This window comes from Streptomyces sp. NPDC058685, assembly GCF_042714725.1.
GTDB lineage: Bacteria > Actinomycetota > Actinomycetes > Streptomycetales > Streptomycetaceae > Streptomyces.
The window spans coordinates 249,507-307,177 of record NZ_JBHXSL010000003.1; the positions used below are offsets into that span (position 1 = coordinate 249,507).

Consider the following 57,671-nt stretch of genomic DNA (forward strand, 5'->3'; position numbering starts at 1 on the left):
CACCGCACTGCTCGGCTACATCGCGGGCCGGGACGGCGCACTGACAGCGGCGGACCTCGCGGCGGCGGAGGACGACGGAACGGCGCAGGGCGGCGACGAGATGTACTTCGCACTCCCCGCCAACGAAGAGCAGCGCACGATCGCCGAACGCCTCCGCGCGAACCGCCTCGTCGTCGTCCAGGGGCCGCCCGGCACCGGCAAGACGCACACCATCGCCAACCTGGTCACCGACCTGCTCGCCCAGGGCAAGCGCGTCCTCATCACCAGCCACACCCCGCGCGCCCTGCGCGTGCTGCGGGACAAGCTGCCGGAGTCCGTCCGCGACCTGTGCGTGAGCCGCACCGAGGACGGCGCGGCGGCCCAGCGAGAGCTCGAGGCGTCCGTGCAGCGGATCCTCGGTGAGTACGCGGGCTACGACGAGAAGGCCTCCCGCAAGGAGATCCGTACCCTCCAGACACGACTCGCCCAGGCCCGTGCCGCCCAACAGGCCATGCTGCGCGACCTCGCCGTACTGCGCGAGCAGGAGACGCACCGCTTCGAGGCGGAGATCGGCGACTACAGCGGCAGCCTGCAGGAGATCGCCGAGCGCCTCACCGGGGAGGCGGGACGGTACGACTGGCTGGGCCCGGTCCCGCAGGAACAACCCGCCCTCACCGCCGACGAGGCCCTGCGTCTGCTGCACAGCACCCGTGCGTACACCCCGCACCACCAGGCCCTCGCGGCAGAGGTGCCCAGCCCCTCCGAACTCCCCGGCCCCGGCGACTTCGAGGAGGCCGTACGCATCGTACGGTCGGCAGAGGAAGCACATTCGGCCGCGCGCCGGGACCCGCTGTGTGCGGAGTACGACACGGCCGTGAGAAGCCTCGGCGAGGGGGAACAGCAGCGGCTGTCCTCGGCGCTCGACGCCTTCTCCACCACCCGCGCCCGCGCCGCGGCTCTTGCCGCTGCGGCCGGTGACTGGGCCGCAGCGCTCCTGAGGCAGGTGACCGAGGGACAGGACTGGCAGTCACGCAGCCGGCGGGCCGCCGTCACCGAAACCCTTGCGGCCGTCGACAGCTCGCTCTCCATCCTGGGCACCGCCATGGTCAGCGGCCTGGAGCAGTACGATCCGGCCACGGCGCTCGCGCAGGTCACCGCACTGCACGACGGTCTCGGTCAGGGACAGAAACTGCGCGGCCCCCTCGGTATGCGCTCGAAGCTTGCGAAGACGGCCGGCGCGTTCGCGGAGAACGTACGGGTCGACGGCCGGGCGCCGGAGGACGTCCCGACGTCGGCTGTCGTCCTCGCCCGCGTCCAGCTGGAACTCCGCCTGGCCCAGGTGGAGTCCGAGTGGGGCACGCCCGTCGCCGCTTGGCAGGGGCACGGACCGCGCCTCGCGCGGTTGCGGCAGGATGCGGAGGTGCTGGACGCCCTGCTCGCCGTTGCCGCCGCCCGCACGGACGTTCTGACCGCCGCGGCCACCTCCACGGCACTCGCGGTCGCCACCTGGCACGACCCGTCCGTCGAGAACGCCGTACGCACCCTGCTGCGCGCGTCGACCACCCTGCGCGCGGCCGAACAGTCGCGCAAGGTCATCGCGGACAGCGAGGAGCTGCTGCGGACTTGGGGTGACCGGCCAGGTGTGTCGCCGGCTGTCGTGCGCGCACTCGGCACCGTCCGCGACCGTGACCCCGACGGCTACCGCGCGTTCAGCGATGAGATGGCCGGAGTGCGTAAGGCCGCCCGGCTCCGAGCCGAGCAGGATATGGCCCTCGCTCGTGTCCGGGAGGCGTTCCCGGCCCTTGCGGACCGCATCTCCAGCACCTGCACGGACAGTGCCTGGGAGACGAGACTGCCCTCGCTCGCGGAGGCCTGGGCCTGGTCCGCGTGGCGCGACCGCATGGAGCGGCTGACCGATCCCGAGGCCGAGCGTGCCCTGCGCCAGCGGCTGACGGAGGCCGACGACGAGGCCCGTATCTTGCTCGCGCGGCTTGCCGCTGCCCGCGCCTGGCACCGCTGCCTCGGCCTGCTCACCGGCGATCAGTCCCGGGCACTCAGTGCCTACCAGCAGGCCGCGCGGCGCATCAAGGGCAAGTACCAGCACCGCTACCGGCGCGACGCGCAGGCCGCGCTGCGCAAGGCACAGACGGCGGTGCCGGCCTGGATCATGCCCCTGCACCAGGTCGCCGAGACCGTACCCATGGACCGGCCGGGTCTGTTCGACGTCGTCATCGTCGACGAGGCCAGCCAATCCGGCCTGGAGGCCATGCTGCTGAGCTGGCTCGCCGACCGGATGGTCGTCGTCGGCGACAGCAAGCAGGTCAGTCCGTCCAACGTCGGCCTCAAGCAGGACGAGTACTTCCACCTCAGGGATCGCCTGCTCACCGCGCTGGAACCGGACGTCCGCAGCCTGTTCGGCCCCGAGTCCAGCTTCTTCGACCTCACGGAGGCGCTGTCGGCGGGCCGCGGCACGCTCATGCTCAAGGAGCACTTCCGGTGCATGCCGGAAATCATCTCCTTCTCCAACGACCTCTGTTACAACCATGATCTGCTGCCCCTGCGGCAGTACGGCGCCGACCGGCTGCCTCCGGTGCGCACGGTGTACGTCGAGACCGGCGAAGCCGTCGGCGCCAACACCCGGCTGACCAACACCGCCGAGGCCGAGGCCCTTGTCGACGCGATCGTGCACTGCTGCGCAGACCCCGCCTACGACGGGAAGACCATGGGCGTCGTCAGCCTCCGCGCGAGCAAAGGACACCTGACGGAGCTGGAGAACCTGCTCGCCGAGCGCCTCGACTACGAGCAGCGCGAGGAGCGGCGCATCCGGGTCGGTGACGCCGAGGACTTCCAGGGCGACGAGAGGCACATCATGTTCATCTCGTTCGTCAACTCCGCGACAACGGCCGCAGGAGCGGTCCCGGGCGGTTTCAATGGCAAGACCTACGAGCAACGCATCAACGTGGCGGCCTCGCGTGCCCAGGACCAGGTGTGGGTGTTCCACAGCGCGCGGGCCGAACAGTTCCACGAGAACGACCTGCGCCGGCGGTGGCTCGATCATCTCACCCGCCCCGCGGAGGAGGACATCGTCGCGGTCGAGGGCGAGGTCCTGCCCGACGTCCGGCACGAAGCGTTCGACAGCCTGTTCCAGCAGAAGGTGTACCTGGAACTGACGGTACGGGGCCACCGGGTCCGTCCGGCCTACAAGGTGGGCCGTCACACGATCGACCTGGTCGTGGAGGGCGGAACGCGTCGCCTCGCCGTCGCCTGCGACGGTGACGCCTTCGCCGACGGTGAGGACGCCCCAACCGCGGCCGCCAGACAGCGCGACCTGGAACGTGTCGACTGGACGTTCGTCCGGATCCGGGGGAGTCGCTTCCACCTCGACCGCGATCAGGCCCTGGCCCCGCTGTGGGCGGAGCTGGAAAGGTTGGGCATCGAACCGGTCGGGCGGGAGCCGGAGGTCTCCGGTGCCGCCGACGACGCCGCGCCCAGCGGGGCGGAGCCGACCAGTGAGGCGGCGGCCGGCGGTGATGTGTCCGTGACGGGGCACATGGCCGAGGCCGGTCACATTGCCCTTACGCGTGACATGGGCGAGGCGGGTGACGCTGCCGTGGCCGATGCCGGCGTGCCGTCCGAGCTGCGGGGCGCCCCTAGCCATGCCGTGGGGGGCCGGGACGCGGTGCGAGCTCAAGTGCCGACTGGAACTCCGGCCAATCTTGGGGTGGTGCCCGCGCCCAGGGCCACGGACCCGCACGCGTCCTTTACTGGTCCGGCCCGACAGGCGACACCTACTCCGACGCGGACGCGCGCCACGACCGCGGGGAGCGGTGCCGCTTCCACACGGGGGGCTGGGGCGACAGTGCCTGAGGCGGCGCCGGCCGTACGGCCGACGGGTTCGCCGGGGCATGTCGTACCATCCGATGGCTTGGTGCGGTCGGCGATCCCCACAGCGACCGCGTCGAGCCAACTGCCGGTCCGGGAGATCCCGGCTGCGGCCTTCCATAGGTTGGTGCGCGAGGTGCAGCTGTTGCAGGTGGCAGTCGATGCTCCCTGCGAGATCCCCGAAGGAGCGGACGCGGCGCAGCTGGTCTTCTTCAGGAGGACCCAGGACCAGCAGCGCGAGCGGCGTACCAAGCGCCTCGCCTTCCTGCGGAGTTTCCTCGACGCCGTCGGCGTCGGACGTGAAGCTGCAGTGCCGGACGTCGTGATCCCAGGCGCGCTACTCCGGCTCGAGTTCGATGGTCAGGTGGACGAGGACACCTGGTACACCATCGCTGAACTGCCCACGGAGGAGGCAGACATCGTTTCGCCGTCCTCCCCTCTCGGCCACGCGCTGACCTGGCAGCCGACAGGACGCGAGATCTCGTACGACGCCTCCCAGGGCAGGACGCGCACGGTTGTCGTGCGGGAGATCAGCGTCTGATGGCGGCAACAGCACTGTAAAGGGACGGGCCCTGTCCGGCGAAGCCATCTTTTAGGTTCGCCGGACAGGGCCCGTTGCTGCTCAGCCGGTGACCGGGTCCAGCATGCGGCTGCGCTCACCGTTCCAGGAGATCGCCAGTGCGTCGCGCGCCCGCGTACACGCCACGAAGAGAAGACAGTGCTCGGCCAGCAGATCCGAACGGTGCTGCAGGGCGTCCTCGTCGGCCGGCGTCACCTGCGGGGCGAACGGCAGCACGTTGGAGGTCACGCCGACGACGGCCACACAGCGGAACTCCAGCCCCTTCATGGCGTGCATCGTCGCCACGCGCACCCCCGACACCTTCGGCCCCGGGTCGTCCTTGACCGCGACGGCGGGGATGCCCTCCCGGCGCAGGCGGGCGATGACCGCGTCGACCAGTGTGTTGAACCGGGCGCATACTGCCACTTCGGACGGCTTCACACCGTCCTGGTCGATCCATGTGCGGATCTGCTCCACCAGCGCGCGCAGCTCGTCGTCCTGGTTGCCATGGCCGCGAGCCACTGGGACGCGGCCGTGCAGCTCGGAACGGTAGCCGCGCAGCGAGTCCCGACCGCCGTCGTCCTCGTCGTCCTCACCGAGGCGGCCCACCGGCTGACCGTCCAGGAGAGACGCGGAATAGCGCAGAATCTCCTCCGTGCTGCGGTAGTTGAGGCGCAGCCGGGACGTCCGCCCCCGCACGTTGACCCCGAGGGATCGCAATGAGACCCGGGAGTCATAGATGCGCTGATGGGGATCGCCGACGAGGAACAGGTCATCCGCCCGCTCGGCCGCGGAGGCACGCAGCACCCGCCATTGGGCCGGGTGCAGGTCCTGTGCCTCGTCCACAACGACGTGTCGGTAACGCGGCCCCTGCTCGGCCAGAATCCGGGCGGCCTGGTCGCACACCATGGTGTACGTCGCGGAGTCGCGGGAGGCCAGATCCCCCGTGAAACGCTCCATGACCCGCCACAGCCGGGCCCGCTGCACTCGCCCCACTTGTGTGCCGCGCCCCCTGCGCACACATCTCAAGTATTCCTCAGGCGTCCGCAGCCCCTGAGCCAGGACGACGTTGCGGAACTCCTGGGACAGGAAGCGTTCCGACCAGGGCAGGTCCTCGCGCGCGGCGGCTCGAGTCCAAGCGCTCCTCTCCGCTGCCGCCGACAGCGGTTTCGGCGAGCTGCCCCTGGCTTCCCGGAGTACCCGGGCGGCCAGCGAGTCCACCGTCGTGACGTCGACACGGCCGAGCAGATGCGCGTCGGCGTCGCCGAGCAGGAGAGCAAGGCTGTCCCGCAGGGCGGCCGCCATGGCGTTGGTGAAGGTGGTGAGCAGGATCCGGTCCCCCTCGCGTCCGGTGCGCAGCAGGTGACGTACCCGGTGCAGGGCTACGACCGTCTTGCCGGTGCCGGGGCCGCCCGTCACCTGAGCCGGTCCGTTGAAGCCCGCGTGGTAGGCGTACCGGCGCTGGGCAGGGTGCAAGAAGACGCGCCAGCGGATGAAATCCTCGGTGAGGATCCGCTCCAGCTCACCAGGGCCGGTGACCTCCACGATGCGGTTGGGCGTGTTGAGGATTGCCTCGCTGATGGTGACGGCCGTCCGGTTCTCCGCCGTGCGGACCGTCTGACCTCGCGGGGCGATCAACTGCTCCCACACATCCTCGGGGGAACAGTCGGCTGCCAAGTACTCCAGGACCTCGTACTGATCGGCAGGCATCATGGGGGGCGCCATGACCGTCAGATCGTCAGCGGTGACGCACACGCGCGCCAGTCGCATGACCTGCTCGTCGATGCCGAGGTCACGCAGCACGGTGTCGGAGTGGTGGGCGAATAGCCTGGCCGGGGTCCGGACCGCCTTCGTCTCGAAGTAGGTCTCCATCTGCTCGAGTGCCTCGACATTGCGAACCTCCAGGCCTCCGGTGGCGCCGTTCACCGAATAGGCGCGCTTGCAGGCCCAGTTGATCGCCTCGTCGTGGGGCGCCACTCTGAGGAGAGTGAACAACTCGCTGCCGTCGTCCGGGGCGAGGAGAACGCCCCGGTAGAACCTGGTGACCCGGATCGTACGGATCCGGGGGTCGCGCGCCCGCTCGAGCTTCTCCAAATGCATTCCCTTGCTGGCATGGAGCTGCGGCACGGTCAGGCTCCGGAACATCTGGATCGTGTCGTTGACTTCCTTCTGGACAGGTCTCTGCAGGGAGATCAGATCCGCGACGAAGTCGTCGGAGAGGGCGAGACGGGGCATGGGAGTCCTCGGGTCGCGGATGGGTGGTGGGCGCGCAGTGGGCAGGTACCAGCCTAGAGACTGACGAGACGACGAGCGACGGACCCCTCGAATTTGTTGTGTGAACTGAGTCAACGGGTCTATATTTCTCGTGCTGCCGCACCACCGGTGCACAGTCGTGCTCCAACGGCCCTGTCCGAAAGGACCCACCGCATGCCGGCCCAGCCTGCCCAGGCCGCTGTTCCGCATCCGCTCGACGAAGTTCCCCAGACGTTCCGTGCCGGGGACTCGTACGCGGTGCGTGACGCACTCGTGCACTACATCCGCCGTGATCTGCTGGGCCCCTGGGACGGTGAGACGGAAACGCTGCCGAGTGCCTCCTCCGGGCCCCGTGACCGATACCTGGTCGGCATGCTCGGTCCGCGCCCTCAGGCCGTCACCGCGGACCGGATCGCCCGTGCGGCCGCCCAGGGCGCGGACGGGGAGTCGGGTGATGAGCAGGAAGGTGACGACAATGACCTGCAGGACCGGCTGAGTCCCCAGGCAGCCGGACACATCTGGGCGTCCTCCATGGGGCTGTCCTTCACCGCTCCGGCCTCGATCGGCACGCTCAGCGCCACCGTCCGCTGGGGCCGCTACACCCAAGCCGAAGAGGCCACCGAGCGGGGGACAACGCGCAGGGTCTGGTCACGTGAGCCGGTCGAGCGCCTGGTGGACATCGACGTGACCGACGGGGCCGACCGCACCGTGCAACTCGACGGCGACACCGTCGTCCTGGACGTACAGGTACGCCGGCACAGCGGCCGTACGGGCGCCGAGGACCTGCGCATAGTCGAGCTGGCCCTGGTGAACCGGCAGCCGGACAGCGCGGACGCGCGCGACGCGCACTGGCTCTTCCAGACCGAGATCGATGTCACCGCCTTTCCCGACGACCAGGCGGCAGTCTTCCTGCCGGTGGACGACCCTCTCGACCCGGCGACCCACGAGAACGCGCCCGAGGACGCCGAGGAGCGGCGACTGCGGTTGCTCTACCGGGACAGCCTCAGCCACGCCAAGGGCCGCAATGTCGCCGTTCACGCGCACGTCCGCGACGGAGAGCGCAACGCGCACCGACTGACCACCGTCTGGCTTCCCGAGTACGACGTCAGGGCGACCACTGCGCCGGCACTCGAGGAGCAGGACCTCCTCCAGGGGCTGGAGCTGGGCATGGACGAGCTGGCGGCGCTTGCCACGCCCGGCCGCCGATCGGAACTGAGCGCCGCTCTGGCCCCGTTGGCCGACGGGTACGGTACGTGGCTGGAGCAGCAGCGCCGCAGTGCCGCTTCACTCCCCGATGACCTGCGAGAAGCGGCCGAGACCGCGATCGAGCAGGCGCTCGAGGTCTGCGACCGCATCACCCTCGGCATCGACCGGCTCGTGGCCGACGAGACGGCCCTGCTGGCCTTCCGGTTCGCCAACCGGGCCATGGCCCTGCAGCGCCGCAACACGGCCATCGCGGCCTCCCGCGCCGGCCGCGAGAACGATTCCCGGTCCTACCAGGAGGCCTACGACGAGGTACACGGGAAGGGCAAGGCGGCAGCCAGCTGGCGTCCGTTCCAGCTCGCCTTCGTCCTGCTGAACATCGACTCCCTCACGCAGCCCGGACACCCGCACCGTGGTACCGGCCGTGAAGCCCTCGTCGATCTGCTGTTCTTCCCGACCGGCGGTGGCAAGACCGAGGCATATCTCGGACTCGCCGCCTACACCTTCGCACTGAGGCGTCTCCAGGGCACTTTGGGCTCGGGTACGGAAGCCCGCAGCGGTGAGGCGGGTGTGGGCGTTCTCATGCGCTACACCCTGCGGCTGTTGACCGCTCAGCAGTTCCAGCGCGCCGCCGCCCTGGTGAGTGCCTGCGAGGTTTTGCGCCGCGAGGAGTTCGCGCGGGACCGGCGCTGGGGGCCCACCCCCTTCCGGATCGGGCTCTGGGTGGGTACCTCCGTCTCACCGAACTGGTTCGACGAGGCCAAGGAGCAGATCGCCGAAGCCAAGGAGAACGCCAGCGACAAGCACGCCCGCGTCCTGCAGGTTCTCACCTGCCCTTGGTGCGGCAGCGGGCTGACCGCCCGCTCGAACATGGAGTACGACGAGGGCCGCCGCAGGGTTCTGCTGTACTGCCCTCGCGGCGAGGGGGAGGACCGCTGCCCCTTCTCCCGTCGCGAAGCGCTCGGCGAAGGCGTTCCCGTGCTCACCGTCGACGAGGAGATCTACCGGCTGGCACCCTCACTGCTGATCGCCACGGTCGACAAGTTCGCCCAGCTTCCGTGGAACGGCTACTCCGGCCTGCTGTTCGGCAGGGTCACCGAGCTGTGCCCCCGCCACGGCTACCGCCACGAAGACCTGGACGCCAAGACCGGCTGCGGTGGCCGCCACAACGCCAGGGGCGACCTGCCCGGCGTGACCGCCCAGCCCGTCACTCGCCTGCGACCTCCGGACTTGATCATCCAGGACGAGCTTCACCTGATCTCCGGAGCCCTGGGTACCACCGTGGGCCTCTTCGAGGCGGCCGTCGACCAGTTGTGCACGTGGAGCTTCACCGACGCTCACGGCGGACGTCACGAAGTCGGCCCGAAGATCGTCGCCTCCACCGCGACCACGAAACGGGCCGCCGATCAGGTGCTCGGTGTCTTCGGCCGCAAGGTCGCAGTCTTCCCTCCCCAGGTGCTGGACGTCGGGGACACCTTCTTCTCCCGGCAGGTGGAACTGAGCCGGGAGAATCCCGGCCGCCGCTACCTCGGCGTGTGTGCGCACGGCACCCGTCTCAAGGCCGCCGAGATCCGTGTCGCGGAGATCCTGCTGCTCGCGGCGCAGCAGCTGTTCGACGACTACGGAAGGCCGGCGGACCCGTACATGACCCTCGTGGGCTACTTCAACGCAACGCGTGAACTCGCCGGCATGCGGCGGTACATGGACGACGACATCACCACGCGGGTGCGATCCAACGGCAGCCGCAAGGGTCAGGACACGCTGTCGGACCGCATCGTGAGCAGAGCCGGGATGCTCAGCATCCAGGAACTGACCTCCCGCATCTCCTCCTCCGACATCGGCGCGGCCCTGAAGCGGCTGGAGATCGAATTCGATCCCGAGCGGGACACCTCGGTGCGCAGGCTGGCCTTCCTGCGCGAGTACGCCGCCGCCATAAAGGACAAGCGCGAGCCCCGAGCGTCCATGACGCCCTTCGTTCGACAGGCTGTCGACGTCGTCCTCGCGACCTCGATGCTGCAGGTCGGTGTCGACGTCTCCCGCTTCGGCCTGATGCTCGTCGTGGGCCAGCCCAAGAACACCGCCGAGTACATCCAGGCGTCCTCGCGAGTCGGCCGCGATGCTGCCCGTCCGGGCCTGGTGGTGACCCTCTACAACTGGTCACGTCCCCGCGACCTCGCCCACTACGAGGACTTCGAGCACTACCACGCGACGTTCTACCGCCAGGTGGAAGCGCTGTCGGTGACCCCGTACACCCGCCGCGCGCTCGACCGAGGCGTCGCCGCCACCTATGTCGCAGCGCTACGCCACGCCACCCACGACTCTTCCCGCAACCTCGACGCCCACCACGTCGACCTCGACGGACCGCTCGCCCAGGAGGTCGAACGGCGGCTTCTCGAACGCGCCGAGCGGGTGGGAGGCGAGCGGCCCCGCCAGTACCTGAGCGAACGTCTGGACCGGCTCAAGGACGAATGGCGCCGCAAACGCGACGAGAGCAGTTCTGCCCTCGCCTACCGCAAGGAGAAGCACAAGACGACTGTCGTGAACGGCCTGCTGCGCCGGGCGGACGGATCCCGGTGGACCGAGCTGACCGTCGGAATGTCGATGCGCGAGACGGAGAACGAGATCAACCTGCTCCTCCCCGGCGGCGCCTTCCTGGAAGAACCCTCGGGCGACGGTCCCGATTGGACGTTCGGCGCCTCTGGGACCGACACCGACACCGACCCTGACACGGCGAGCACCGTGGACAGCGACGAGTACGGACCCGTCACGGCCGGCACGGTCAGGAAGGCACAGCGATGAGCAGTCAGGGAAGCAACCGCAGGGTCGGCGCCGTACGGCCCAGCCACCTCATGTTCACCGCCGGGGTCGGCGCCCTCGTCGACCTGCCCAACTTTTCCGTCCTGATCCGGGGAATCGACTCCTGGAGTCACTCCGGTGTCACCGAATACGACATCGACGAACCCCGGCTGCGCGCTGCCGTCAACCGGTCGCTCCAGCGCTTTGGACGCGGCCAGGTCGAGCAGTTGCGCGCCGCTCCCTGGCTGGAGGGCGCCGACGCGGACCCGAAGGGCTGGGCGGCACAGGGGGTCGGAGTGCCCGTGACACCCTTCCCGCAGTGGCTGCGCTGCACCGCGTGCAATGTGCTGGCCGCGATCGACTCGGGCGAGTTCGCCTTCGTCAACGCCAACCCACGGACACCGCACGAGGCGAAGTTCGTCCACGACTGCAAGCGGGGCAAGCCGCTGGCCGTGGCGGCCCGTTTCACCCTCGTGTGCACCGCCGGCCATCTCGACGAGTTCCCCTACACCGCGTACGTGCACCGTGGGCAGGCCTGCGGCAAGACACCGCGCCCGAAGCTGCGCATGAAGGACCATGGCGGCAACCAGGCCGCCAACGTCACCATCGAATGCGTCGCCTGCGGCGTGAAGCGCAACATCCGGGAAGCCATGGGTGAACGAGGGCGCCGCAACCTGCCACGGTGCCGTGGACGGCATCCGCATCTCGGCACCTACGAGACGAACGGTTGCAACCAGGAGCCGGTCCTGATGGTGGCGGGCGCGTCCAACCAGTGGTTCCCGCTCACCCTCAGCGCCCTGGCACTGCCCAAGGCTCAGGGCGGAGACATCGGCAAGCTCCTGGACAACCACTGGCCCGACCTCGAACTGATCGAGGACCGAGGGCAGTTCGACTTCATGGCACGCATGCCCAAGTTCACCTTCCTCAAGGAGTTCGACGCCGACGCAGTGGTCGCGGCGATCACGGCCCGCAAGCAGGGAACCACCGGGCCGGCTCCCTCCGCCCCTGACGTCCAGGCCGACCTCTTCGGACCCGAATGGGACGCGCTCTCCGGTCCCGTTCCCACCCCCAGCGACGATTTCGCGCTCCGGCAGATGCCCGTGCCGGCCCGTCTGAGTGAGTTCTTCGCCGACATCAGGCAGGTCGAGCGGCTGCGTGAGGCACGAGCGCTGATCGGATTCAGCCGGCTCGATGCGCCCGACCCCGAATCACCGGAGATCGCCACGCGCGTCGAACTGTCCCGCGGGATCCGGAACTGGGTACCGGCCAGCGAGGTGCGCGGCGAGGGCGTCTTCCTGCGCGTGCGGGACGGCCTGATGGCCGAGTGGACCGCTCGTATGGAGAAGTCACCGCATATGGAGGCGCACAGACAGGCGTACGCACGGTTCCGCGCCAACCGAAAGTCGGACCGTAAGACCAGCGACTTCGACCCCTACTACGGTTGGCCCGGAGCGCGGTACATCGCCCTGCACACCCTCTCCCACCTGCTGATCCGTACCATCGCCCTGGAGTGCGGCTACAACTCCGCCTCGCTCGCCGAACGGATCTACGCGGGGGACGAACAGAATCCAAGGACGGGCATCCTCATCTACACTGCCGTCCCGGACTCCGAGGGCACCCTGGGAGGTCTGGTGTCCCTGGCCGAAGAGCGGGAGTTCGACCGGATCGTGCGCCGGGCCCTGACCGACGCCCGCCACTGCTCCGCCGACCCGCTGTGCGCCGAGCGCCTGCCGCAGGATCCGGCCGACTTCCTCCACGGAGCCGCATGTCATGTCTGCCTCTTCGTGTCGGAAACCACGTGTGAACGCGGAAACCGGTTTCTGGACCGTCGGTTCCTCGTTCCGCTGACCGGGGACCAGGATCCGGTGCTGACGCCGGTCGGTCTGGTGTCGTGAGCCGACCCGCGTTCGAGGGCGCTGCCGAGGTCGTTGTCGAGGCTCTCGGCCTCTCGCGCAGCAAGGACCTCGCCGGCATGCTTGCCCAGGGACGCACCAGGGATCGGATCCTTACCGAGTTGGCGACGCCGGGAGTCAGCGCAGCTGTCGCGGCGCTCTACGACGCCATGGAGTCGGAGTCGGTGCCTGCCTCCGAGGCGGCTGCCTATGTGCGCGGCTACGTCGCCGCCCGGCGGCGGGCCCGGGACACGGTCCGGGTCCGCACCGTGTGGAGCGGTCCCTCGACACCGGCGGTGCCGGTGCGGGCGACCGCCCAAGTGCTGGTCGAGGTCATCAACGAGGCGCAGCACGAACTGCTGGCAATGACGTACGCGGCTCGTCCGTATCCTGCCCTGACGAGGGCCCTGACAGAGGCTTCGGGCAGGGGTGTCCAGACGCACATCGTGGTCGAAACCCTGGCCGGTGCGGGTGGCCTGCTCTCGGGGAGGGAACCGGCCGAAGCGTTCGCATCCGTGCCCGGATTGCGGCTGTGGGTCTGGGCACGGGACCTGGCTGAACGGGGCCGCTCCCGCCAGCACGCCAAGCTGGCGGTCGCCGACCGTCGCACCCTCTTGCTCGGCAGCGCCAACCTGACCGAGTCCGCCGCTCGGCGCAACATCGAGGCGGGTGTGCTGGTGACCGGCGGTGAAGCACCGCGTCGCACGGCAGAGCACATCGTCGAAATGCAGCGTCTCGGCATACTCAGGCCTTTCACGCCACGCCATGCTGCTGGCTGACCACGGAACAGTGCTCGCGGCCTGATCGAACAATCGCCATGGCTGGGCAGAAAAGATTGTCACTGGAGACAGCACTTCATCCGGACCGCGGGTCGGATGGGCCCAGAGTTCCAGGCCGATGTCGATCCGGTTCGGGTGGCCCTGTGTATTGGCAAGCTGGGCTCGTCGCCCCGGAGACGGTGGACCCGGTTGCGGTCACACAGCAGGTGCGACTGATGTGTGAACACCCATGACAGCCCCTTGACTTGCGTGACGGCATCGACCGGCCCCGAGTTGATATCGAAGACCCGGCCGGACTGGATCGGGGAGGCGCGGGTCGGTGAGAGAATACTTGGCGACAGCTGGCCGAGCATGCCGACCGTTGTAGTCTCTTGAGACGGCCCTTGACCTGCAATATGCAGGCAGGGAGCTGACACATCAGGAGCACTCCATGCTGCGCACCATGTTCAAGTCCAAGATCCACCGTGCCACCGTGACCCAGGCCGATCTGCACTACGTCGGATCCGTCACCGTCGACCGCGATCTCATGGACGCCGCCGACCTCCTTCCCGGCGAGCTCGTCCACATCGTCGACATCACCAACGGCGCCCGCCTCGAGACCTATGTCATCGAGGGTGAGCGGGGCTCCGGTGTCGTCGGGATCAACGGGGCCGCCGCCCATCTCGTCCACCCCGGCGACCTGGTCATCCTCATCAGCTATGCCCAGGTCGACGACGCCGAGGCACGTGCGCTCGTGCCCGCCGTCGTCCATGTCGACGCGCGCAACCGCATCGTCGAGCTCGGCTCGGACGCCGCCGCGCCCGTGCCCGGCAGCGGCACCGAGCGCAGCCCCCACGCCGCCGCGCCCGTGCCCGGCAGCCGCACCGGCGCAGTCCCCACGCCGTAACATGATCGCCCGTCAGGCAGCAGACCCGTAGACAGCAGACCCGTAGACAGCAGACCCGTACACAGCAACCGCGTCAGACAGCTGATCCGAGCGAGGGAGCCCGCCGCCATGTCCGAGCCCGACATCCGCGACAACCGGTCGAAGGGCCTCCTCGAGGCCTACGAGGACGGCCAGGTCACCGGGCACATCGCCTACTTCACCCTGGACGCCGTGCCGCCGGCCCTCGTCGCGGTGCACACCATCGTCGAGCCGGAGCACGAGGGCAAGGGCATCGCGAGCGCCCTGGTGCGTGAGCTGTTCCGGATCGCCGAGCGGGAGGGCGTGCCCGTCGTGACGCTCTGCCCGTACGCCGCCCGCTGGGTGCAGAAGCACCCCGACGAGGGCCCGACGCCCCCGTCCGAGCTGGTCGTGGCCGCCGAGGACCAGCTGAAGGCGAACCCCGACCTCTGGTGAGCGAGAACATGCTGGCCCTGCTGCACACCTCCCCGGTTCACGTGCCGGTCTTCGACTCGCTGCGGGACACCGACCACCCCGGCGTCCTGCTGCGCCACTACGTACGAGAAGAGCTGCTGTCCCGTGCGGTGGCTCAGGGGCCCGACGCCGTCGGCGAGGACGTCGCCGCCGTGCTCGGGGAGGCCGTGGCCGGCGGGGCGCGGGCCGTGCTGTGCACCTGCTCCACGATCGGAGCAGTGGCGGAGAGGCAAGCGGTACGGACCGGCGTACCCGTGCTGCGGGTCGACCGGCCGATGGCCGCCGCGGCGGCGGCCCACCAGCGCGTCGTGGTGGTCGCCGCCCTGCACAGCACCCTCGCGCCCACCGCCTCGCTGATCCGTGAGGAGGCCGGCGGGCGCCGTGTCGATCTGCGGACGGTCCTGGCCGGCGGGGCATGGGAGCACTTTCTGGCGGGTGATCGCGAGCGCTATCTCGACCGGGTGGCCGCCGAGGTCGATGCCGTGCGGGACGCCGATGTCGTCGTGCTGGCCCAGGCGTCGATGGCGGACGCCGCCGCCCGTACGACAACGGCTCTCCCCGTCCTGTCCAGCCCGCGTCCGGGCCTGCGGGCGGCCGTGGGAGCGGCACGTTCCGCATCTTGAGGCGTGTGGACCCGGCGCGCGTGGGCAGGCGGAGCACGAGACATTGGGAAGGCACGACTCCGAACCCTGGAGGTCAGGCATGACCCAGCCGCCCGTACCGCCGTCACCCGTCCCCTCGCCGGGACCGCCCGGCCCGACACCGGGCCCGCTGCCCGGCCCTGTGCCGGTGCCCTCGCCCCCGCCGGGGCCGGCGCCCGACCCGATTCCGAAGCCGCCGGGCCCCGACCCGGACCCGTCGCCGGAGCCCGAACCCGCGCCCGGACCCGCGTGAGAACCGGGCAAGCACACGCCCGGCCCGGCGCAAGAAGCCGTAGAAGACCAGGCGTGACAGACGGAAACCCGCACCGGGCCCGGCCGAAAGGCACGGGCCCGGTGGGCTGATCAGCGGTTGTCGCGGCTTCGTCAGTCGGTGCCGACCTCGGAGCGGTCGCCACCCCACAGGGTGTGGAACGAGCCCTCCCGGTCCACGCGCCGGTAGGTGTGCGCACCGAAGAAGTCCCGCTGCGCCTGGGTGAGCGCCGCAGGCAGCCGGTCCGCCCGCAGCGCGTCGTAGTACGCGAGAGCGGCGGAGAAGCCGGGCGTGGGCACGCCCTGGTGCGCGGCCGTCGCGACCACATCGCGCCAGTCGTCCTGCGCGGAGCCGATCTCCGACGCGAACTCCTTGTCGGACAGCAGGCTCGGCAGGTCGCGCTGGGTGTCGTAGGCGGCGCGGATCCGGTCCAGGAACGCGGCCCGGATGATGCAGCCCGCCCGCCAGATCGCCGCGACGGAGCCGAGGTCGATGTTCCAGTCGAAGGCATCACTGCCCGCCTGGATCTGATGGAAGCCCTGGGTGTACGACACGATCTTGGACGCGTACAGGGCCTGCTCCACCTGGTCGGCGAAGCGCGAGGCCTCCTCGTCGCTCAGCGCGCGGGGCGTCGGGCCGGGCAGCCCGCGCGAGGCCGCGCGCAGATCCGCGTGCCCCGACAGCGACCGGGCGAAGACCGCCTCGGCGATACCGGAGACCGGCACACCGAGGTCGAGCGCGATCTGCACGGTCCAGCGGCCCGTGCCCTTCTGCTCGGCCTGGTCGGTGACGACGTCGACGAACGGCTTTCCGGTGGCGGCGTCCGTGTGGGCCAGCACCTCCGCCGTGATCTCGATCAGATACGAGTCCAGCCGGCCGGTGTTCCAGGTCCGGAAGGTCTCGGCGATCTGCGCGGGGGAGTAGCCCGCGACCGACCGCAGCAGGTGGTACGCCTCGGCGATCAACTGCATGTCGGCGTACTCGATGCCGTTGTGCACCATCTTCACGAAGTGACCGGCGCCGTCCGGGCCCATGTGGGCCACCGTCGGAGTGCCGTCGGGCGCCTTCGCCGCGATCTTCTCCAGCATCGGGCCCAGGGTCGCGTAGGACTCGGCCGAGCCGCCCGGCATGATGCTCGGCCCGTGCAGCGCGCCCTCCTCGCCGCCGGAGATGCCCGTACCGACGAAGTGGATGCCGCGCTCCCGGAGATCCTTCTCCCGGCGGCGGGTGTCCGCGAAGTGGGCGTTGCCGCCGTCGATGATGACGTCGCCCTCCTCCAGCAGCGGCGCGAACTCCTCGATCACCGCGTCCGTGGGGTCACCGGCCTTCACCATGATCACCAGGCGGCGCGGCCGCTCCAGCGCCGCGACGAACTCCTCCGCCGACTCGGCGGGGACGAACGCGCCCTCGTCGCCGAACTCCTCCACCAGCGCCCGTGTCTTCGCCGCGGTGCGGTTGTGCACGGCGACGGTGAAGCCGTTGCGCGCGAAGTTACGGGCGAGATTGCGCCCCATCACCGCGAGCCCGGTGACACCGATCTGGGCTGTACCACTCATACGTGTGCTCCTGGAAGTCCGTCGGAGAATCCATGTCCGCGCCTACGCATACGTACGGGCGGACCCAGCCATTCATCGATTTTCCAGCCCTCCGGAGCTCACCGCATTCCGGGTCCCGAAGGGGTGTGCGGTTCCAGTCTCCGCCCTCGGGCGCCGTTCGGACGCCACCGGGGGGCCAAGCGGGCACGACAGGGGCCCGCGATCCCCGTGCCCGGCCCTGCGACCAGCGGGGATCGTGTCGGGGAAACGGGCGCACACGGGCACACCGGATTCGGCGAAGAGCCTGGTCGAGCGGCCGGGACTGCTTGTACAAACGAGGCATGGGCCCGAACGGACTCCGGGCCCGGCGCGAACAGTGCACGGAGCGGAAACAGGGAAGTGTGGCGTGGACACCGAGGAACGCCGACGGGGAATTCTCGACACGGCCCGACGGGACGGGTCGGTCGACGTCACCGCTCTCGCGGGCGTCTTCCGGGTGGCCAAGGAGACCATCAGGCGCGATCTGCACGCCCTGGAGGAGCACGGGCTCGTGCGGCGCACTCATGGCGGGGCCTACCCCGTCGAGTCGGCCGGCTTCGAGACCACCCTCGCCGTGCGCACCACCCGTCATGTGCCGCAGAAGTCACGGATCGCGGCCGCGGCCGCCGATCTGCTGGGTGACGCGGAAACCGTCTTCGTCGACGAGGGCTTCACCCCGCAGCTCGTCGCCGAGGCACTGCCGAGGGACCGGCCGCTGACCGTGGTCACCGCGTCCCTCGCGGTCGCGACCGTCCTCGCGGACGCCGAGAAGATCGCCGTACTCCTTCTCGGAGGCCGGGTGCGCGGCGGCACCATGGCCACCGTCGACCACTGGGCCACCCGGATGCTCGCCGACTTCGTCATCGACCTGGCGTACGTCGGCGCGAACGGCATCTCCCGTGAGTACGGACTGACCACCCCCGACCCGGCCGTCAGCGAGGTCAAGGCGCAGGCCATGCGCAGCTCACGACGCCGGGTGTTCACGGGAATCCACACGAAGTTCGGCGCGGTCAGCTTCTGCCGCTTCGCCGACGTCGGCGACTTCGAGGCCATCGTCACCGACGCCGCCCTGCCCTCCGCCGAGGCCCAGCGCTACTCCCTCCTCGGCCCCCAGGTCGTCCGCGTCTGAGGAGGACCCCTCCTCCGGCCTCCCCTCCAGTCCCCACACATGTCCTGTCCAGCCCCCGTCACCGGCCGGGGGACGGGCCGGCCATGCCCCGCACCACCGATCACCGAGCCGCTACGACTGATCAGGAGAACTCATGCCCCACCACCGACGACGACGGGGAATCCGCGTACGTGCGGGCGCGGGCACGGCAGCGATGGCACTGCTCGCGGCAGGTTGCGCCGGAGCGGGCGGCACCTCCTTCGGAGGCGGCGACGCGCTCAACGTCCTGATGGTGAACAACCCGCAGATGGTCGAGCTGCAGAAGCTCACCAGGAAACACTTCACCGAGGAGACCGGCATCAAGGTCAACTTCACGGTGCTCCCGGAGAACGACGTACGCGACAAGATCAGCCAGGACTTCTCCAACCAGGCGGGTCAGTACGACATCGCCACCATCAGCAACTTCGAGGTCCCCTTCTTCGCGAAGAACGGCTGGCTGCACCCCCTCGACGAGTACGCCCGGGCCGACGCCGCCTTCGACCAGCAGGACATCCTCGAACCGCTGCGGGACTCCCTGACCGCCGCGGACGGCAGGCTCTACGCCGAACCCTTCTACGGCGAGTCGTCCTTCCTCATGTACCGCAAGGACGTTTTCGCGAAGAAGGGGCTGACGATGCCCCCGAAACCCACCTGGCAGCAGGTCGCCGACCTCGCCGCGAAGGCGGACGGGGCAGAGCGCGGTATGAAGGGAATCTGCCTGCGCGGCCTGCCCGGCTGGGGCGAGGTCATCGCCCCGCTGACCACCGTGGTCAACACCATGGGCGGCACCTGGTTCACCGAGGACTGGCAACCGCGGCTCACCGCACCGGAGTTCAAGAAGGCCACCGAGTTCTATGTGAACCTGGTCCGCGAACACGGGGAGCTGGGCGCACCGCAGTCCGGCTACGCCGAGTGCCTCAACAACATGACACAGGGCAAGACGGCCATGTGGTACGACGCCACCGCCGGCGCCGGATCGCTGGAGGCGGCGGGCTCCCCGGTGAAGGGGAAGATCGGCTACGTACCGGCCCCGGTCGAGCGCACCAAGAGCTCCGGCTGGCTCTACACCTGGGCCTGGGGCATGCAGAAGGCATCCAAGAAGTCCGACGACGCCTGGGAGTTCATCTCCTGGGCCTCCGGCAAGAAGTACGAGGCCCTGGTCGGCGGGACGAGCGGCTGGTCGAACGTGCCCGCGGGCAAACGGGCGTCGACCTACGCCAACCCCGACTACCGCAAGGAAGCCGGTGCGTTCGCCGACGTCACCGAGCAGGCCATCTCCAGTGCCGACCCGAAGAACCCCGGCACCCAGCCCCGGCCGACCGCCGGGATCCAGTTCGTCGGCGTACCCGAGTTCACCGATCTCGGCACCAAGGTCGCCCAGGAGATCAGTGCCGCCATCGCCGGCCGCCAGTCCGTGGACAAGGCCCTCTCCGCCTCCCAGAAGCTGGCCGAGAAGGTCGCCGAGGAGTACCGATGACCACATCGATCAGCCGGCCCGCACTGTCGCGCCGTCCCGCCGTGGCGCGAACCGGAAAGAGTGGCCGGGCCCGCGCGTGGGCCACCCGCGCCCCGCTGCTGCCCGCCCTCGTCTTCCTGATCGCCGTCACCCAACTGCCGTTCGTGGCAACCCTGGTGACCTCGCTCTTCGACTGGAACTCCCTCAGCCCGGACAAGCGCCACTTCACGGGGCTGTCCAACTACGCGTCCGTCGTCACCGACCCGGCGCTGCGGGAGTCCGTCATCACCACGGTGGTGCTGACGGTGGCCGTCGTCCTCGTCACCGTGGTCCTCGGCCTGCTCTTCGCCCTCCTCCTGGACCGCACCTTCTTCGGCCGGGGCATGGTGCGCACGCTGCTCATCACACCCTTCCTGATCGTGCCGATCTCCGCCGCCCTGTTGTGGAAGCACGCGCTCTACAACCCGGAGTACGGGCTGCTGAACGGAGCGCTCACCTGGGTCGGCGACCTGTTCGGGATCGAGAGCATGTCGCAGCCGGACTGGATATCCGGCATGCCGCTCCTCGCCGTCGAGGCGGCGCTGGTGTGGCAGTGGACCCCGTTCATGATGCTCATCCTGCTCGCCGGTCTGCAGAGCCGGCCCGCCGAGATGATGGAGGCCGCGCGGCTGGACGGGGCGAGCAGCTGGCAGACCTTCCGCTATCTGACCCTGCCGCATCTGCGCCGCTACCTCGAACTGGGCGTTCTGCTCGGCTCCGTGTACATCGTGCAGAACTTCGACGCGGTGTTCACCATCACCTCCGGCGGACTGGGCACCGCCAACCTCCCCTACACGATCTACGAGACCTTCTACCGAGCCCACGAGTACGGGCTGGCGTCCGCCGCGGGAGTCGTCGTGGTGATCGGCACCATGATCATCGCGACCTTCGCTCTCCGGGTGGTCTCCTCCCTCTTCCGCGAGGAGGCGAACCGCGCATGAGCGCTGCCACCACCACCGAGCCCGCGGCCACCGGCCGAACCCCCCAACTGCCGCCCGCGGCACGCAAGGCCGGACGGCGCTCCGCGGCCCTCGGAGGCGTCGCCTGGATCGTCGGGCTCGCCTTCTGCCTGCCTGCCCTGTGGATGGTGCTGACCTCGCTGCACTCCGAGGCCGACGCCGCCACCAACCCGCCGTCGCTCGCCGCGTCGCTGACCCTGGACGGCTACCGTCAGTTCTTCGGCGGCGGAGGGGGCCCGACCCCATGGCCGCCCCTGATCAACTCCCTTTCCGCGTCGCTGCTCTCGACCGTCCTGGTGCTCGTCCTCGCGCTGCCGGCCGCATACGCCCTGTCCATCCGGCGGGTCCGCAAGTGGACCGACGTGATGTTCTTCTTCCTCTCCACGAAGATGCTGCCCGTCGTCGCCGGACTGCTGCCCGTCTATCTGTTCGCGAAGAACGCCGGGATGCTGGACAACATCTGGCTCCTCGTCATCCTCTACACCTCGATGAACCTGCCGATCGCGGTGTGGATGATGCAGTCCTTCCTCGCCGACGTGCCGGTCTCCATCATCGAGGCCGCCCAGGTGGACGGCGCCCGGCTGCCCACCGTGCTGGCCCGGGTCGTCGCGCCCGTCGCCGGGCCGGGGATCGCGGCCACCGCCCTGATCTGCTTCATCTTCAGCTGGAACGAGCTGTTGTTCGCACGGGTGCTCACCGGCGTCGTCGCCCAGACGGCACCCGTCTACCTGACCGGATTCGTCACCAGCCAGGGCCTCTTCCTCGCCCAGCTGTGCGCCGCCTCCGTCATCGTGTCCCTGCCGGTGCTCGCCGCCGGCTACGCCGCCCAGGACAAGCTCGTCCAGGGCCTCTCGCTTGGAGCAGTCAAATGAGGGCAGCGATCGTCGAAGCCTCCGGCAAGGTCTCGGTCACGACGGTTCCCGACCCCACCCCCGGCCCTCGCGAGGTCGTCGTCGACGTCGCCTCCTGCGGACTGTGCGGCACCGATCTGCACATTCTCCAGGGCGAGTTCGCACCGACGCTTCCGATCGTGCCCGGCCACGAGTTCGCCGGTGAGGTCGTGGGTATCGGCGCCGACGTCACCGAACTGGCCGTCGGGGACAGGGTCGCCGTCGATCCGTCGTTGCACTGCCACGAGTGCCGCTACTGCCGGTCGGGCCGCGGCAATCTGTGCGACCGGTGGGCCGCCATCGGCGTCACCGTCCCCGGCGGCGCGGCCGAGTACGCCGTCGCTCCGGTCGCCAACTGCGTACGCCTGCCCGACCACATCGACGTCCATGACGCGGCCCTCATCGAGCCGCTTTCCTGCGCGGTGCGCGGCTACGACGTACTCAACAGCACGCTCGCCGCCGAGGTGCTGATCTACGGCTCCGGCACCATGGGCCTGATGATGCTGGAGCTCGCCAAGCGCACCGGCGCCGCATCCGTCGACGTCCTCGACGTCAACCCCGAACGCCTCGCCACCGCGAGCCTGCTCGGCTGCTCGCGGACGGCATCCGGCGCGGACGCGCTGGACCGGCCGGGCGGCTGGGACGTCGTCATCGACGCCACGGGCAACGCCGGAGCCATCCAGGACGGCCTCGGCCGCGTCGCCAAGGGAGGCACCTTCCTCCAGTTCGGGGTCGCCGACTACGCGACGACCGCCGTCATCGAGCCCTACCGGATCTACAACCAGGAGATCACCATCACCGGATCGATGGCGGTGCTCCACAGCTACGAGCGGGCCGCCGCCCTCTTCGCGGCCGGAGTACTCGACCCGTCCGTCTTCATCAGCGACCGGCTGCCCCTGGAGCAGTACCCGCAGGCGATCGAACGCTTCCAGGCCGGCATCGGGCGCAAGATCGTGGTGGAGCCGTGACCCGCGCGTCCGATGCGGTGCTCGTCGTCGGCGAAGCGCTGATCGACCTCGTCCCGGTGGCCGGTGAGCCCGGCGTGCTGCGTGCTCAGCCGGGCGGCGCGCCCGCCAATGTGGCGGTCGGCCTCGCCCTGCTCGGCCGGCGGGTCTGCTTCGCCGGAGGTCTCGGCGACGACGGCTTCGGACGGTCCGTCGAGCAGTGGCTGACCGGCGCGGGCGTCGACGTCGGACTCAGTGCGAGGGCGGACCTCCCGACGGCGCTCGCGGTCGCCGACCCGGGCAGCAGCGGCAACGCCTACCACTTCCACCTCGAGGACACGGCGACCTTCCGGCTGCCGCGGCCGGCCGAGGAGGCCGCCCGGTTCGGCGCCGTGTACGTGGGCGGGCTCGCGGCGGTCGTCGAACCCGCGGCGAGGGCGGTCGCCGCCGTCGCACAGGAGGCGGCACGGCACTCACTGCTGGTGGTCGACCCCAATGTGCGCGAGGACCGGACCGTCGACGCCGTCCGCGGTCTGCGACGGCTGCGGGACCTGTGCGCCCTCGCGCATGTCGTGAAGGCCAGCGACGAGGACCTGGTGCGGCTCTGGCCGGACACCGAACCGGACCGGAGCTGCCGCAGGCTGGCGGACGAGGGCCGGCTGGTGGTGGTGACCCGCGGGGCCCAGGGCGCGACCGCGTATGTGCCCGGCGCGGAACCCGTCTCCGTCCCCGCTGTCCCCGTCGAGGTGGTCAACACCATCGGCGCCGGCGACGCGTTCATGACCGGGATCCTGACCTGGCTGGGCGCCGAGAGGAGCTGGGACCGGGCGCTCTCGCCGTCGTCCGCCGGGGTCATGCTGGAGTTCGCCGCCCAGGTCGCCGCCTCCGTCTGCGCCAGGACGGGGACCGAGCCCACGGCCCCGGCCGCGGTGTGAGGCCCGAGGGCAGGGCTGCCGCGGTGTGACGGTCCGGCCGGAGGAGAACCGAAGACCGAGAAGGCGGGCCCTGCGGGACGCGGCACGGACGATGTCCGCGTACCGGTACCCACTGCCCTTGATGGTCCGCTTCTGCGTCGTGTAGTCGACGTGCACCAGGCCGAAGCGCTTGTCGTAGCCGTACGCCCACTCGAAGTTGTCCAGCAGCGACCAGGCGAAGTAGCCCGCCACGGACGCGCCCCGGCGAGCCGCCCGACCGCATGCCGCGAGATGCTCCTCCAGATAGCGCACCCGCTCGGGGTCGTCGACGGTCCCGTCGGCTCGGACGACGTCGGGATACGCCGAGCCGTTCTCGGTGACGAAGACGCGCTGCGCGCCGTACTCCTGCGACAGCCGCACGAGCAGCTGCTCCAGACCGTCGGCGTGCACCTCCCAGTCCATGGCGGTGTGCCGGGCGCCGGGCGTGTAGATCTGCTTGGCGTACGGGACCGGGCCGCTGAGGTCGGCGGTGACGATCTGGCGGAAGTAGTAGTTGAGCCCGAGCCAGTCGAGCGGGGCCGCGATGGTCTCCAGGTCGCCCGCCTTCTCCGGGAGTTCGACCCCGTACAGGTCCAGCATGTCCTGCGGATACCCGCGGCCGTGGATCGGGTCGAGCCACCAGCGGTTGGTGTGACCGTCCGCCCGCACCGCCGCGGCCCGGTCCTCGGGACGGTCGCTCGCGGGCTCGATGGGGGAGAGGTTGTTGACGATGCCGACGCGTGCGTCGGACGAGGCCGCGCGGATCGCCTGCACGGCGAGTCCGTGGCCGAGGTGCAGATGGTACGAGGCCCGTACCGCCGCCGTCAGATCGGTGAGACCGGGCGCCATCTTGCCTTCCAGATGGCCGATCCACGACGAGCACAGCGGCTCGTTCAGCGTCGCCCAGTCCTTCACGCGGTCGCCGAGCCGGTCGGCGACCGCCGACGCGTACGCGGCGAAGTGCTCGGCGGTCTCGCGGGCCGGCCAGCCGCCCCGGTCCTGCATCGCCTGCGGCAGATCCCAGTGGTACAGCGTGGCGAAGGGGGTGATGCCCGCTTCCAGCAGACCGTCGACGAGACGGTCGTAGAAGGCGAGGCCCGCGGGGTTCACCGGGCCGTCGCCGCCGGGGACGACGCGCGGCCAGGCGATCGAGAACCGGTAGGCCCCCACCCCGAGCTGCCGCATCAAAGAGATGTCCTCGGGCCAGCGGTGGTAGTGGTCGCAGGCCACGTCGCCGGTGTCGCCGTTGTCCACCGCGCCCGGGGTGTGCGAGAACGTGTCCCAGATCGAGGGCGAGCGGCCGTCCTCGGCCACGGCACCCTCGATCTGGTAGGCGGCGGTCGCGACGCCCCAGGTGAAATCGGGCGGAAGGGCGTTGAGGTCGTTCACGGACTGCCTTTCGCTTGAGGTCACTTGACTGCGCCGGCGGTGAGGCCGGCGACGAGATAGCGCTGGAGGAGCAGGAACCCGGCGACGACGGGCACGCTGACGACCAGCGACGCGGCCATGACCTGGTTCCAGTAGACGTCGTTCTCGGTGGCGTAGCCGCGCAGACCGACGGAGAGCGTTCGTGTGGTGTCGTTCGTCATCACGGAGGCGAAGAGGACTTCGCCCCAGGCCGTCATGAACGCGTAGACCGACACGGCGACGATGCCGGGGACCGCGGCGGGCACGACGACCCGGAAGAGCGCCCCGAGGGCGCCGCAGCCGTCCACCATCGCGGCTTCGTCCAGGTCTCGCGGGATGGAGTCGAAGTAGCCGATCAGCATCCAGATCGAGAAGGGGAGCGAGAACGTCAGATAGGTGAGGATCAGTCCGCCGCGCGAGCCGTACAGCGCGATGCCCGTGCTGTTGCCGATGTTCACGAAGATCAGGAACAGGGGCAGGAGGAACAGGATCCCCGGGAACATCTGCGTGGAGAGCACCGTGACGGTGAAGATCCGCTTGCCGCGGAACCGGTAGCGGCTCACCGCGTAGGCGGCGAACACCGCGATCACCACGGACAGCACCGTCGCCGACACCGCCACGATCAGCGAGTTGACGAAGTAGTGGGCGAGGGGAACGGTGTTCCAGATGTCGATGTAGGGCCGGATGGTCAGACCGGAGGGAATCCAGCGGAACTGGCCCGAGACGTCCTGGAGCGGCTTCAGCGAACTGCTGAGCATCACATAGACGGGCAGCAGGGCGAAGACCGTCAGCAGGGTCAGCACGACCCGGCGGGTCCAGAGGAAGGACTGCGGCGGTGCGATCGGGGATCGGGGCGGCCTAGGCATCGGCGCTCTTCCTTGTGCGGGAGGCTCCTCGCGGAGTGCGGGAGGTGAGCAGCAGATAGACGGCCGTCACCACCAGCAGGAAGAGCAGCAGCAGGACGGACATCGCCGAACCCTGGCCGAAGTTCCAGGTGACGAAGGACGACTGGTAGATGTGCACCGAGATGAGGTCGGCCGCCTCCGGGGCCGCCCGTCCGAAGAGCACGTAAGGCGTGTTGAAGTCGTTGAACGTCCACAGGAACAGCACCAGGACGAGCACCTGGTTGACCGGCCGCAGCGACGGCAGGGTGATCTTGCGGATCTGCTGCCAGACGCCCGCGCCGTCGATCGCGGCGGCCTCGTAGAGCTCGCGCGGGATGTTCTGGAGTCCCGCCATCACGATCAGGAACGCGAACGGCCACGACTTCCAGACCGCGACGACGACCACCGCGAAGAACGCGTTGTCGCCGATCAGCCAGAAGGACGGCTGGTCGGTCAGTCCCAACTGGTCGTGCAGGACGTGATTGATCATGCCGTTGTCCCGCTGGAACATGAAGGCCCAGGTGATGACGGCCGCGTACACCGGCAGGGCGTACGGCGTGAGGAAGACGGCCCGCAGCAGTCCCCGGCCGCGGAAGTTCTCCTGCATCATGATCGCCGCGGCGACGCCGAAGAGCCAGGACAGGCCGACGGCGAGAACGGTGAACGCACAGGTGACGAGGAACGAGTTGAGCAGGTCCTCGCCGATCGGCGCGCTGAAGTCGACGGCGATCCGGTAGTTGTCGAAGGCCGTCCACGGGGCCTCGCCCCAGTTGCGGATGTAGAACTGCGTGAGCTGACGGAAGCTCATCACGATCCCGATCACCATCGGGACCAGGTGGATGAGGAGTTCGAGCAGGACCGCGGGCAGCAGGAGGAGATAGGGCAGACCGCCGTGGCGGATCCGGTCGGGGATGCGCGGCATCCTGCGCCGCGCATCCCCCTTCCCCACCCGCTCACCGGTGTCCGCCGGGCCGGTGCGGCCGGGAGTGACGGTGGTGGTCATCGGGTGTGCCTCACTGCTGCATCTGCTGCTGGGCCTTGTCCAGACGTTCCTTGACGGACGCCGTGGTCACCGGGCGGCCGGCCGCGGCGTCCGCCCACAGCTCCTTCACGGCCGTGCCGACCGTGGTCTCGAACTGCGACTCCGTCGGCACCTGCGGCAGCGGCGCTGCGCTCGTGGACAGCGTGTCGCGCAGGACCTTCAGATCCGGTGCGGCGAACGCCGGGTCCTGCTGCGCGGCCGTGACCGGCGGGATCGATCCGTATGTCTTGTTGAGGAGCTTCTGCTCGGCGTCGCTCGTCATGAACTTCACGAACTTCTTCGCGCCGTCCACGTTCTTGGTGTTGTTGAAGACCGCGATGTTGATGCCGGCGACCATGGAGTTGGTGTTCGCGCCGGTGCCGGGCGCGCCCTGCTGGACGGGCACGGGTGCCACGCCCCAGTCCGCGGGCTTCATGCCCTGGGCCGCGAAGGTGGACGCGGCGGCCTGCCACAGCACCATCGCCGTCTTGCCGCGGGCGAAGTCCTGGAGCGACTGGTTCTGCGCGTACTCCGCGTTGCCCGGAGCGACGATCTTGTCCTTGGCCATGAAGTCCACGTACTGCTTCACCGCGGCGACCGCGCCGTCGGAGGTGAAGGTGGGCTTGCCGGCGGAGTCGAAGAAGTCGGCGTTGTGCTGCTTGGCGAGGACGAAGACCTGGTGGATGTTGTTGGCGAGGTTGCCGCCCTCGGCGCCCAGCGCCCACTTCCCGCCCTTGGAGATCTTCTTGCCGTCCGCCACGAGCTGGTCCCAGGTGGCCGGCGGCTGTGAGATGCCCGCGTCGGCGAACATCTTCTTGTTGTAGTAGAGGGCGTACGCGAGCGAGTACAGCGGCACGGCCGCGGGGTCCTTGCCCTCGGCGCCCGCGGAGGCGACGGCCGAGTCGACGAAGCGGTCCCGTCCGCCGATCGCGTCGAAGTTCTTCTGGTCCCAGGGCAGCAGGGCGCCCGTCGCCTGGAGCGATGCGGACCAGGTGTTGCCGATGTTCAGGACGTCGGGGCCCTGTCCGGAACTCGTGGCGGCAAGGATCCGGTTGAGGAGGTCGGACCAGGGAATGACCTCCAACTTGACCTTGATGCCCGTTTCCTTCTCGAACTTCTTGAGTTCGGGCGTGAGGATCTTCTTGTCGGCCTCGATGTTGGGGCCCTGGTTGGAGGCCCAGTACGTGAGCGTTTTGGGGGATTCGTTGCTGCCGCTTCCGTCGGTGGAGGAACCACCGCCGCAGCCGGATATGGCGACGAGCGCGCTGATGACGGTGACGGCTGCTGCGGCTCTGATGGTGCGCATGAGAGATGGCCCCTTCCCGGGGATGGCTGCGTTCGATTCCCGAACGGCATCCATGACTTAATTTAGATCGTGATTTAAGAGGTGAGGGAAGGTCGCGTCAAGGTCTGCGACCGGGGTATGTTGCGACGAGGGAAGGAGCACCATGGCGGAGCGCAACAGACGGACAGTGCGTGACCTGCGGCGCGGCAACCGGGCCAGGGTTCTGCAACGGTTGTATTTCGACGGCCCGTTGAGCCGCCAGGAGCTCGGACCGGCCACCGGCCTGAGTTCAGGCTCTATCAGCAATGTGGTGGCCGAGCTGGTCGCCGAGGGAGTGCTCGAAGAGGCCGGTGTCGTCGACTCCGACGGCGGCCGGCCGCGCACCCTGCTGCGTGTCACCCCGTCCGGCGGTCTGCTCATCGGCATCGACATCGGCGAGACGCGCGTACGGGTCGAACTCTTCGACCTGTCCCTCACCGAGCTCGCCCGCACGGAACGGCTGCTGGCCCAGCACGGCTACGACGTCGACCGCGTCGTCTCCCATGTGAGCATCGGCGTCGCCGACGTCCTGCGGGACGCCGGCGTGGACGCGGCCGGTCTGCTCGGCATCGGCATCGGCGTGCCCGGCATCATCGAGCAGGACGCACAGGACGGCGCGATCGTGCACGGCCAGACCATCGGCTGGACCGCCGTCCCCTTCGAGAAACTGCTCCGCGAGGCCATCGAACTGCCCCGGGAAGTACCGCTGTTCATCGACAACGGGGCCAAGACCCTGGGCCAGGCGGAGATGTGGTTCGGCGGCGGACGTGGCGCCCGGGAAGCGGCCGTCGCCCTCATCGGGTCCGGCGTCGGCGCCTGCGTCGTCCACGCCGCCACGCGCGAGGAGTCCGCCAGCAACAGCGCCCTCGAATGGGGTCACACCACGGTCCGGATCCGGGGCAGGCGCTGCCGCTGCGGATCCCTCGGCTGCCTGGAGGCGTACGCCGGCGCGGAAGCGCTGCGCGAACGCTGGCAGGAGGCGGGCGGCCCCCTCCCGGCCGCCGCCGACGACGAGACCGCGCTCGCCACTCTGCTGGCCGCCGCCTTCCCCGGGCCCCACGGCCCCGATCCGGACCCGGTCGCACTCTCCCTGCTCGACGACACCGCCGAGTACCTGGGTGCCGCGGTCGCGGACCTGATCAACCTCTTCCGTCCCGAGCGCATCCTCCTCGGCGGCTGGGCCGGACTGCTGATCGGACCCCATCTGCTCCCCGAAGTGCGCCGGTACGCGGGTGAGTACGCCCTCGACCATGCCGCCGCGCGCACCACCATCGAACTCGGCCGGCTCGGCCCCGACGCGGTCACCGTCGGCGCCGCGACCCTGCCGCTCGCCGACTTCCTCGCCCGGGGCGGCAGTCGTCCGCCGGCTGCCGGGGCCGGCGATCCGGCAGGCGCCGAACGGGTCGGCGCCGGCCGTCGCTGGTCACCCGCCCCGGCCGCGACCGAGGGCGCCCCCGGCTGATCGACCGCACCGGCGCCCTCCCGCCCCCGCCGCCCCGGTACGCCTGGGCTGAATCCTTGTCACGGTCGGTGCACAGCACCTAAGTTGACCGCTTGCGACGTGACCTACATGTCAGTGGGGGAGTCTCGAGATGGCCGCAACCGGTCGGCACCGCCGATATCAGCCGAGCCGCATCAACCGCGCCTCACTCACCGTCACCGCGGGCGGAGCCGGCATGGCCCTGCCGCTCATCGGTGCCGGTACGACCCATGCGGCCTCGGTGGACGTCTGGGAGAAGGTGGCCGCCTGCGAGTCCACCAACAACTGGCGCATCAACACCGGCAACGGCTACTACGGCGGACTCCAGTTCACCCAGTCCACCTGGGAGGCCTACGGCGGCAGGCAGTACGCCCCGCGCGCCGACCTCGCCAGCAAGGACCAGCAGATAGCCGTCGCCGAGAAGGTCCTCGAGGGGCAGGGCCCGAGAGCGTGGCCGGTCTGCTCCGCGCGCGCCGGTCTCACCCGCGGCGGGGACGCTCCCGACATCGCGCCGGACCGCCGATTAGCGGCGAAGACCGACGCGAAGGGCAAGCAGAGCGACCGCCGGGACAGACCCGCGGCCCAGCGTCGGTCGGCGCCCCCGAAGGCGACGCCGACGACGGTGCCCACGCATCGGGAGGGCTACACCGTGGCCCGCGGCGACTCGCTCTCACGGATCGCCGACGCCGAAGACGTACGCGGCGGCTGGCAGGGCCTGTACGCACAGAACCGTACGGTCGTGGGGCCCGACCCCGACCTCATCCACCCCGGTCAGAAGCTGATCCTGCGCATCGAGGCGCCCAAGAGCCGCACGGGACCCGTTCCGTCCGCGGAGGCACCCGAGCGCAGGCCCGCGGCCAAGCCCCGCCCGGCCCCCAGGCAGCAGCCGCCCAAGCAGCAGGCCCCGAAGCAACAGGTGCCCAAGCAGCAGGCGGCCAAGCCCGCACACGTCAAGAAGCCCGTGCAGAGGTCCGGCTTCAGCGCCCCGGTCGACGCCTCCACCGGCACGCCGTACCGCAAAGCCGGCTCCTCCTGGTCCAGCGGCTACCACACGGGCGTCGACTTCCCCGTCCCGACCGGGACGTCCGTGAAGTCCGTCGCCTCCGGCCGGGTCATCTCGGCCGGCTGGGCCGGTGCGTACGGCTACCAGGTCGTCATCCGTCACACGGACGGCAAGTACAGCCAGTACGCGCATCTGTCGGCGCTCACCGTGCGCTCCGGCCAGCAGGTCACGAGCGGCCAGCGCATCGGCCGCTCGGGGTCGACCGGCAACAGCTCAGGACCGCATCTCCACTTCGAGATCCGTACGGGTCCGGGGTACGGATCCGACATCGATCCCCTCGCCTACCTCAGGGCGGGCGGCGTCTCGGTCTGAGACCGGGGTCCGCTGCTCGGGCGCCCTTCCCGGCGTCCCGGGGGTCTGTGACGACCGGTCGTCGCCGGGCGCGCGCCGGTCGTCCCGGGGCCCGCGCCCGTCCGCGTCTCCCGCCGCTGGGGAACCGTCCGCGTCCTTCCTCCCGGCGGCGGCGAGACGTTCCGTCGTCAGCAGGATCAGACCGCCGGCCGCCAGGGCGCCGAAGCCGAGCGCGAGCAGGGTGCCCGGGATGCCGCCCCGGAACGATTCGCCGAACATCGTGATGCCGACGGCCGCCGCGATGACCGGGTTGACCACGGTCACCGTGGCGAGCGGTGCGGCCAGACCCGCGCCCCGGTACGACGCCTGCGACAGCAGCAGACCACCGATCGCGAGCACCCCCGTCACCAGCAGACTGCTCCACTGGGCGAGCGGCGCCGACCAGTCCCAGTCCACCGCCACCGTCTTGGTGAACACCGACGCGATACCGAAGGCCACACCCGCCGACGCCGCGAGCAGCACACTGCGCAGGACCGGCCGGTGAATGGTCTGGGCGACGAGGAAGAGGAGAGCCACCCCGCCGAACGTCGCCGCCGCGAGCACCCCACGCTGGCCCATGCCCAACGAGTGCGTGTCCGCCGTGTCGGTCAGCGCCAGCAGACCTGCGAGACCGGCCGTCGCCATCAGCGCGCCCCTCCACGCGGTGGCGCCCACCCCACGCCGGACGAACAGGGCGGCCATCGGCAGGGCGAAGACGATCGTGAGCGCGCCGAGCGGCTGCACCAGGCTCAGCGGCCCGTACGCCAGCGCGACGACGTGGAGCACCGCACCCAGCGAGTTCAGCGCCACGGCGAACCACCACCCCGCGTGGTGGAGCGGGGCGTAGGGCCGGGCGGAGGTGGATGCCGCGACATGCTCCTGCACGATCGCCCCGGCCGCATAGGCGACCGCGGAGACCAGTGACAGCAGCACTGCCGGCACAAGGGAACTCATAGAGACCACGATCTCCCTGTTCCGCGTTCGCGTCGTCGTCCTTGAGCAGGCATTTGGACGTACTGCCGACGTAGTACGAGCCTAGGCCAAAAGTCCCCCGTGCGGCGGTCGGGCAGGTCAGCGGGGGTGGACCGGTGTACGCCCGACGTTACGGTGACCGGTGTTGCGCGGCGGTCGAGAAATACTCGAGAACAGGGCGGTGAGCTGGGGATGGACCTGACGGAGCTGGACGCGGTCGGCGGCTTCTTCGCGCTGCGCACGGATCCCTCCGGCGGGGGAGGCGCGCCCCTGGCCCGGTTGTACGCCGGCGAGACCGCTCCCCTCGTCACCAGGATCGACACCGTCGCGGCCCGCCTCGGCACCACCGAGCGGCGCGTGGCGGCCTCAGTCGCGCACTTGGGACTCGCCGCCCGGCTGTGGTCCATCGCCCTCGGGTCCGCCGCCCTGTACGGCGAGATCCCCGATCTCGATGCCGAGCGGCTGCACTGGGCGCCCGAACACGGCGCACCGGACGATCTGTGGCTCACCGGCTCCGGTTCACTGTCCGCAACCGCGGTCACCCTGCGTGAGACGGTCCAGTACGGGCATCTCGTCCCCCTCGCCGACGCGCTGTGCCGGGACACGACCGTCTCCCGGCAGCTGCTGTGGGGAAACGCCGGCTCGGCGCTCGCCGGAGCCGTGCGCGTGCTCGCCGACCGGGCCCGCCGCGGCGGTGGGACCGCTGTGGCCGAACGGGCCGCCGCCCTCGCCGCCGAACTGCTGAGCCACCCCGATCTGAAGGGCACGGTCCGCGGCCCGGCCATGCGCCGCAGCACATGCTGTCTCTACTACCGCGTGCCCGGCGGCGGACTGTGCGGCGACTGCGTCTTCGACCGACCGCCCCGCCGGACGGCGCGGTGATCCTGACCGCGGTCTTCCCCGTACGCCGCGCGTGGGTGACCATCAAGGGGTGAAGGTCGGACTGCTCACACGCGAGTACCCCCCGGACGTGTACGGGGGCGCCGGTGTCCATGTGGAGTTCCTCGCCCGGGAGTTGAGAACGCTCGCCGACCTGGAGGTCCACTGCTGGGGCGAGGGCGAGGCGGAAGGGGTGCTGCGGCACCGAGCGCCGTCCCGGCTCGACGGGGCGAACGACGCACTGCGCACCTTCGCCGTCGACATCGCCATGGCCGCCGAGCTCGGCGGACGTGAACTGGTCCACTCCCACACCTGGTACGCCAATCTGGCGGGTCATCTCGCCAAGCTCCTCCACAGCGTGCCGCATGTGATGACGGCGCATTCCCTGGAGCCGCTGCGGCCCTGGAAGGCGGAGCAGCTCGGTGGCGGTTACGCCCTCTCCAGCTGGGCCGAGCGCACGGCGATCGAGTCGGCCGACGCGGTCGTCGCGGTGTCCCGCGGCATGCGGGACGACATCCTCGCCTGCTATCCCGCCCTCGACGCCGACCGCGTGCACGTGATCCACAACGGCATCGACACCCGGCTCTACCGGCCCGATCACGAGACGGCCGCGCTGAGGCGGATCGGTCTCGACCCGGACCGGCCCTTCGTCCTGTTCGTCGGCCGCATCACCCGTCAGAAGGGGGTGCCGCATCTGCTGCGCGCGGCCCGCTCGTTCGACCCCGATGCCCAGCTGGTGCTGTGTGCCGGAGCGCCGGACACCCCCGAGATCGGCGCCGAGTTCCGCGAACTGGTGGACGAACTGGAGCGGGTGCGCGACGGCGTGCACTGGATCCCCGAGATGCTGCCACGGCCGCAGGTCATCCAACTCCTCAGCCATGCGGCCGTGTTCGTCTGCCCCTCGGTGTACGAACCGCTCGGCATCGTCAACCTGGAGGCCATGGCGTGCGGCACTCCCGTCGTCGCCTCCTCGGTCGGCGGCATCCCCGAGGTCGTGGACGACGGACGCACCGGTCTGCTCGTGCCCTACGAGGCGCGTCACCCGGAGGATTTCGAATCCGGTCTTACACAGGCGGTGAACCGGGTACTCGACGATCCGGCGGAGGCCGCCAGGATGGGCGCTGCCGGACGGCAGCGCGCGGTCCGCGAGTTCGGCTGGGACCAGGTGGCCCGGCGGACGTACGAGCTGTACGAGGACCTGCTCAAGCAGGTGTGACAGGGACGGCAGTGCGACACACACAGCAGGTGTGAGGGGGCACGATGCGCGGTGGACCTTCGGTGCTCGGGATCGTTCTGGCCGGCGGGGAGGGCAAGCGGCTGATGCCGCTCACCGCCGACCGTGCGAAACCGGCGGTGACGTTCGGCGGGATGTACCGCCTCGTCGACTTCGTCCTCTCCAGTCTCGTCAACGGGGACATTCTGCGCATCTGCGTGCTGACGCAGTACAAGTCGCACTCGCTGGACCGGCATGTCACCACGACGTGGCGGATGTCGAGCCTCCTCGGCAACTACGTGACACCGGTCCCGGCCCAACAGCGGCTCGGCCGGCGGTGGTACCTCGGCAGCGCGGACGCGATCCTCCAGTCGCTCAACCTGGTCAATGACGAACAGCCCGACTACATCGCCGTGTTCGGCGCCGACCATGTGTACCGGATGGACCCGCGGCAGATGCTCAAGCAGCACATCGAGGGAGGCGCGGGGGTCACCGTCGCCGGGATCAGGGTCCCGCGCGCCGAGGCGTCCTCCTTCGGCATCATCACGCCTGCGTCCGACGGCGCGAGAGTGGAGCGGTTCCTCGAGAAGCCCGCGGACCCGCCCGGACTGCCCGGCGACCCCGAGCGGGTCTTCGCCTCCATGGGCAACTACCTCTTCACCACCAAGGTCCTCGTCGACGCGCTGTACCGGGACGCCGAGGACGACAACTCCGTCCACGACATGGGCGGTTCGATCCTGCCGATGCTCACCGAGCAGGGCATGGCGCAGGTCTACGACTTCAACGAGAACCATGTGCCGGGGGAGTCGCCACGGGAACACGGCTACTGGCGCGACGTGGGCACCCTCGACTCGTACTACGACGCCCACATGGATCTGATACCCGACCGGCCGGCCTTCGACCTCTACAACCGCCGCTGGCCCATCTACACGCACCCGGGCCAGCTGCCGCCGGCCCGCTTCATCGGCGCCGGCATCGCGAGCGAGTCGATCGTCAGCCCCGGCTGTGTGGTCCGCGGGCAGGTCACCCGGTCCGTCCTCTCTCCCGGTGTGATGGTCGGTGAGGGCGCGGTGGTGCAGGGTTCGGTGCTGCACGACAACGTCCGGATAGGCAGGGGCGCTGTCGTCCGTGGTTCGATCCTGGACAAGAACGTCGACGTGCCACCCGGTGCGACCATCGGCGTCAACCCGGAGCGGGATCAGGAGCTCTACACGGTCTCCAAGAACGGCGTCATCGCGCTCGGCAAGGGCCAGAGGGTCCTGTGAGCCGTCCTGTGAACGCGCTGTGACATGAACCCCGATTGCGGATCACCCTGTCCGGGCACCACTTGGAGGTAGGGGCACGCCGTCGCGCATCCGCGGAGCACGGCAGCCCCGTTCGGCTTTGAGGGTGTCACCGACCGGAACGGAGTGATGAGGATGCGTACGCAAGGGCGCACCCGTCGGCGCGCCGCTCGTGCGACGTATCAACTGCCGCAGGCGGAGACATCCGCCCGCTGGGCGCGCCATCTGACGACGGTCTTCCTGAGCCGCCGTTGCGGCGAGCCGGTGACGGGGGACCAGATCGAGGACGCCACCCTGATCGTGTCCGAACTGGTCACCAACGCCACCCGGCACGGCCGCAGCGGCTGCCGGCTCCGGCTGCACGTCGACCCGGGCCTGGTCACCGTCGAGGTCGAGGACGCCAGTCCGATACACCCGAGAGTGTGCTCGCCCCTGGAGAGCGACGAGAGCGGGCGCGGCATCGTCATGGTGCGCGAGCTCTCCCGGCACTTCGCGGTACGGGGCGGACCGGGCGGCGGCAAGACCGTCCAGGCGGTGCTGGCCGCGTCCTGAGGAGTTCCGAGGACGCTCATCGCTGTCGTTCCGCACGGCGGACGCCACACACCGGAGCCGAGCTCCGTGCCTATCGAGCGGACCCCTGGCTGCCGCGCGCCGTGACGGAACTCATCGACGGGCAGGGCGCCGTCGACGGTGAACCCGGCGTTGCCGGCCCTCACGGATATCGTTGTCGACCCGACGGGCAGGCTGCGGTCGCGCGTGAGCGCGCGATCATCCTTTTGTACGCGAGCTGGTGACCGGCCGTCAGCGGGAGGCCGGGTCGTCGAGACAGGTGTCGGGCAGATCGGGCTCCGCCGCGTCGAACGCGGGCTCGCGGCACCGCTCGATCCCGGCCGCCATCGGGGGCACCCCGTCGTTCCCGATGCCGTCGATGCCGTCGATGCCGTGGTCCCGCCGGGACGCCGGGATGCCGTGGACGGGCAGCCATCCCGTGCCCTCACGCCTTTCCGTACGACCGACAAGGGTCTCTTGTCCTGTACCTGCCCAGGCCCCAGGGGTCTGCCGCTGTCGGCCCGCCGCGACCTGTCACCGACAACAAAAGGGTGCTGGACAAGAAAAGTTTTCGGTGAGACCGTGGAGCCATGTTGGACGTCACAGTGATCGAGGACTCCGCGGCAGCCGCCGTCTCGCTGGACCCCGTGCGCTCCCGGCTCCTGGCCGAGCTCGCCGCGGGCCCCGCCTCGGCGGCCATGCTCGCCGGCCGGGTCGGCCTGCCCCGCCAGAAGGTGAACTACCACCTCAAGGCACTGGAGCGGCACGGACTGGTCGAGCTTGCCGGTGAACGACGCAAGGGCAACGTCACGGAGCGGCTGATGCGGGCCACGGCGGCCTCGTACGTCATCTCTCCGCTGGCTCTGGCCGCGGTGCAGCCGGATCCGGCAGGGTTCCGCGACCAGCTCTCCGCGCGCTGGATGCTCGCGGTCGCCGCGCGCCTCGTGCGCGATGTCGGCAGCCTGATCACCGGCGCGGCCAAGGCGCGCAAGCGGCTCGCGACCTATGCGCTCGACGCCGAGGTGCGGTTCGCCTCCGCCGCCGACCGCGCCGCGTTCGTCGAGGAGCTCACCCAGGGCGTGAGCGCGCTGATCGCCCGGTACCACGCCGAGGACGCCCCCGGCGGCCGCGATCACCGCCTTGTCGTGGCGCTCCACCCGACCGTGAAGATCCCGGACGCAGTCGAGGGCCCGGACACCGGGGCCCCCGCCGCGCTGCCCGGGGAGCCGTCATGACAAGGCCACCCGCTGCGCACGACCACCACCTCGCCGGGGCGTCGCGGCGCGCCTGACCGTCCATCCCCATCCCCTCATCGACGCACTGAACCAGCACGACACCCAGCACGACACAAGGAGACGTCATGTCCAAGGAATTCGAGATCGTCCGGGAGTTCGAGGTCGACGCCGAGCCCCAGCAGGTCTGGGAGGCGATCACCACCGGGACGGCCGGCTGGCTCTGGCCGATGGAGTACGAACCCCGCGAGGGAGGCGCCGCTCCCTACGGCGGCACCGTCACCGCCTGGGATCCTCCCCACCGGCTGACCGGCCGCACCGAGGACGTGGAAGGCATCACCCAGCAGACCTTCAACCAGCTCGATCACGTCATCGAGCCCCGCGAGGGCGGCGGTTCCTGGGTGCGTTACGTCCACAGCGGCATCCTGGTCGAGGACTGGGACAACCAGTACGACGGTGCCGACAAGCACACCGACTTCTATCTGCACACCCTGCGGCAGTACCTGCTGCACTACACCGGCAAGGCGGCCGTGTTCATGAGCGTGGATGCCCCCGACACCTCGAACGAGCCGGGCGGCCTCGACGTCGTGAGCCGGGGACTCGGGCTGGCGGACGACGCGGCCGAGGGCGCGACCGTACGGGTCGAACTGCCCGGCACCGGCCCGGTCGACGCCGTCCTGGACTACCGCAACCGCTACTTCGTGGGCCTGCGCACGGACGACGCCATGTACCGAGTCTTCGGTCGCAACCACTTCGGCGCCCCTGTCGGCGTCAGCGTCCACGACTTCGCCGCCGGAGCGGACGCGCAGAAGAACGAGGAGGCCTGGCGCACCTGGCTCACCGGCCTCTTCGCGTAGTCGTCCCCCTCCGCGCCGTCGGTCTCCCCGGATCAGCCGGGCCGGGGGAGACCGACGGCGGGCGGGAGCGGCGGGCAGAGCCGGGTGGGCAGGGGAGACCTGCGCCGCACGGTCGGGCTCGAAGGCCCCGGTCACGGGATTTTGTCGTCACCCATTTGCTCAGTAAAGTTGCGCTTTTGAAACCCCCACAGCGCGCGAGCGACCGAGGAACGGCAAAGGCCATGACGGTGACAGAGGACAGTCAGGTGTTCGGCCCGGGCATCGACCCGGAGCGGATGGCCGTCTGCCTGAGCGTGCTCGACGAGCTCGACAAGCTGGACGTCGACCACCCCGACGCCATCGCGGTCCGCCGGGCCACCGCCGGTATCTACCGGACGGTGAAGCAGCGCCGCCGGCAGGAGCGGCGCGCCGCCAAGACCGCGCACGACAAGTCGGTCACCGAGGCCACCGCCACCGGCTCCGCCGAGCGGATCGACGACGAGACCGAGGGTCTCCTGCCGTCGTCGTCGGCCACGGGCGAGATCGCCGGCATACTCCAGCGCCCCCGGTCCTGCTACATCTGCAAGACCCGCTACGTCGAGGTCGACGCCTTCTACCACCAGCTCTGCCAGGGCTGCGCGGCCGAGAACCGGGCCCGCCGCGATGCGCGGACCGACCTCACCGGCAAGCGGGCGCTCCTCACCGGCGGACGCGCCAAGATCGGTATGTACATCGCGCTGCGGCTGCTCCGTGACGGTGCCCACACGACGATCACCACCCGCTTCCCGAACGACGCGATCCGCCGCTTCAAGGCGATGCCGGACAGCGACGAGTGGATCCACCGCCTCAAGATCGTCGGTATCGACCTGCGTGACCCGGCGCAGGTCGTCGCGCTCGCCGACTCCGTCTCCGCCCAGGGCCCCCTGGACATCCTGATCAACAACGCGGCCCAGACGGTACGCCGCTCCCCGCAGGCATACAGCGAACTCGTCAGCGCCGAGTCCGCGCCGCTGCCCGCCGGTGAGCTGCCGCCCGCCGAGGTCATCGGCACCTTCGGCAGCGGCGCGGTGGAAACGGTGGCCGCGCTGCCCTCCGCCGCGGGCGAGGGCCTCACCGCCCAGGACGTCACCGGGCTCGCCCTCGTCAGCGGCTCCGCGTCCCCGGCGCGGATCGCGGCCGGCAACGCGATCGACGCGGGCGGTCTGGTCCCGGATCTGCACCACACCAACAGCTGGATCCAGACGGTGTCCGAGGTCGACCCGGTGGAGCTGCTCGAGGTCCAGCTCTGCAACTCCACGGCCCCGTTCATCCTCATCAGCAGGCTGCGCCCGGCGATGGCGGCTTCCGCCGCGAAGCGCACCTACGTGGTGAACGTCTCCGCGATGGAAGGGGTCTTCAGCCGCGGATACAAGGGTGCGGGCCACCCGCACACCAACATGGCCAAGGCCGCGCTGAACATGCTCACCCGCACCAGCGCCCAGGAGATGTTCGAGAGCGACGGCATCCTGATGACCGCCGTCGACACCGGCTGGATCACCGACGAGCGTCCGCACCCCGACAAGATGCGTCTCGCGGACGAGGGCTTCCACGCCCCGCTCGACCTGATCGACGGTGCCGCCCGCGTCTACGACCCGATCGTGCGCGGAGAGTCCGGCGAGGACCTCTTCGGCTGCTTCCTGAAGGACTACGCTCCGGCGAACTGGTAAGCCTTCATCCCTGGTGGACGGCGTACGGGACTTCCGTGCGCCGTCTTCCGCGTACCCGGCGCGGTCCCGGCGGAGGTCCTCGCGGGAGACCGCGGCGCCGGGCTCCGGTCTCCGTCGACCTGCTCAGCGACCCTGCCCCGGCCCCCTCTCGCCCGCGGCCGGCCACCACACCCGCTACTCCATCCGGGTGTCCCGCCGGGGGCCTCCTTGGCACCCGCCCCACCACCTCGTCGACCAGGTCTCCTGCCGCCCGCCGGACCGCTGCCGAGGAGCCCCCGGTCCCCGCTGCCGCGCCGGAGTCGGGGCGGCCCCGTGATCGTCGCGGGGTGGTCCGCCCGCGATCCCCGAAGCCCCGGACAGGCAGAGATCGTTGGCCGGATTTGCGTTGATTTTACGGCCCCATAGAGCGGTCCTCTGCTCATTTGGTTACTCTGAGGCGAACGGACGCCACCAAGAGGTTCACGAAAGCCCCTTGGCCGTCCTGGGACAAGCCTGCAACCAGGCTGCGGTCCCGCCCGAAGACCGGCGCCACCGCGACCGAACTGCCCTTGTCCCAGTTACGCGACACAGAGGAGTGCGCGGTGACACCTGATGTGAAGAAACACGAGAAGCGACCGCTGGATCTCAGCGGCGAGCGGTCACGTCGTCCCGACGACCTCGGAAGCCTGGAAGTCTGGGCCCGCTCGGCCCCGATCCGGCTGGCCGGTTACGAGGACGACCTGGCAGAGCCGCACATCCTGCCCGGCATCGACTGAGCGGATCGCTTCGCCCCGTGCCCCCTGCCGACGGCAGGGGGCACGAACGGTCAAGGCGCCGCGCGTCCCGCGGCGTCACCGGTATCCCCTCCCGGACGAGCACGTCCCGGCCCGGGCCCCCGCCGTCCCGTCGGCGCGCGACGCCCCCGACACGGCTTGTGCGGTGGGCAGTTGACTTCGGTCCCGCGATCTTGGATGCCGACCCCGAAACGGGGTCGGCTTGATCGGCCCTAGGCGACCGGCTTCCACTTCTCGGGATACTGGTGGATCCCCGTGAGCATGCCGTCGAACAGTGACTTGTCGAAGAGGAGACCGTTGGCGGCCTCCGGGATCCGCTTGTCGTTGATCACGACGGTCGGGGTGCCCGGCCCGAAGGATTCCGGGCCGTCCGCGGCGTCGTAGGCCGCCTGTGAGGCCGTGACGAAGCTCCGGTACTTCATCGTCGTGACAGCGTGGTCGAACTCCTTGCCGCGCAGACCGGGCACCTTGGCCGCCAGCTCGAGCAGCCGGCCCGTGGTGAACCCGCCGGACAGCTCGGCGCTGGTCCGGTTCCGGATCAGCAGGGCGTGGTACTCGGTGAAGCGGCCCGCGTCCAGGGCTGCCCGCAAGGCGTTCACCGCCCTCTTCGAGCCGTCGCCGCCCAGGCTTTCGTCGCGGAACGAGGCGAACGTGTACTCCGTCTTCACCTGGCGGCTGATGGTCTTCGCGCGGAGCACCGAGGCGCCGCCCCTGAGCTCGAACTCCTCGACCACCGGGCACCGGGGATCCTCGTACACGCGCACCGTCGTCCGCGCGGCCGGGTCCCCCACGGTGATCGTCGTGCCGTCCGGGGCCAGCTTCTCCGGCAGTCGCGCCTCGCTCGCGTACGCCGTCGCCTCGGCGGCCTTGGTCGGGGCCGCGGTCCCGCTCCCCGGTACGCAGCCGGCCAACGCCGCCGCCAGGACACCCGCCGCCACCGCGGACATCCGTCTTCCCCACGTCACCTGCACAAGATCCCCCCTTGATCACAGGGACACTAGGGCTTCCCTCCGTGAAGCGCACATGTATTCGGGTGCCACGTCGGCCGGCTGTGATCCTCGCGCGGCGATTCATCCGATGGGTCGACGAGAATGTCCGCGCTCCGCGCTGTGAAACGTATTGACAGGTTCCCGACAGCCTTCAATCATCGGACCTCATGACCGAACTTCCCAGGCGCCACGTACTCGGAATGACGGCGGGGGCGGCAGTCGGCGCCGCCCTCATCACCCCGGCCACGGCCGATGCGAGCCCGCACACGACACCACGCGGCACGGCAGGCGGTGACTGGGGCACGGTCCCGGCCGCCGTGCCCGTACCGCTGGACCGCTGGTTCGACAACGACGGCATCGACACCGCGGACGCCCGCGGCGGCAACTTCGACGGCTCCGGCTACACCTTCCCCGGCGAGGAACTCCCCGCGGGGAAGCGGGAGATCGACGGCATCCCCTATCTCTTCCCCATGGCCGGCGCGGGAGCCAAGAACAACATCGTCGCGCTCGGCCAGCGCGTGGACCTCCCGCCCGGCCGCTACCTCTCGGGGCTCCTTCTCGTCGCGAGCAGCTACGGCGCGGCCTCCGGCACGGCGACCGTCCACTACGCGGACGGCTCCAGCCGGCCCGTGGCACTCGGCGGCCCGGACTGGTACTCCGGCAGCGGTGCGATCACCGCCGCTTACCGCTACACCCCGACCGGTGCCAAGGACCCGCACCCGGTCGTCATCGCCACCGCCGAACTCACCATGGACGCGACGAAGGAGGCCGTGGCGCTGACCCTGCCGGTCACCAACCCGGCCGAGGCGGACCGGAGTTCCCTCCACATCTTCGCCCTCACCCTCCAGCCGGCGGCCACGGGAAGGGCGTTGGCACTGCGCGAAGCGCGCTCGACGACTTCGCTGCTCGGCGCCGGCGCGCAGAGCGTCGAGGCCACGGTCATCAACGCCGGCACCGTCGGCATCCTCCCCTCCGACCGGCTCACCATCTCCGTCGACGTGCCCGGCGCCCGCACGGTCGCCCCCGCCACGGTCGGGCGGCTCGCCCCGGGGGAGCAGGCGAGAGTCCGCGTCGGCATCCGCCGCCGGCCCGGTACCCCGCCGGGCACCCGGCAGGACGGCTCCGTCCTCGCCCGCGGCCGGGGTCAGCAGGCCGCCGCCGCGCGGCGCACTCTGACGCTCGGCGTCCCCGACTACGAACCCACCGACGCCTCGCTGAACACCCATCAGGCCCCGTACTGGTTCCAGGACGCGAAGTTCGGGATCTTCATCCACTGGGGTCTCTACTCGGTCCCCGCGTGGGCGCCGGTCGGCAAGCAGTACGCCGAGTGGTACTGGAGCCAGATGCAGGACCCGAACAACCCGACGTACGCCCATCACCGCCAGATGTACGGGGAGTCCTTCGCCTACGACGACTTCATCCCGCGGTTCCGGGCCGAGCGGTTCGACCCGCGCTCCTGGGTGGAGCTGTTCCGCGACGCCGGGGCGCAGTACCACGTCCTGACCTCCAAGCACCACGAGGGCTTCGCGCTCTGGGACACCAAGGTCAGCGACCGCAACTCGGTGAAGATGGGCCCGCGCCGGGATCTGATCAGAGCGCTCTTCGACGCCTCCCGCCGCTACGCGCCCGAACTGCACCGCGGCCTGTACTTCTCCATGCCCGAGTGGTTCAACCCCGACAACCCCTGGTCGGGACACGCACCGCGGAACCCCTACACGCTGGAGCCCGTGCCGTACACCGGCCACCGCCGTGGCGACTACATCCAGGATCTTCAGGCGCCGCAGATGCTGGAGCTGATCGACGGTTACGACCCCGAGGTCCTGTGGTGCGACATCGGCGGGGCGAACGACAGCCACCGGGTGCTCGCGGAGTACTTCAACCACGCGAAGAACCGGGCCCGCCCGATCGAGGTCACCGTCAACAACCGCTCCGGCATCGGGCCGCACGACTTCACGACGCCCGAGTACACGACGTACGACTCGATCGTCACCGACAAGTGGGAGTCGAGCCGGGGACTCGACCCGTTCAGCTACGGCTACAACGCGCAGACCCCCGACGACCGGTACATGACGACCGAGGAGGTGGTGCACTCACTCGTCGACATCGTCTCCAAGAACGGCAACTTCCTGCTCGACATCGGACCGCGGGCCGACGGCACCATCCCCGAGATCATGGAGCGCCGGCTGCGTGAGACGGGCGCGTGGCTGAAGGTCAACGGCGAGGCAATATACGGCAGCACGTACTGGGCGCGGATGCCGCAACTCGGAGAGGATCTGCGCTTCACCGTCCGGCCGGACGAGGCCTTCTACATCCACTCGCTCGCCGCACCCGGCAGCACCCTCACCGTCGAGGCGCCGGTACCGGTACGCCAGGGCGACCGCGTGACGATGCTCGGCCACGACCGTCCGCTGAACTGGCGTACCACGGGGGACAAGTTCGTCGTCGACGTGCCGGCCGCGGCCCGCCGGGCGGGCCGGCATGTCTGGGTGTTCAAAGTAGCCTGGTCGGCCTGAGGAACTCGCGCACATGGCTCCGGTGCCACCAGGCACCGGTGGCCCGCAGTTCGCGCCAGGTCGTGTACCGGTAGTGGTACACCCTGGCGCGGACATACGCGGGCGGGGCGTCGGGGAACGGATTGTGGCGCAGCAGCTTCAGCGTGTCCCGGTCGCCCTCCAGCAGCCGCTCCATGAACGTCCCGAACCAGGGCCCCGCGTAGGCGGGGGAGAGCGCGGCGAACCACATCATCCAGTCGAGCCGCAGATGGTAGGGGGCGAACTGACGCGGCATCGCGCGGACGTCACCGGGCTTGCCGCGGAACCCGTACTCCCGCCACACGGTGCCCTCATGGAGAACGCTCTCCTCGGTGCCCTCGATCACCACTTCGTGGCGGATCCGCCCGACCGTCCCGAACGCGCCGTAGGCGTTGACCAGATGGAGCGAGTCGTAGGAGCGGTTCATCTGCTGCCGCCGGGAGAGCAGATTGCGGGCCGGGCGGTAGCTGAGCACCAGGACGAGCACCGTGACCGCGATGACCACGATCTCGTACCAGAGCGGGGAAGCGGGCAGTGCGGGAGCCCCGGCGATCAGTGAGCCGTCGAGGGCCGAGAGCGCGAGCACGATCGTGATCCAGTTGAGCCAGGCGAAATTGCCGGAGAGCACCAGCCACAGCTGCGTCACCACGATCAGCGCGGCCGCCGCACCGGCCACCGGCTGGGGCGTGAACAGCAGGAACGGCACGACGAGTTGCGTGACATGGTTGGCGGCCACCTCGACGCGGTGGGCCGGGCGTGGCAGATGGTGGAAGAACCAGCTCAGCGGGCCGGGCATCGGCTGGGTCTCGTGGTGGTAGTCCAGGCAGGTCAGCTTGCGCCAGCACTCGTCCCCGCGGATCTTGATCAGACCCGCCCCGAACTCCACCCGGAACAGCACCCAGCGCAGCAGGAACAGCACGAGGACGGGCGGTGCGGTGCGTTCGTTGCCGAGGAAGACGGCCAGGAACCCGGTCTCCAGCAGCAGGGACTCCCAGCCGAAGCCGTACCAGGTCTGCCCCACATTGACGATCGACAGATACAGCAGCCACAGCACCGCCCACCAGGCCATCGCCGCCCGGAGGGGGAGGTGATCCGCCGCTCCAGCCACCAGCGCCGCGGACAGCAGACAGCCGCTCCAGGCGACGAGGGCGAAGAAGCGGTCGGAGTAGTGCAATTGGAAGAGGCTCGGCGCCTGCCGCCACGTCACCCGGCGGACGAAGGCCGGCACCGGCAGCATGCCCCGTTCGCCGATCAGGGCCCGGAACTGAAGGGCCGCGGTCAGGAACGCGACCAGGTACACGCCGGCCAGAGCCCGCTGGAACACCAGCCGGCTCAGCCAGTAGTCACTGTCGACGAACCACTCCATCACCTCCAGTATCGGTCTCCGCGAGCCGGCGCACGGTGCGACCGAGCCGGTGCGCGTACGCCGTCTGCATCAGCGGCACGAGAGGCCCGCCGAGCCGGGACCACCACACCGCCGGGCGGCTGAAGGCCATCACGGTGAACCAGACCGAGCCGTCGTCCCGCAGATCGACGACGAACGACTCCTCGCCGCGGACGGGGTGCCCCCGCAGGGTTCCGTAGCCGAAACCGGTCCGGTCCCGCTCGTGCACCGTCCACACCACCTCGCACGGGGCGGTGATCCGCAGGGGGCCGAAGCCCGCGGAGACCTCGACCCGCGCGCCGGGCTCGGCCCGCCGGGCCGTCGTGCGCAGCCGCACCCCCGAAGCCCGGTGCGCACGCCAGGTGGCCAGGGCCTCGCCCGCCGCCGCGAACACCGCCCGGCCGCGGCCGATCCGGACCGTGCGATGCAGATGGCGGTAGTCGTCGGGCATCGGCCCGAGGCGGGTGGCCCCGGTCTCCGGGTAGCTGAGGGCGCCGGTGCGGTGGACGCTGTTCATACGTCCTCCGACGATGAGGTCGGCCGAATGGGTGCGAGCCGCGCGCACGGGGCCGGCGGCCGTTCCCGGGGCCCGGGAGCCGGTCCTGCGGGCGTCAAGATCACGTTGACCAGCGCGGACATCGCGCACCCCTCCCCGAGGCCGAGCAGGTACACCTTCCCGAGGTCGAGCGTAGGCCCGTACTTGAACGCGTTCAAGTAGCGGAGGTGGCGGCGGTCCGGCAGAACTTGAGAAATGCATCGGGAGAAAAGGTGGGAGAGGTACGTGCGTCCCGTTCGTCGTCGGTACTCCACGGCCATGGCTCTGGCCGTCGCGCTCACACTCGGACTCCTGACCGCCGGCTGCGGCGGCGACAGCAGTGCGGCGACGGACACCGAGGAAAGGGTGCTCCTCCAGTCGGCGACCGTTCCGGGGCCGGATCCCTTCACGGCGTCGACCGCCCGCTCCCTCTCCTCGCCCGCGCCCGATCCGCCCGCCCCGTCGGCCGCCACGAGCAGCGAACCCGCCCGCGGGCAGAGCCTGCGCACCCTGTCGGGCAGCACGCCCGGTCTCTACGGCGGCACCGAGACCATCGGCAGCTGCGACATCGAGCAGCAGATCACCTTCCTCGGCAAGGACGCGGCGAAGCAGCGCGCCTTCGCCAAGGCCGCCGGGGTCTCCGAGGCGAAGGTGCCCGCCCACCTGCGCAGCCTGACCCCGGTCGTCCTGCGCGCCGACACCCGGGTGACCGGCCACGGCTTCGAGGACGGGTCCGCCGTTGCCCGGCAGTCCCTGCTCCAGGCGGGCACCCCCGTACTGGTCGACGAGTACGGGGCGCCCCGGGTCCGCTGCGTCGGCGGCAACCCGCTGAAGGCGCCGGTCGCCGTCAAGGGGGCCGTGATTCACCAGGGCAGGCAGTGGACGGGGTTCCGGCCGGACCGGGTCGTCGTCATCAAGCCCACCGCCCAGGCCGTCAGCAGCCTGATCATCGTCAACATCCTCGACAGCACCTGGATCGAGCGGAAGACCGGGAGCGACGGTGAGCAGGACAGAATTCCCGAGGTGCTCCCGCCCGTCGCCCCGGACGACATCTTCACCTACCCGCCGGCCATGCCGCCCCAGCCCGACGCCCCCGCCTCGCCGAGCACCCCGAGCGAGCCCGCCGCCCCCGGCGATCCGTCCGGTCCGGCCGAGTCCCCGTCCGGCCAGGACGTGGCCCCGCCGGCCGATCCGCCGAGCGAGGAACTGCCACCGGCCGATCCCGACATGCCCTCCGAGGAGGACGTCGACCCCTCCGATCCGAACCTGCTCATCCCCTCCGACGAGCCGTCCGAGCCGGACACCTTCGCGGGCTGAGCGGGCCGTCCGAACCGGTCGAAGAATCGGACGAATGATGGCAGAGTGGCTCCATGGTTGACCGGGCAGCGGGGGCCCTGTCGCTTCCCGACGACTGGCCTGCCGACCCCGATCTGAGCTTGGTTCTCAACCGCATGGGGCTCTGGGACTGGGATCTGGCCAGCGGGCTGATGCACATGGACGAGCCCGCTCTCAAGGTGTTCGACGTCCGTCCCGAGGAGTACGACGGCCGGCCGGAGAGCCTTGCCTTCCGCGTGCCGCGCGAGGAAGCCGCACGGCTCGACGCCATGGTCGCGCAGGCGCTGAAGACCGGCAGCGACCACTACGGCGCGTACTTCCGTATCCGCCGCCGCGACGGCAGTCTGCGCTGGACCCACACCCAGGGACGTGTCCGCCGTGACGGCAGGGGCCGGCCCGTGCGCATCATCGGCATCGTCCGCGACGCCACCGAGGAGCTGGCCGACTCCTCCGCGCGGATCGCGGTCGACATCGAGCGCCGCCGGCAGACCAGCGTGGTGGAGAGCACCACCGCGGCACTCGCCCATGCCAGGACCGTGCAGGACGTCATCGACGTGCTCAAGGACTCGCACGGTCTCGAGCACTTCGGCGCGACCAGCCTGGTGATGGGACTGCTGGAGTCGGGCGGGCGCATCCATCTGGTCGCGGAGGGTCCTGAGGGCTCGTTCGTGCCCGGGACCCGCTACACCCGGGTGGACGAGCAGTACCCGATGAGTGAGGTCGTGCGCACCCTGGCCCCGCGCTTCATCGAGTCCAAGGAGGACTTCGCCACCTCCTATCCGGTGCTGTGGCCGAACATCGAGGGTCTCGGCATCGAGTCCGCCGCCTATCTGCCGCTGATCGCCCAGGCGCAGCCCATCGGAGCGCTCGGACTGCTCTACCGCGACAAGTCCGGCTTCAGCGCGGAGGAGCGCAACGTGCTGGTCGCCCTCGGCAGCAGCATCGCGCAGAGCCTCCAGCGCGCCGTCCTCTACGACCAGGAGCACGACCTGGCGAAGGGTCTTCAGCAGGCCATGCTGCCGCGCAAGATCCCGCAGGTCCCCGGGGCCGGGATCGCCGTCCGCTACCGCTCGGCCCGGATGGGCCGGGACGTCGGAGGCGACTGGTACGACGTGATCACCCTGCCGGGCGGCCGGGTCGGGGCGGTCATCGGCGACGTGCAGGGCCACGACACGGACGCCGCGGCGGTGATGGGTCAGCTGCGCATCGTGCTGCGGGCGTACGCGGCCGAGGGCCACACCCCCGCCACCGTGATGGCACGCGCCTCCGTCTTCCTGCACGAGCTGGACACCGACCGGTTCGCGACCTGCATGTACGCCGAGGTCGACCTGACGACCGGGGTGGTCCAGGTGGTGCGCGCCGGACACATGGACCCCCTGATCAGGGACGCGGACGGCAACTGCCGCAGGGTCCCGGTGGAGGGCGGACTGCCGCTGGGACTGTCGGCGGAGTTCGGCCGGCTCGAATACCCGGTCAACACTGTGGAGCTGGACCCCGGGCAGACGCTCATCCTCTACACCGACGGCCTGGTCGAGATGCCGGGTGCCGACCTCGACGACGGACTGCAGCTCCTCACGGCCCTGGTCCACGCGGGCCCCCGTGATCTCCAGCTGCTGGCGGATCATCTGTGCGAGGTGGTGGAGGAGCGGGGCGGTGGCGACGACGTGGCGCTGCTGCTGCTGCGACGGAAGGGCGCGTTCGCTCCGCGGACGGGCGGCCGGATGCGTCAGCACGTCGCCCAGAACGACGCGGAGGCACTGCGTTCGGCCCGGCACATGGTCCGGGCCACGGTGCGCGCCTGGGGGGCGCGTGAGCGCGCCGACGAGATCGAACTCGCCGCGGACGAGATGATCACCAATGCGCTGATGCACACCGACGGAGGTGCGATCGTCACCGTGCGGGTCCTCTCCGGCCCGCAGCGGCGGCTGCGGGTGGAGGTGGAGGATCGTTCCAGCGCGCTGCCCCGGCGGCGGGACGCGGGGGAGTCAGGAGTCTCCGGACGGGGGCTTCTGCTGGTGGACCGGCTGGCCGATGCATGGGGAGTGGAGTCACGCGGCAGTGGCAAGTGCGTGTGGTGCGAGTTCACCGTCCCGGACAGAGCGGGCGGAGAACGAGAATCCGATGTTAACTGTCCGTGAACTGATCGTACTTGACCGTAACCGACCGAAGGCGATTGACTTCGCACTCCCTGGCTATCTAGGACATGAGGACACCGTGAGCAGCGAGCTTCTCGCCCCCCTCGACCTGGCGTTCTGGCACCTCGAATCCGCCGCCCACCCCATGCACCTCGGCGCCCTCGCCTTCTTCGGCTCCGCCGAAGGGGACAGGAGTCACGGCGAGGTCCTCGACCTGCTCGCCACCCGCGCGGCGGCGATCCCCCGGCTGCGGATGCATGTGCGCGACGTCCTGCTTCCCGTCGGCGGGGCCGCCTGGTGGGTGGCCCAGGACTTCGACGTGACGCGCCACGTCCGCCATGTCCGCCTCCCGGCGGGCGACTTCACCGCCGCGGCCACCGGTATCGCCGGGGAGCTCATGGAGCGCCCGCTCGCGCGCGGACTCCCGCCGTGGGAGATGTACCTCCTCACCGGCGAGCCCGGCGGCCCCTTCGCGGTGCTCGTGAAACTCCATCACGCCCTCGCCGACGGGATGCGCGCGGTCGCCATCGGCGCCGGCATCTTCGACGAGATCGCCGGCGCGCGGGGGATGCGGGCGCGCCGGTCGGGGCCGGTGCCGGCCTCGTCGTGGCGCAGCGTGCCGGGTCAGCTCATCGGCTTCGCCCGGGACCGTATCGACGACCTCGGGAACGCCGTGGGTGTCGGGGCGTCCGTCGTGCGGGCCAGCCGCCTCGACTCCCGGGGCATGCCCGCCCTCGCGGCAGGGTCCAGTGGTACCCGCAGGCTCGGCACCGTCGCTCTCGACCTCGATGATGTGCGGCGTGTGCGCAAGGCCGTGGGCGGTACGGCCAACGATGTCCTGCTCGCCATCGTCGCCGGGGCGCTGCGGAGGTGGACGCGGGAGCGCGGAGACCTGCTGCCCACGGCCGACCCCCGGGCGCTGGTGCCGGTGTCGCGTCGCAGGCCCGGCAGTCCGGCCGGGTCCGGCAACCGGCTCTCCGCCTACCTGGTCGACCTGCCCGTCTCCGATCCCGACCCTCGTTCGCGGCTCGATGCCGTCCGGATCGCCATGAACCGCAACAAGGCGGCGGGACCGATGCGCGGAGCCGGGGCCGTCGCCGTACTCGCCGATCAACTGCCGCCGCTGGCACACCGGTTCGGTGCCCCGCTGGCGGGCGGCGCAGCCCGGATGCTCTTCGACGTCCTGGTGACCAGCGTGCCGCTGCCCCGCTCGGCCCTCTCGCTGGGCGGCTGCCCACTGCTCTCGATCTATCCGATGGCGCCGCTGGCGCGCGGTCAGTCGCTGGCCGTCGCCCTGACGACGTACGACGGGCAGGTGCACGTGGGTCTGGTGGCCGACGGCAAGGCCGTGCCCGACCTCGACCGGCTCGCCCGCAGTGTGGAGGACGAGCTGGCTGAGCTGCTCGACATGGCACTGACGCTGTGAACCGATGTGTCCGAAAGATCGGACACATCGACCGCATCCGGCAACATCTCGCCCCTTCGCGGGTGTTGACGCCCTGAGTGATCCGATGAATATTCGTCTGTGATCGACCCATCGGTGCACCGATGCACCGATGCACCGATGCACCGATGCACCGATGGGTCGATGGATCGATGCAACGACCGGCGCGCTCGGTGCGGCCGTGTCGGCGGACGCCAGGGGCGAGGGGGCAGCAGCGGGATGCGACGAAGCACGCTCGGCCGCAGCGGGGTCGAGATCACCGAACTGTCCTTCGGGGCCGCGGCCATCGGCAACCTCTTCACCCCGGTCGCGGCCGAGGAGGCGGCAGCCGCGGTCGACGCCGCCTGGGACGTGGGCATCCGCACCTTCGACACGGCTCCGCACTACGGTCTCGGCCTCTCCGAGCGCAGGCTCGGCGAGGCACTGCGCGGCCGGCCCCGTGACGCGTACACCGTCTCCACCAAGGTCGGGCGGCTGCTCGAACCCTGCCCGGCCGACGGCGACGACCTGGCCCATGGCTTCGCCGTTCCCGCCGACCACCGGCGCGTCTGGGACTTCAGCGCCGACGGCGTGCGCCGCAGCATCGAGGAAAGCCTCACCCGCCTGGGCCTCGACCGGATCGACATCGTCCATCTCCACGACCCGGACGACCACGAGGAAGCCGCCTTCCGTCACGGCTACCCGGCGCTGGAGCGGCTGCGTGCGGAAGGCGTGATCGGTGCGATCGGCGCCGGTATGAACCAGGCCGCCATGCTGACCCGGTTCGTCCGCGACACCGACGTCGACGCCGTGCTCTGCGCCGGCCGCTACACCCTCCTGGACCAGAGCGCCCGCACCGAACTGCTGCCCGAGGCCGAGGCCCGGGGCACGAGCGTCATCGTCGGAGGGGTCTTCAACTCGGGGCTGCTCGCCGACCCGCGCCCGGGCGCCACGTACGACTACACGGCCGCACCCGACGACCTCCTCCGGCGCGCACTGCGGATCGAGGCCGTCGCCGCACGGCACGGAGTACCGCTGCGTGCCGCCGCACTGCACTTCTCGCTCGGGCACCCGGCCGTCGCCGGTGCCCTGGTCGGCGCCCGCTCAGCCCGCGAGGTCCGGGACGCGGGGGACCTCCTCGCCCGCGACGTCCCGACCGCCCTGTGGGACGACCTGGTCGCCGAAGGGCTCCTGCCGAAGGACAGCCAGCTGCCCGAGGACGGAGGCGCCCGATGAGAGTGGCGCTGCACACCGCGGTCCGCCCCGACCGCGTCGAGGAGTACGAAGCCGCCCACCGCGAGGTCCCCGCCGAGTTGACCGAGGCGATCCGCGCCGCCGGCGTCACCTCCTGGACCATCTGGCGCAGCGGCACCGACCTCTTCCACCTCCTCGACTGCGACGACTACGCCGGGCTGCTGGCGGCGCTCGAAACGCTCCCCGTCAACATCGCCTGGCAGGCCCGGATGGCCGAACTCCTCGACGTCGTGCACGACTACACCGCGGACGGCGCCGGCGCCGGCCTGCCCGTCGTCTGGGAGCTGTGAACCATGGCCGTCGTCGATGCCCACCACCATGTGTGGGACCTCTCCGTCCGGGACCAGGACTGGATCACCGGCCCCGACCTCGCGCCCCTGCGCCGTACGTTCACGCTCGACGACCTGCGGCCCGAGGCGCGCTCCGCGGGAGTCCGCGCGACCGTGCTCGTCCAGACCGTCACCGTCGCCGAGGAGACACCGGAGTTCCTCGCCCTCGCCGACGGCAGCGACCTCGTCGCGGGGGTCGTCGGCTGGACCGACCTCACCGCCCCCGACGTCGCCGACACACTGGCCGCGCTACGGGAGGGGCCGGGCGGCGACCGGCTCGTCGGCATCCGCCACCAGGTGCAGGGCGAACCCGACCCCGCCTGGCTGCTGCGGGACGACGTCCGGCGGGGGCTCGAAGCCGTCGCGTCCGCCGGCCTCGTCTACGACCTGCTCGTCCAGCCCCGTCAGCTGCCCGCCGCGGTCGAGGTGGTGAGCCGCGTCCCCGGCCTCACCTTCGTCCTCGACCATCTGGGCAAGCCCCCCATCGCCGCCGAGGAGCCGGAACCATGGGCGGGCCGGGTACGGGCGCTCGCCGAGCGGCCCAACACCGTCTGCAAACTCTCCGGCATGGTGACGGAGGCCGCCTGGGCGACCTGGACCACCGCGGATCTCGCCCCGTACGCCGAGACGGTCGTCGAGGCCTTCGGGCCCGACCGTCTGATGTTCGGCTCCGACTGGCCGGTCTGCCGGCTCGCCGCGGGGTACGCGGAGGTCGTGGACGCCGCCCGTACGCTCACCGGTGGGCTGAGCGAGGACGAGCGCTCCGCCGTCTTCGAGACCACCGCCTGCCGGGTCTACGGGCTCCCGGCGGAATGAACCTGCATCCCTGTGGCCCCTGCGGCACCCTGGAGGCATGCCGGAGCTGCCCGAGGTCGAAGCGCTGAGAGAGTTCCTCGACACCCACCTGGTGGGACAGGAGATCGTCCGTGTCCTGCCGCTGGCGATCAGCGTGCTGAAGACCTACGACCCGCCCCTGTCCGCGATCGAGGGTGCCGGGGTCACCGCCGTGGAACGCCGCGGCAAGTGGCTCGACATCACCGTCGGCGGCCTCCACCTGGTCACCCATCTCGCCCGCGCGGGCTGGCTCCAGTGGAAGGACGAGGTCCCTGCCGCACCGCCGCGCCCCGGCAAGGGTCCGCTCGCCCTGCGCGTCGTCCTCGCCTCCGGGAGCGGCTTCGATCTGACCGAGGCCGGTACCACCAAGCGGCTCGCGGTCCATCTCGTCCGCGACACCGGCGAGGTGCCGGGCGTCGCCCGTCTCGGCCCCGATCCGCTGGCCGACGCGTTCGACCGCGACGCGTTCGCCGCGCTGCTCGCCGGAGAGCGACGGCAGATCAAGGGCGCGCTGCGGGACCAGAGTCTGATCGCGGGGATCGGCAACGCCTACAGCGACGAGATCCTGCACGCCGCGAAGATGTCGCCCTTCAAGCCGGTGCAGAATCTGGGCGAGGAGGAGATCACCACGCTGTACGAAGCCCTCCGCAGCACCCTCGGCGAGGCCGTCGAGCGCTCGCGCGGAGTCGCGGCGGGACGGCTCAAGGCGGAGAAGAAGAGCGGTCTGCGGGTCCACGGCCGGACCGGTCAGCCGTGCCCGGTCTGCGGCGACACGATCCGCGAGGTCTCGTTCAGCGACTCGTCGCTCCAGTACTGCCCCACCTGCCAGACCGGCGGCAAACCGCTGGCCGACCGCAGACTGTCGCGGCTGCTGAAGTAGTCCGATCGCGGTGCGCCCGCGCTCGGTTCAGCTCCTGACCGTCACTTGATCGTCAGGAGCGGCTTGCCGTCGAACGTCCGCACTTCCCAGCGGCCGATGTCACTGCTCGCCAGGTCGGTGCCCCCCTCGATCTCCAGGGGCTTGGCATGACCGGGGACATCCGTCCCGTATCCGCCCCGGGGAACGCGCCAGCTGAGCACCGGATGCTCGATCCCGTCCTTGCCGACGGCGACCAGCCGGCAGGAGCCCGGTCCGGTGAGGCCCGAGAGCCGCATCGCGACCGCCGTGCCCCACATCCGGTCCTCCACGAAGGCGGACGCCGTGACGCCGGAACCGGCGTCCTTCACCGTGACCTGCTTGCCCGCCACCGCCGGCGGCGCGGGGTCCTGCGGGGTCCGCATCGCGAGCGCGCCCAGCGGAAGGGCGACGATCAGGGCCGCCACCGCGGCGACCAGCCGGAGCCGGCGTCTGCTGCTCCGCCTCCGCATCAGCGCGACCTCCTCGGTCAGCCGCTCCAGCAGCCGCGGCGAGGGCCGGGACGCGATCACGCCGGGCCCCGTGAGGTCGGAAATCGCCGAAGCGACCGACGAGAAGTCCGAGAGCTGTACTGTGCACAGCACGCACTCGGCGAGATGCTCCTCGAAGCGGAACGCGTCCCCCGGTTCCAGCACGCCCAGCGCATAGGCGGCCACGTCCTGGTGCCGCTGCTGCATGCCCATGGCGTCCTCGTTTCGTCTCTGGCCGTGCTGTGTCCGTTGCGGTCGGTCGCCGTTGAATACGGATCAGGCGCGTTCTCTGCTCAACCGCGGCCACGAAAGACGAACTGTCTTCGCGGACCCCTTCCCGCGGGCGAAGGACCGTGGCCCCGGCGATCGGGGCGCGCCTAAACTCCGCAGCATGCTGCGTGTACTGGCGGTAGACGACGAGAATCCGGCGCTCGAGGAACTCCTCTATCTGTTGCGTTCCGACGCCCGGGTCACGAGCGCGGAGGGGGCGACGGACGCCACCGAGGCGCTGCGCCGGATCAGCCGCGCACTGGAGGCGGGGCCGGACGGCGAGGACGGCATCGACGTCGTCTTCCTGGACATCCACATGGCCGGGCTCACCGGACTCGATGTCGCCCGGCTGCTCGCGGGTTTCGCCAGGCCGCCGCTGATCGTGTTCGTCACCGCGCACGAGGGCTTCGCCGTCCAGGCCTTCGACCTCAAGGCCGTCGACTACGTCCTCAAGCCGGTGCGCAGGGAGCGGCTGGCCGAGGCGGTGCGCAGGGTGCGTGACCAGGTGCTCGCCGCCCGCGAGCCCCGGCACCCCGAGCAGGAGACCGCGGTGACCGTCCCCGCCACCCGTGCGCCCGTCCACAACACCGCCGAGCAGATACCCGTCGAACTGGGCGGTGTCACACGGTTCGTGGCGGTCGACGACATCGCCTACGTCGAGGCGCAGGGCGACTACGCCCGGCTGCACACGGAGGACGGCAGCCACCTCGTCCGCATCCCGCTGTCCGCCCTGGAGGAGCGCTGGGCCTCCCGCGGTTTCGTCCGCATCCACCGCAGCCATCTCGTCGCGCTGGCCCGTATCGACGAACTGCGCCTGGACGCGGGGGCGACGACGGTCCGGGTGGGTTCGGCCGAACTCGCCGTCAGCCGGCGTCACGCACGGCAGCTGCGGGACCTGCTGATGCGGCACGCGGGAAGCTGACCCACCGCGCCGGCCGCGGGGAGGCCGGCGTTCCGCGCCGACGGCCCGGGGGCCTCACGCACACCGGTGACCGGACATGCCCGGCGACCCTTCGCCGGACGCGTCCCGCCGACCGTTCACCGGACGGGGGCAACCGTTCGTCGCGGGACAGGCCCACCCGGCGACGGGCGTCATCCGCTGGCCGAGAGACGGGGGGATTCGACGCACCGGGCTCCGGCAGCGGCCTAGCCTTGATCAGGAGGTAAGGGGTCTGATGTCCGACATCGAAGCGCTGCTCGCGGAACTGCGGAGCCTGCCGGCGACCCCGGCGTCGGACCCGGGGGACATCGAGGCACTGCTCGCCACGGTCAAGAGCGCCGCGGGGCGCTGGGCGGACGTGCTGTACGAGATCCGGCAGTCGGCCCAGGGTCTGGTCGGCCCACGCGCCGAGGCGGCCCTCGAAGTCGCCTTCCGCCGGGCGGAGGAGTCGTACGTCGAGCTGGAGATCGCGCTCAAGGACTGCGGCCGGCGGCCGGGCCCCTGACAACTGCCCGGTCAGAACAGGTGAATGGCCAGATGACTCAGCGGCAGGCCCAGCTGCCAGGCGGGCATCCATATCTGTTCGCGCTCGTCGACGGACGCGTCCAGCGGATTCGCCGGGTGCCACGGTTCCGTGTCGCCGAGGTCGGCGGCGAGCAGTTCGGTCTGCCGCAGCCACTTCCACGAGTCGCGGGCCAGGGCGAGATCCGGATCGGGTCCGCCGCCGAGCCGCCGCTCCCGCTCGCCGCGTGCGTCGAGTCTCTCCCGTGCCCAGGCCGGCCAGGGATGTCCGTACGAGGTGAGGTTCAGCCACTCCTCGATCCTGGACACCGCGCGGACACCGGCCAGTTCGTCCGAACCGTCACAGAGGTAGATGGTCAGCGCCAGCGTCTCGCGGCCCGCCCGGTATTCGAGCGAGCCGCCCTCCACGAGGGCGCCGGTGCGGAGCATCTCGTCGGCGATGTACTCGGCGCAGAGCCATGCCATGGGGACTGCCAGCGCGCCTCCGCTAGTGCCGTTCGTGCTCTCGGGCTGCAACCTTCCCACCTTCTTCCGGACGACGTCGTGTGCCGACTCGGAGACGAGCCTCCACCGTGTGACACGGCTGAGGGCGCATCTTTACTCAACTTCACCGTGAGGTTTCGCATACTGTCGCCCCTTGGCCGTGGCCCCAGGGAGACGGGGAAACCGGCGGGACATCAGGGGCGCACGTGACTGCGCCGCCGAGGTTTGGAGTCCGGCATGGGGCGGGTACGACGACGCCCGCTCCGGAAGGGAGCGGGCGGCTCGTGCCGTACGCGAGGCGTCTCAGCGAGGATCGCGTCCGATGAATCCGAGAAGCCGGTCCTGGAGGGGAGCGTCCTCGGGGACGGGCACCTCGGGGCCGAAGACCTCCACCCCCGGACCGAACGCGCCGGGCGTCCGGAACTTCTCCATCACCTCGGCCGGGATCGCGGAGGTGCCGCGCCACATCCGCTCCACATCGTCGGCGGGCATCGTCTCGTCCTGCCCGGTCGCCCGCGCCAAGTCCCAGCCGTGCAGCACCAGGTCGTCACTGACGACCCGGTCGATGTGCTGCTCGGCCGTCAGCGGCCCGCTGGGTGTCTCGCAGGGAGCCGCCGCGAGTTCGGGGTCGTCGAGCACGGCCTCGACATCGGCGCGCGCGGCCCGGAAGGCGGCGAGGGGATCCTTCTCGACGGACGGTGCGCGGGAGGGGCGGCGGTCGAGCGGGCGCAGCATGACGCCGTGCATCACGACGATGTGTCCGACGACGTCCCGGGCGGACCAACGAGCGCACGG

General features: G+C 70.4%; 45 protein-coding genes and 1 pseudogene (2 of these 46 cut by a window edge). 33 read left to right on the top strand and 13 right to left on the bottom strand.

Annotated elements, in window-relative coordinates; all coding sequences use genetic code 11:
* Positions 1–4,402: the 3' portion of an AAA domain-containing protein gene (locus ACFWU3_RS04270; RefSeq protein WP_384430829.1), read on the top strand. It extends 1,694 nt beyond the left edge of the window; the window shows 4,402 of its 6,096 coding nt (coding positions 1,695–6,096); its start codon lies beyond the left edge, outside the window; its stop codon occupies positions 4,400–4,402.
* Between the two features lie 81 nt (positions 4,403–4,483).
* Here the strand turns inward: ACFWU3_RS04270 and ACFWU3_RS04275 are convergent, their stop codons facing one another.
* Positions 4,484–6,655, bottom strand: coding sequence for a UvrD-helicase domain-containing protein (locus ACFWU3_RS04275; protein WP_384430832.1), 2,172 nt, complete (start codon positions 6,653–6,655; stop codon positions 4,484–4,486).
* A 192-nt stretch (positions 6,656–6,847) separates the two neighbouring features.
* Here ACFWU3_RS04275 and drmA point away from each other — a divergent pair, with 192 nt between their 5' ends.
* The 6 genes from drmA (at position 6,848) to ACFWU3_RS04305 (ending at position 15,323) form a co-directional block, all read left to right on the top strand.
* Positions 6,848–10,675 carry a DISARM system helicase DrmA gene (gene drmA, locus ACFWU3_RS04280; RefSeq protein WP_384430835.1) on the top strand — a complete coding sequence of 1,276 codons (3,828 nt, stop codon included), beginning with the start codon at positions 6,848–6,850 and terminating at the stop codon, positions 10,673–10,675.
* Complete coding sequence (gene drmB, locus ACFWU3_RS04285) at positions 10,672–12,567, top strand: DrmB family protein (protein ID WP_384430838.1); 1,896 nt, start codon at positions 10,672–10,674, stop codon at positions 12,565–12,567. The genes drmA and drmB overlap by 4 nt, the downstream gene beginning before the upstream one ends.
* Positions 12,564–13,343, top strand: coding sequence for a DISARM system phospholipase D-like protein DrmC (drmC, locus tag ACFWU3_RS04290; protein WP_384430841.1), 780 nt, complete (start codon positions 12,564–12,566; stop codon positions 13,341–13,343). Before drmB ends, drmC begins: the two co-directional genes overlap by 4 nt.
* 430 nt (positions 13,344–13,773) lie before the next feature.
* A complete protein-coding gene (gene panD / locus ACFWU3_RS04295; RefSeq protein WP_384430844.1) occupies positions 13,774–14,229 on the top strand; it encodes an aspartate 1-decarboxylase in 456 nt (151 codons plus the stop codon).
* Positions 14,230–14,337: 108 nt separating this feature from the next.
* Positions 14,338–14,682, top strand: a complete 345-nt coding sequence (locus ACFWU3_RS04300; RefSeq protein WP_313942810.1) for a GNAT family N-acetyltransferase — start codon at positions 14,338–14,340, stop codon at positions 14,680–14,682.
* An 8-nt stretch (positions 14,683–14,690) separates the two neighbouring features.
* On the top strand, positions 14,691–15,323 hold the full coding sequence (locus ACFWU3_RS04305; protein ID WP_384431033.1) for an aspartate/glutamate racemase family protein: 633 nt from the start codon (positions 14,691–14,693) through the stop codon (positions 15,321–15,323).
* A gap of 402 nt (positions 15,324–15,725) precedes the next feature.
* On the opposite strand, the gene gndA is transcribed toward ACFWU3_RS04305, so the two are convergent.
* Positions 15,726–17,168: an NADP-dependent phosphogluconate dehydrogenase gene (gene gndA, locus ACFWU3_RS04310; RefSeq protein ID WP_384430848.1), complete on the bottom strand. Its 1,443-nt coding sequence runs from the start codon at positions 17,166–17,168 to the stop codon at positions 15,726–15,728.
* 385 nt (positions 17,169–17,553) lie between these two features.
* Between gndA and ACFWU3_RS04315 the strand changes: the two genes are divergently transcribed.
* The 6 genes from ACFWU3_RS04315 to ACFWU3_RS04340 all read left to right on the top strand — a co-directional run bounded on the left by ACFWU3_RS04315 (position 17,554) and on the right by ACFWU3_RS04340 (position 23,556).
* On the top strand, positions 17,554–18,315 hold the full coding sequence (locus tag ACFWU3_RS04315) for a DeoR/GlpR family DNA-binding transcription regulator (protein WP_384430851.1): 762 nt from the start codon (positions 17,554–17,556) through the stop codon (positions 18,313–18,315).
* A 133-nt stretch (positions 18,316–18,448) separates the two neighbouring features.
* A complete protein-coding gene (locus tag ACFWU3_RS04320; RefSeq protein WP_384430853.1) occupies positions 18,449–19,810 on the top strand; it encodes an ABC transporter substrate-binding protein in 1,362 nt (453 codons plus the stop codon).
* Positions 19,807–20,769, top strand: coding sequence for a carbohydrate ABC transporter permease (locus ACFWU3_RS04325; RefSeq protein WP_384430856.1), 963 nt, complete (start codon positions 19,807–19,809; stop codon positions 20,767–20,769). Before ACFWU3_RS04320 ends, ACFWU3_RS04325 begins: the two co-directional genes overlap by 4 nt.
* Positions 20,766–21,659 (top strand): carbohydrate ABC transporter permease, encoded by an 894-nt coding sequence (locus ACFWU3_RS04330; protein WP_384430860.1) that lies wholly within the window; start codon positions 20,766–20,768, stop codon positions 21,657–21,659. Before ACFWU3_RS04325 ends, ACFWU3_RS04330 begins: the two co-directional genes overlap by 4 nt.
* A complete protein-coding gene (locus ACFWU3_RS04335) occupies positions 21,656–22,645 on the top strand; it encodes a zinc-dependent alcohol dehydrogenase family protein (RefSeq protein ID WP_384430863.1) in 990 nt (329 codons plus the stop codon). The genes ACFWU3_RS04330 and ACFWU3_RS04335 overlap by 4 nt, the downstream gene beginning before the upstream one ends.
* Positions 22,646–22,719: 74 nt before the next feature.
* Positions 22,720–23,556 (top strand): PfkB family carbohydrate kinase, encoded by an 837-nt coding sequence (locus ACFWU3_RS04340; protein ID WP_384431037.1) that lies wholly within the window; start codon positions 22,720–22,722, stop codon positions 23,554–23,556.
* A gap of 69 nt (positions 23,557–23,625) precedes the next feature.
* Here ACFWU3_RS04340 and ACFWU3_RS04345 read toward each other — a convergent pair.
* From ACFWU3_RS04345 to ACFWU3_RS04360, 4 genes and pseudogenes are all read right to left on the bottom strand, one after another.
* Positions 23,626–24,963: pseudogene (locus ACFWU3_RS04345) on the bottom strand (GH1 family beta-glucosidase); the annotation flags it as partial.
* Between the two features lie 20 nt (positions 24,964–24,983).
* The gene (locus ACFWU3_RS04350; RefSeq protein ID WP_384430866.1) at positions 24,984–25,847 is read right to left on the bottom strand and encodes a carbohydrate ABC transporter permease; all 864 of its coding nucleotides are present in this window, start codon (positions 25,845–25,847) and stop codon (positions 24,984–24,986) included.
* Positions 25,840–26,868: a carbohydrate ABC transporter permease gene (locus ACFWU3_RS04355; RefSeq protein WP_384430869.1), complete on the bottom strand. Its 1,029-nt coding sequence runs from the start codon at positions 26,866–26,868 to the stop codon at positions 25,840–25,842. Before ACFWU3_RS04355 ends, ACFWU3_RS04350 begins: the two co-directional genes overlap by 8 nt.
* Positions 26,869–26,878: 10 nt before the next feature.
* Positions 26,879–28,192 carry an extracellular solute-binding protein gene (locus ACFWU3_RS04360; RefSeq protein WP_384430871.1) on the bottom strand — a complete coding sequence of 438 codons (1,314 nt, stop codon included), beginning with the start codon at positions 28,190–28,192 and terminating at the stop codon, positions 26,879–26,881.
* Positions 28,193–28,334: 142 nt separating this feature from the next.
* Between ACFWU3_RS04360 and ACFWU3_RS04365 the strand changes: the two genes are divergently transcribed.
* Positions 28,335–29,672 carry an ROK family protein gene (locus ACFWU3_RS04365; RefSeq protein WP_384430874.1) on the top strand — a complete coding sequence of 446 codons (1,338 nt, stop codon included), beginning with the start codon at positions 28,335–28,337 and terminating at the stop codon, positions 29,670–29,672.
* A 130-nt stretch (positions 29,673–29,802) separates the two neighbouring features.
* Positions 29,803–31,065 (top strand): transglycosylase family protein, encoded by a 1,263-nt coding sequence (locus ACFWU3_RS04370; RefSeq protein WP_384430877.1) that lies wholly within the window; start codon positions 29,803–29,805, stop codon positions 31,063–31,065.
* Here the strand turns inward: ACFWU3_RS04370 and ACFWU3_RS04375 are convergent.
* Positions 30,967–32,037: a DMT family transporter gene (locus tag ACFWU3_RS04375; protein ID WP_384430880.1), complete on the bottom strand. Its 1,071-nt coding sequence runs from the start codon at positions 32,035–32,037 to the stop codon at positions 30,967–30,969. The two genes, ACFWU3_RS04370 and ACFWU3_RS04375, sit on opposite strands and share 99 nt — an antisense overlap.
* 210 nt (positions 32,038–32,247) lie before the next feature.
* Between ACFWU3_RS04375 and ACFWU3_RS04380 the strand changes: the two genes are divergently transcribed.
* The 8 genes from ACFWU3_RS04380 (at position 32,248) to ACFWU3_RS04415 (ending at position 40,508) form a co-directional block, all read left to right on the top strand.
* Entirely contained in the window at positions 32,248–32,937 is a 690-nt protein-coding gene (locus tag ACFWU3_RS04380) for a (2Fe-2S)-binding protein (protein ID WP_384430883.1), read from the top strand.
* Between the two features lie 49 nt (positions 32,938–32,986).
* The gene (glgA, locus tag ACFWU3_RS04385) at positions 32,987–34,150 is read left to right on the top strand and encodes a glycogen synthase (protein WP_384430886.1); all 1,164 of its coding nucleotides are present in this window, start codon (positions 32,987–32,989) and stop codon (positions 34,148–34,150) included.
* Between the two features lie 44 nt (positions 34,151–34,194).
* Complete coding sequence (glgC, locus tag ACFWU3_RS04390) at positions 34,195–35,412, top strand: glucose-1-phosphate adenylyltransferase (RefSeq protein ID WP_384430889.1); 1,218 nt, start codon at positions 34,195–34,197, stop codon at positions 35,410–35,412.
* Positions 35,413–35,565: 153 nt separating this feature from the next.
* Entirely contained in the window at positions 35,566–35,982 is a 417-nt protein-coding gene (locus ACFWU3_RS04395; RefSeq protein WP_384430892.1) for an ATP-binding protein, read from the top strand.
* Between the two features lie 587 nt (positions 35,983–36,569).
* Positions 36,570–37,214, top strand: a complete 645-nt coding sequence (locus ACFWU3_RS04400; RefSeq protein WP_384430896.1) for an ArsR/SmtB family transcription factor — start codon at positions 36,570–36,572, stop codon at positions 37,212–37,214.
* A gap of 125 nt (positions 37,215–37,339) precedes the next feature.
* Positions 37,340–38,068: an SRPBCC domain-containing protein gene (locus ACFWU3_RS04405; RefSeq protein WP_384430899.1), complete on the top strand. Its 729-nt coding sequence runs from the start codon at positions 37,340–37,342 to the stop codon at positions 38,066–38,068.
* 221 nt (positions 38,069–38,289) lie between these two features.
* A complete protein-coding gene (locus tag ACFWU3_RS04410) occupies positions 38,290–39,753 on the top strand; it encodes an SDR family NAD(P)-dependent oxidoreductase (RefSeq protein WP_384430902.1) in 1,464 nt (487 codons plus the stop codon).
* Positions 39,754–40,334: 581 nt separating this feature from the next.
* Entirely contained in the window at positions 40,335–40,508 is a 174-nt protein-coding gene (locus ACFWU3_RS04415; RefSeq protein ID WP_384430905.1) for a hypothetical protein, read from the top strand.
* Positions 40,509–40,738: 230 nt separating this feature from the next.
* Here ACFWU3_RS04415 and ACFWU3_RS04420 read toward each other — a convergent pair whose 3' ends face one another.
* Entirely contained in the window at positions 40,739–41,491 is a 753-nt protein-coding gene (locus ACFWU3_RS04420) for a DsbA family protein (RefSeq protein WP_384430908.1), read from the bottom strand.
* A 191-nt stretch (positions 41,492–41,682) separates the two neighbouring features.
* Between ACFWU3_RS04420 and ACFWU3_RS04425 the strand changes: the two genes are divergently transcribed.
* The gene (locus tag ACFWU3_RS04425) at positions 41,683–44,028 is read left to right on the top strand and encodes an alpha-L-fucosidase (protein ID WP_384430911.1); all 2,346 of its coding nucleotides are present in this window, start codon (positions 41,683–41,685) and stop codon (positions 44,026–44,028) included.
* Here the strand turns inward: ACFWU3_RS04425 and ACFWU3_RS04430 are convergent.
* Both ACFWU3_RS04430 and ACFWU3_RS04435 read right to left on the bottom strand, forming a co-directional pair.
* Complete coding sequence (locus tag ACFWU3_RS04430; RefSeq protein WP_384430914.1) at positions 44,006–45,412, bottom strand: lipase maturation factor family protein; 1,407 nt, start codon at positions 45,410–45,412, stop codon at positions 44,006–44,008. The two genes, ACFWU3_RS04425 and ACFWU3_RS04430, sit on opposite strands and share 23 nt — an antisense overlap.
* Positions 45,390–45,947 (bottom strand): DUF1990 family protein, encoded by a 558-nt coding sequence (locus tag ACFWU3_RS04435; RefSeq protein ID WP_384430917.1) that lies wholly within the window; start codon positions 45,945–45,947, stop codon positions 45,390–45,392. Before ACFWU3_RS04435 ends, ACFWU3_RS04430 begins: the two co-directional genes overlap by 23 nt.
* 297 nt (positions 45,948–46,244) lie before the next feature.
* On the opposite strand from ACFWU3_RS04435, the gene ACFWU3_RS04440 reads away from it, so the two are divergent.
* From ACFWU3_RS04440 to ACFWU3_RS04470, 7 genes are all read left to right on the top strand, one after another.
* Entirely contained in the window at positions 46,245–47,282 is a 1,038-nt protein-coding gene (locus ACFWU3_RS04440) for a DUF6777 domain-containing protein (protein ID WP_384430919.1), read from the top strand.
* Positions 47,283–47,335: 53 nt separating this feature from the next.
* Entirely contained in the window at positions 47,336–49,438 is a 2,103-nt protein-coding gene (locus ACFWU3_RS04445; protein WP_384430922.1) for a SpoIIE family protein phosphatase, read from the top strand.
* Between the two features lie 76 nt (positions 49,439–49,514).
* Positions 49,515–50,861 carry a wax ester/triacylglycerol synthase family O-acyltransferase gene (locus ACFWU3_RS04450; RefSeq protein ID WP_384430925.1) on the top strand — a complete coding sequence of 449 codons (1,347 nt, stop codon included), beginning with the start codon at positions 49,515–49,517 and terminating at the stop codon, positions 50,859–50,861.
* 237 nt (positions 50,862–51,098) lie between these two features.
* Positions 51,099–52,094, top strand: coding sequence for an aldo/keto reductase (locus ACFWU3_RS04455; protein WP_384430928.1), 996 nt, complete (start codon positions 51,099–51,101; stop codon positions 52,092–52,094).
* Complete coding sequence (locus ACFWU3_RS04460; RefSeq protein WP_384430931.1) at positions 52,091–52,402, top strand: L-rhamnose mutarotase; 312 nt, start codon at positions 52,091–52,093, stop codon at positions 52,400–52,402. The genes ACFWU3_RS04455 and ACFWU3_RS04460 overlap by 4 nt, the downstream gene beginning before the upstream one ends.
* Before the next feature lie 3 nt (positions 52,403–52,405).
* Complete coding sequence (locus tag ACFWU3_RS04465; protein ID WP_384430934.1) at positions 52,406–53,257, top strand: amidohydrolase family protein; 852 nt, start codon at positions 52,406–52,408, stop codon at positions 53,255–53,257.
* Positions 53,258–53,294: 37 nt separating this feature from the next.
* A complete protein-coding gene (locus tag ACFWU3_RS04470) occupies positions 53,295–54,155 on the top strand; it encodes an Fpg/Nei family DNA glycosylase (protein WP_384430937.1) in 861 nt (286 codons plus the stop codon).
* Between the two features lie 41 nt (positions 54,156–54,196).
* Here the strand turns inward: ACFWU3_RS04470 and ACFWU3_RS04475 are convergent, their stop codons facing one another.
* A complete protein-coding gene (locus ACFWU3_RS04475; protein ID WP_384430939.1) occupies positions 54,197–54,874 on the bottom strand; it encodes a zf-HC2 domain-containing protein in 678 nt (225 codons plus the stop codon).
* A gap of 178 nt (positions 54,875–55,052) precedes the next feature.
* On the opposite strand from ACFWU3_RS04475, the gene ACFWU3_RS04480 reads away from it, so the two are divergent.
* The gene (locus ACFWU3_RS04480) at positions 55,053–55,853 is read left to right on the top strand and encodes a LytR/AlgR family response regulator transcription factor (RefSeq protein ID WP_384430942.1); all 801 of its coding nucleotides are present in this window, start codon (positions 55,053–55,055) and stop codon (positions 55,851–55,853) included.
* Between the two features lie 253 nt (positions 55,854–56,106).
* Positions 56,107–56,376 carry a hypothetical protein gene (locus ACFWU3_RS04485; RefSeq protein WP_384430945.1) on the top strand — a complete coding sequence of 90 codons (270 nt, stop codon included), beginning with the start codon at positions 56,107–56,109 and terminating at the stop codon, positions 56,374–56,376.
* Between the two features lie 11 nt (positions 56,377–56,387).
* On the opposite strand, the gene ACFWU3_RS04490 is transcribed toward ACFWU3_RS04485, so the two are convergent.
* Both ACFWU3_RS04490 and ACFWU3_RS04495 read right to left on the bottom strand, forming a co-directional pair.
* The gene (locus ACFWU3_RS04490) at positions 56,388–56,909 is read right to left on the bottom strand and encodes a hypothetical protein (RefSeq protein WP_327677981.1); all 522 of its coding nucleotides are present in this window, start codon (positions 56,907–56,909) and stop codon (positions 56,388–56,390) included.
* 270 nt (positions 56,910–57,179) lie between these two features.
* A protein-coding gene (locus ACFWU3_RS04495) for a TIGR03086 family metal-binding protein (RefSeq protein WP_384430950.1) crosses the window boundary here: on the bottom strand, positions 57,180–57,671 show its 3' portion. Its footprint extends 93 nt past the window's final position; 492 of the gene's 585 nt are visible here — the last part of the coding sequence; the start codon falls outside the window, past its right edge; its stop codon occupies positions 57,180–57,182.

Coding starts and splice junctions, on each gene's coding strand:
- ACFWU3_RS04485 (WP_384430945.1), top strand. CDS start 56,107: ATGTCCGACATCGAAGCGCTGCTCGCGGAACTGCGGAGCCTGCCGGCG.
- ACFWU3_RS04355 (WP_384430869.1), bottom strand. CDS start 26,868: ATGACCACCACCGTCACTCCCGGCCGCACCGGCCCGGCGGACACCGGT.
- ACFWU3_RS04300 (WP_313942810.1), top strand. CDS start 14,338: ATGTCCGAGCCCGACATCCGCGACAACCGGTCGAAGGGCCTCCTCGAG.
- glgC (WP_384430889.1), top strand. CDS start 34,195: ATGCGCGGTGGACCTTCGGTGCTCGGGATCGTTCTGGCCGGCGGGGAG.
- ACFWU3_RS04370 (WP_384430877.1), top strand. CDS start 29,803: ATGGCCGCAACCGGTCGGCACCGCCGATATCAGCCGAGCCGCATCAAC.
- gndA (WP_384430848.1), bottom strand. CDS start 17,168: ATGAGTGGTACAGCCCAGATCGGTGTCACCGGGCTCGCGGTGATGGGG.
- ACFWU3_RS04455 (WP_384430928.1), top strand. CDS start 51,099: ATGCGACGAAGCACGCTCGGCCGCAGCGGGGTCGAGATCACCGAACTG.
- ACFWU3_RS04430 (WP_384430914.1), bottom strand. CDS start 45,412: ATGGAGTGGTTCGTCGACAGTGACTACTGGCTGAGCCGGCTGGTGTTC.
- ACFWU3_RS04470 (WP_384430937.1), top strand. CDS start 53,295: ATGCCGGAGCTGCCCGAGGTCGAAGCGCTGAGAGAGTTCCTCGACACC.
- ACFWU3_RS04320 (WP_384430853.1), top strand. CDS start 18,449: ATGCCCCACCACCGACGACGACGGGGAATCCGCGTACGTGCGGGCGCG.
- drmA (WP_384430835.1), top strand. CDS start 6,848: ATGCCGGCCCAGCCTGCCCAGGCCGCTGTTCCGCATCCGCTCGACGAA.
- ACFWU3_RS04395 (WP_384430892.1), top strand. CDS start 35,566: ATGCGTACGCAAGGGCGCACCCGTCGGCGCGCCGCTCGTGCGACGTAT.
- ACFWU3_RS04305 (WP_384431033.1), top strand. CDS start 14,691: ATGCTGGCCCTGCTGCACACCTCCCCGGTTCACGTGCCGGTCTTCGAC.
- ACFWU3_RS04325 (WP_384430856.1), top strand. CDS start 19,807: ATGACCACATCGATCAGCCGGCCCGCACTGTCGCGCCGTCCCGCCGTG.
- panD (WP_384430844.1), top strand. CDS start 13,774: ATGCTGCGCACCATGTTCAAGTCCAAGATCCACCGTGCCACCGTGACC.
- ACFWU3_RS04465 (WP_384430934.1), top strand. CDS start 52,406: ATGGCCGTCGTCGATGCCCACCACCATGTGTGGGACCTCTCCGTCCGG.
- ACFWU3_RS04400 (WP_384430896.1), top strand. CDS start 36,570: ATGTTGGACGTCACAGTGATCGAGGACTCCGCGGCAGCCGCCGTCTCG.
- ACFWU3_RS04335 (WP_384430863.1), top strand. CDS start 21,656: ATGAGGGCAGCGATCGTCGAAGCCTCCGGCAAGGTCTCGGTCACGACG.
- ACFWU3_RS04375 (WP_384430880.1), bottom strand. CDS start 32,037: ATGAGTTCCCTTGTGCCGGCAGTGCTGCTGTCACTGGTCTCCGCGGTC.
- ACFWU3_RS04275 (WP_384430832.1), bottom strand. CDS start 6,655: ATGCCCCGTCTCGCCCTCTCCGACGACTTCGTCGCGGATCTGATCTCC.
- ACFWU3_RS04425 (WP_384430911.1), top strand. CDS start 41,683: ATGACCGAACTTCCCAGGCGCCACGTACTCGGAATGACGGCGGGGGCG.
- ACFWU3_RS04460 (WP_384430931.1), top strand. CDS start 52,091: ATGAGAGTGGCGCTGCACACCGCGGTCCGCCCCGACCGCGTCGAGGAG.
- ACFWU3_RS04360 (WP_384430871.1), bottom strand. CDS start 28,192: ATGCGCACCATCAGAGCCGCAGCAGCCGTCACCGTCATCAGCGCGCTC.
- ACFWU3_RS04480 (WP_384430942.1), top strand. CDS start 55,053: ATGCTGCGTGTACTGGCGGTAGACGACGAGAATCCGGCGCTCGAGGAA.
- ACFWU3_RS04365 (WP_384430874.1), top strand. CDS start 28,335: ATGGCGGAGCGCAACAGACGGACAGTGCGTGACCTGCGGCGCGGCAAC.
- ACFWU3_RS04440 (WP_384430919.1), top strand. CDS start 46,245: ATGGCTCTGGCCGTCGCGCTCACACTCGGACTCCTGACCGCCGGCTGC.
- ACFWU3_RS04435 (WP_384430917.1), bottom strand. CDS start 45,947: ATGAACAGCGTCCACCGCACCGGCGCCCTCAGCTACCCGGAGACCGGG.
- ACFWU3_RS04445 (WP_384430922.1), top strand. CDS start 47,336: ATGGTTGACCGGGCAGCGGGGGCCCTGTCGCTTCCCGACGACTGGCCT.
- ACFWU3_RS04330 (WP_384430860.1), top strand. CDS start 20,766: ATGAGCGCTGCCACCACCACCGAGCCCGCGGCCACCGGCCGAACCCCC.
- ACFWU3_RS04380 (WP_384430883.1), top strand. CDS start 32,248: ATGGACCTGACGGAGCTGGACGCGGTCGGCGGCTTCTTCGCGCTGCGC.
- drmB (WP_384430838.1), top strand. CDS start 10,672: ATGAGCAGTCAGGGAAGCAACCGCAGGGTCGGCGCCGTACGGCCCAGC.
- ACFWU3_RS04475 (WP_384430939.1), bottom strand. CDS start 54,874: ATGGGCATGCAGCAGCGGCACCAGGACGTGGCCGCCTATGCGCTGGGC.
- ACFWU3_RS04405 (WP_384430899.1), top strand. CDS start 37,340: ATGTCCAAGGAATTCGAGATCGTCCGGGAGTTCGAGGTCGACGCCGAG.
- ACFWU3_RS04350 (WP_384430866.1), bottom strand. CDS start 25,847: ATGCCTAGGCCGCCCCGATCCCCGATCGCACCGCCGCAGTCCTTCCTC.
- ACFWU3_RS04410 (WP_384430902.1), top strand. CDS start 38,290: ATGACGGTGACAGAGGACAGTCAGGTGTTCGGCCCGGGCATCGACCCG.